A 56,811-nucleotide genomic window follows, 5' to 3' on the forward strand; every position below is an offset into this window, starting at 1 on the left:
GAGTCTTCCGTCACCTTTGATACGCTGGCCATGCCTCAATGGATCCGCGATCATATAAAGCAGCACGGACCGACCCCCCTGAGCAAACTGGCCGTGCTTTTTCTGAACAGAAATTATTTCAACAAGTTTCAGGCCATCGTGATTCCGGAGCGTACATCGCTCTACTTACGCAAGATGGGGGTGCACAATCCCCGCCTCATCTGGACCCGGCATGGCGCCGGAGACCGGGCCATCGGCTTTACCAATGATGTACGGAAATTCGACTATATCCTGATGGCTGGCCGTAAGGTTGAAGAGCGGCTGCTCCACGCGGGCACGCTACGCAAAGATCACTATGCGACTGGAATCTATGCTAAATTTGACATGGTGCGTCGGCTCCATGTTCAGGCACGTCCGCTTTTTGATAATGGGCGCCCCACAGTTCTCTATAATCCGCATTTCAGTCGCAGCCTTTCTTCATGGCCGCGGTTTGGCATGAAATTGCTGGAATATTTCGCGCAACAGGAAAAATACAATCTCATCTTTGCGCCGCATTACCGGCTTTTCGATACAAATCGTGAGAAAAGCATGGAAATTCTCACGCCTTTTACCCAATCCCCCCATATGATCATTGACCTTGGCAGCGACAAAAGCGTGGACATGACCTATACCATGGCGGCTGACCTCTACCTGGGTGATGTCAGCAGTCAGGTCAGTGAATTCCTTATCAAACTGCGCCCGTGCCTATTTCTTAACGCCCACCGGACGCAATGGCGCGGAGACCCCAATTATGAAAGCTGGACCCTTGGTCCGGTCTTGGAAAACGTGGAGACAGTAGGCAATGACCTTGACAATGCTTTCCTGTCACATGCAAATTTCCTTGATCGGCAAAAAGAGTATATACGCGACACATTCGGGTTTGAGCCGCCAGCAGATACGGCGGCCAAAGGCGCGAAATCGATTATTGACTTTTTGAGGGTAATTGGTTGAACACCGCCCATTCGCCGTTTCAAGATACGTCTGTGGAAGTCAAATTACCGGAAATGATAAGCCTCCCGCCCCCCTCCGATTCTGGTCTGCCCCGTCGTTACGGCGATTTTTCGTCGTTCCCGGCTGCGCTGGACTATGCCGCCCAGGGCAAGAGCGGCTTCAACATCTATTCCGGCAAGGGCGTCCTGCTCGAAACGCTGCCTTACAGCACGTTGCGCGAACAGGCGATCGAGACCGGCAAGCGCCTGCTGTCACTGGGCCTGAAGCCTGGCGACCGGGTGGCCATCGTGGCGGAAAGCGATGGTGACTTCGCCCGTATTTTCTTTGGCTGCCAGTATGCAGGCCTGGTGCCCGCGCCCCTGCCGCTGCCCGTCGCCTTTGGCGGGCGCGAAGGGTATGTCGGCACCCTGCGCGGCATGATCGAGGGCGCTGCGGCATCGGCCGTGGTCATTGCCTCGATCATCGCATCATGGACAGACGAGATCACCACCGGGCTGGACCTGAAATTCTCCGGCACGCCTGCCGAACTGCTGCAAACGCCCATTACGGTCGAAGCCCTGCCCCCCGTCGGGCCGGATGACCTGTCCTACCTGCAGTTTTCCTCGGGCAGCACGCGTTTCCCCATGGGTATTGCCGTGACCCAGCGCTCCGGCATGGCCAATGCACATGCCATTGCGCTCAATGGGCTCAAGGTGCGCGAAACCGGCGATCGCTGCGTGTCGTGGCTGCCGCTCTATCATGACATGGGACTGGTTGGTTTTTTCTTAACGCCCATGACCTGCCAGCTCAGCGTCGACATGCTGCCCACGCGCGAGTTCGCCCGCCGCCCCCATGTGTGGCTGGACCTGATCAGCCGCAATCGCGGCACGATCTCCTACAGCCCCTCCTTTGGCTATGAACTGTGCGCACGTCGCGCCACCTCGATCGAACTTGACCTCTCATCGTGGCGCGTGGCGGGCATTGGCGGCGACATGATCCGCTATCATATCCTTGAGGATTTTGCCCAGCGCTTCGCTTCCGCCGGTTTTGACAGCGGGGCCTTTACCGCCAGCTACGGCATGGCAGAGGCCACTCTGGCCATCAGCTTCGCCCCGCTTGGCAGGGGCATCTGTACCGATACGATCGACCTGCGCGCGCTCGAGACACAGGGCAAGGCCGTACCCTCCAACGATCCGGCCCGCGCGCTGCGCACCTTCGTGCTGTGTGGTGAAGTGCTGCCGCAGCATGAGCTTGAAGTCCGTGACGCGCAGGGCCATGTGCTCGGCGACCGTGAGATCGGCACCGTCTATGTGCGCGGTCCGAGCCTGATGCAGGGCTACTTCCGCCGCCCGCAGGAAACCGCCCGCGTGGTTGATGCCGAAGGCTGGCTCAATACCGGCGACCTTGGCTACATGCTCAACGGGCAGGTTGTCATTACCGGGCGCGCCAAGGATCTGATCATCATCAATGGCCGCAACATCTGGCCGCAGGATCTGGAATGGTCGGCCGAGACCGAAATCAGCACCCTGCGCAGCCGTGACGTGGCCGTATTCTCGGTTGATGAGGACGAAGGCGAGAAGATCGTGGCCCTCGTGCAGTGCCGCGCCACCTCGCCCGAGGCGCGCGAAACGCTGAAAACCGAAACGGCCAGCCTGTTCCGTCGGCAGCACGGGGTAGATGTATCCATCATCCTGGTGCCGCCCCATACCCTGCCACAGACCTCATCGGGCAAGCTGACACGGGCGCGGGCGCGGGCCATGCTGCTCTCGGGGGCGTTCCAGCCGCTGGAAACATCGTCTTCCGTTTCCGTGGTCTGACAAGTCTGGCAACGCATCTGTATGCGTTGCCACGTCAGTTCAGGATGGAAAGCAGGACTGGCCAAAAACCTGTTTTTCGCGCATAAGGCTTTGCAATAAGGGGACCGATTGCAGTCCCCGCCCCCGCCGCATGCGCGGGGCGACCATTCATGCTGATCCGCTGCCACCGGCAGGCCGGACATGCCATAAGGATGTAGGAATGAGTGAAACGGTAGCGAGCGTCTCCGCGCTGATCGTGAAGACGCTGCTGGCGAACCCCAAGGTTCCCCGTGATATCAATGGCAGCAGCAAGATCGTTGAAGATCTGGCCTTTGATTCACTGGCCGTCATGAATTTCGTCATGGAAATCGAGGATACCCTCGATGTTTCCGTGCCGCTTGACCGGCTGGCTGATATCCGCACCATCGATGACCTGGCGGCCTGCATTGTTTCCCTCAAGCAGGCTTCCTGACACATCATGTCGATTTTCTCTAAATATGAAGGCCTGGCTTCCGCCCTCGCATCCGTAACCGCTGGCGGCGGCCGCAACCCCTTCGATGTCGTGATCGAAAAGCCCATTTCCTCAACGGTGGGGCTGATCGAAGGGCGCGAAACGCTGCTGTTCGGCACCAACAACTACCTTGGGCTGAGCCAGTCACCCGCCGCGATCAATGCCGCGGTCGAGGCGGCAAAGGCCTATGGCGTGGGCACGACCGGTTCGCGCATTGCCAATGGCACGCAGGGCCTGCACCGCCAGCTGGAGGAACGGCTTTCCGCCTTCTTCCGGCGCAAGCACTGCATGGTGTTCTCCACGGGCTACCAGGCCAACCTTGGCACCATTTCCGCCCTTGCGGGCAAGGATGACTACCTGCTGCTCGATGCCGACAGCCATGCCAGCATCTATGATGGCAGCCGCCTTGGCCACGCGCAGGTGATCCGCTTCCGCCATAATGATGCCGATGACCTGCACAAGCGCCTGCGCCGCCTTGAGGGCACGCCGGGGGCGAAGCTGGTTGTGGTTGAAGGCATCTATTCCATGATGGGCGATGTAGTGCCCATGGCGGAATTCGCCGCCGTCAAGCGCGAGACCGGGGCCTGGCTGCTGGCCGACGAGGCCCACTCCGTTGGCGTGATGGGCAAGCACGGGCGCGGCGTGGCGGAAGCCGATGGCGTGGAAGATGATGTGGACTTCGTAGTCGGCACCTTCTCCAAAAGCCTGGGCACGGTGGGGGGCTACTGTGTCTCCAACCATGACGGCCTGGATCTGATCCGCCTGTGTTCGCGGCCTTACATGTTCACGGCATCGCTGCCGCCGGAAGTCATTGCCGCGACCATGGCGGCGCTGACTGAGCTGGAAAACCACCCCGAACTGCGCATCCGCCTGATGGACAACGCCCGCAGGCTGCATGCAGGCCTTCAGGCAGCGGGGCTGCGCACCGGCCCGCAGGCCAGCCCGGTCGTATCGGTCATTCTGGATGACGTGGCGGTTGCCGTGGCGTTCTGGAACCGGCTGCTTGACCTCGGGGTTTACGTCAACCTCAGCCTGCCGCCCGCAACGCCGGACCAGCACCCGCTACTGCGCACCTCCGTCATGGCAACGCATACGCCTGCGGAAATTGACAAGGCCGTTGAGGTCTTCGCGACAGTCGCGCGCGAGATGGGGCTCAACCACGCCGCCTGAAGAACCCTGCCTGCCGTAGCTTCCATAACAGATACGGCAGGCAGATCAGCGGATGCCGCTCGGAAAACGGCCCAAGCGGCAGCTCGATGCCGGAATGCCGCTTTATCTTCCATGCGATATAGCGCGCGCCCCCTTCAAACGTGAAAGCACCCTTGAACAGGCGGCTGACATTGAGCACCCGCCCCAGGCGCCCGCGCAGCCACCAGCCTTCGTGCATGCTGCGCCGCAGTTGCTGCGTCAGCCGTGGCGCGAGTTGCGCGCCATCACGCGTGAACGGCAAGCCATCGGCCAGCCATATGTCAGGCAGCAGGGCACGATAACGCGCCTCGCGCCCCTCAAGCAGGGCAGATGGCCTGCGCCCGTTCTCCACCCGCAATTCCGCACCATAAGTATGCGCGAACAGCGCCAGCCAGAATTCATCCGCCGTGCCCTGGGCCGGGCCAAGTGCCGCCGCCCAGCGCCCGGCCTGCCCCATGGCGCGCACCAGGCAGCCCAGTATGGCGTCAGCCGCTTCCGGCCCGCGCACCCAGACCAGCCTGACCGGCTGGCAGAACCGCGCCCAGATGGTGGTGTCGAGCGTGGCCCGTCCCGTCATGCGCCGGAACTGGGCGATCGACAGAATGGCAACCTTGGCGCGGATGATGCGCCCGCCTACCGGAATCTCATGATATTCGACATTGGGTGGCAGCAGGCGATTGGCCTCACGCGCGAAGTAGCCTGAGGTCCAGTCCTCCAGCCGTTCCACGATGACATAAAAATCCAGCACGCCATCGGGGTCGGGTTCGCGCAGCACGGAGCCATAAAAGAGCACGCCCAGAGGCTGCGCCGCACCCAGCAGTTCGCATACGAATTGCGTAACAAAGGCAGGAACGGGCTGGACCAGTTCATTGGCCAGCGTATGGGCAATGCGCCCTGCCGCGGCAAGGCGGCTGGAAGGATCAGCCATGGTCAGCATTCCTCAGGCGTGAATAAAGTCGATGGGGGCCGTGGCGGACAACACGATCCGGCCAGACGCGCCGGGAGAAAAGACCTCCCCATCCAGCACGAAATCGGATTCAAGCGCCATTTCAATCCGCTCTTCGCACCCGCTGCAGTAATCAGGGTTGTGTCGCAGCCAGGCCGGGTGCCGCCCCCGCAGCAGCGCCCAGGCGGCAGCGGCCAGGCGCGGGGGCTGGCCTGCCACATGCAGGTAATTGATCACATCAGTGCGCCCACCCGCCACATTCCAGAACGGCCATATGCCATGCGGCAGGCGCTGGAGCGTGCTGGACAGGAACAGGAAGCAGTTGCCATGCCACTCCGGCTGCTCGCCCGCCCTGAGCGTAATCGGGTTGCCCTGCATCCATTCCCGGCGCGAGCGACGCGTGAACAGATGCGCGACCGAAGACAGGAACGAGACGACTACCGCCATTTCATGGGAGTAATTGTTCAGGATTGCAGGCTGGTGGGCCAGTTCGATGCCGCGCGTGAAGGCAGCAGCACCATGGAACATGCCCACGACCGCAGGCTTGCCCTCGGCCTCGGGCCATTCGACCACAAGCCCGCAGCGCCGGCGCACCTTGCCCCGCAACGTACCGGCAGCCGCAAGGCTGACAAGCCGGTCCAGCGCCTTTTGCCCGCGCAGGCCAAAGCCCACATCCCCCGCGATCAGGTTGGTATTGCCCGAAGGCAGGATGGCAAGGGCGGGGAAGCGCGCGGGTGCGTAATGGCGATGGATGGCGGTCAGCACATCGCTGACCGTGCCATCCCCCCCATCGACCACGATACAGTCCATGTCGCGCGCGGCCAGTTGCGCGATTGCGGTATCGAGAAGGGAACGGTCGGCCGGATCAATGAAATTCTCTCCCAGAAGGCTACGGGCCATCGGGGCATACGAACTCTTGTCGCCCATGTTCCGCCGGCTGCGCGGGTTATAAACAAGCGCAAAACGTCCGGTCACTGATGATTCCATCCCTGTCTGAAATTTGACTTACAGGCCATAAGCAACCATCTGCCTTCTATTGCAAGGCACGAAACGATGGAACGTATCGCTACACGGGCAGGCATAACACTGCCCGACCCGGTTACCGACCGGCCTGATGCAGGGAAAGACACCAGCTTGAACACCATCACCATAGCCCATCTTTCCGACCCGCATCTGCCAACGGAAATGTCGCCCCCGCGCCTGCGTGAGAAACTGAACAAGCGCCTGTTCAGCCATCTTTCATGGAAGCGCCGCCGCCGTTTCCTGCACCGCCCGGAAATTCTGGCCCGCGTGATGGCCGATATCGGCAGCGCCCATGTGAACATGATCGCGCTGACCGGCGACCTGACCAATATGGGCCTGCCCGGAGAATGCCGCCACGCCCTGCGCTGGCTTGAACAGATGCCCGCGCCGTGCACAGTCATACCGGGAAATCATGACACCCTTGTGCATGATAACTGGCAACGGACCGTTGGCCTGTGGCAGCCCTGGATGGGCGCGCTCCCCTTCCCGTTCGTGCGCCGGGTGGGGCCGGTTGCGCTGATCGGGGTGAGTTCGGCCGTGCCAACGCCCTGGTTCAGGGCGACGGGCCGCATGGGCGCGCGCCAGGCCGCGCGCCTGGCCGGAATCCTGCACGAAACGGGCAGGCAGGGGCTGTGCCGCATTGTCATGATTCATCATCCGCCCGTGCCTGGTCTTGCCATTGCCCGCAAGGCGCTCAAGGATCCCCGGCATTTCGCCCATTGCATTGCACGCGAAGGGGCGGAAATGGTACTTCATGGCCATATCCATACCTCCACCCTGTCGTCCCTGCCCGGCCCTGCTGGCGCCGTGCCGGTGCTGGGCATTGCATCGGCGTCGGCACTGTCGCGTGATCCGTTGCGCGCGGCAGCGTGGAATCGGATTGCCATCACGCCACGCGACGGGGGATATAGGCTGGGTGTTACAAGGCGTTTCTTTCCGGCGGGCGGCGCAGCAGGTACAACGCAGGAAACTATTTTTTGAATGAGTCCTCACCCGTATCGTTTTTCGGATATAAGCACGCCTAGATGAACCGCATGTCTTTACAGCACGGGATTCTGGCCAAGCTGCGTCCCAATACCATGGACCGCTACCTGCTGCGGCAGGTCGTGCCGCCGTTTTCCATCGCACTGGGCGTGGTCATGTCCGCCCTGCTGCTGGAGCGGCTTCTGGTGCTGTTCAACATGCTGGCTGCCAATGGCAGCTCCATGAAGACATTTTTCGGCCTGCTCAGCGACCTGATCCCCCACTACCTGGGGCTGGCGCTTCCGGCGGCCATGTGCGTAAGCGTGTTTTCCATCATCCGGCGCATGAGCGCCAACCACGAAATCGATGCCCTGACGGCCAGCGGGGTCTCGATCTTCCGCATCTGCCAGCCCTTCGTGCTGACGGGGGCGGTCTTTGGCGTGCTGGCCTTCTCGCTTTATGGCTTCATCCAGCCTTATGCGCGCTATGACTACCGCTCGGCCTTCTATTTCGCCAGCCATGCGGGCTGGACGCCGCACCTGCAGTCCAAGATGTTCGCCATATCCGATGACATCATGCTCACGGCCGAGAGCGTGGACCATGCGGGGTCGCGACTGTTCAATGTCTTCATCCGTGACAATTCGGACAAGACGCGCGTGCGCTACATTACCGCGCAGAAGGGCTACCTGTACAATCCTGCCGATGGCTCGCGCATGCGGCTTGATCTTGTCAACGGCACCATAGCGACCGACACGCACGACAAGCCCCCCACCATCACCGGCTTTACCCGCACCACCCGCCTCATTTCCGGCGAAGCCAAACTTGATGATGAAGCCTATCGCCAACGCGGCGAGACGGAACGCGAACTGACCGTGCCAGAGCTGTATTACGGCATACGCCACGGCTATCCCGGCATCAGCGCTTCCTACATGCGGGCCGAACTGCACTTCCGCCTCGCGCGCACGGCCGCCATTCCGTTCATTCCCATCCTGGCCTGCGCGCTTGCCGGCGTGCGCAAGCGCCAGAAGGGCAATCCCGGCCTGGCCATCGCCGCCATTACGCTGGTCAGCTTTGACCACACGCTGCAGATGGGCATGAGTTTCGTCGCCAACATGCACATGTCCCCGCTGCTGGTCGTCTGGCTGCCCACGGTCATCTTTGCCGCAGTGTGCGTGGGCATGCTGATCCGGCAGGCAGGGGGCCTGCGCACCCTGCTCTCGCCCGGGCCACGCCTGCCGCCACGGCAGCTCTCGGCAGATGGCCTGCCGCGGCGCATGCAGGAAAAAGAGGCATGAGGCTTCGCCTGCGCCTGGCCAGCGGCACGGTTCTGCTCGGCTATCTTTCACGCGAGCTGCTGGCCAAGGTCTTCACCACGGCCATCATCGTCGTGGCGCTGATGGAAATCCTGGCCCTGCTGGAACAGGTGACGGAAATCATGCACCGCCACCTTGGCCTGTCCGGGGTGTTGTACTACGCGGTCATGCATCTGCCGCTGCTGTTCGGCAATGCCATGCCCATCGCGGTGCTGATTGGCGCGCTGCTGACGCTGCTGCAACTGACGACATCGAACGAAATCTCGATCATGCGGGCGGCGGGCCTGTCCACGCCGGGGCTGATCAAGCTGTTCCTGCCCACCATCATCGGGCTTGGCGTGCTGTGCGGGGTGGTCAATGACCAGATCACGCCACGCTCGGAGCAACGCCTCGCCCAATGGTGGAACGCCACGACGCCCGACGCCGCGACGGTATGGCACAACTACTGGCTGCGCACGCGCGATGACCTGATCAACATCAACTACCTTTCCCGTGGCGGCGAAGCGCTTGACGGGGTCACGGTCTACCACCGCGACCGCCAGACCCAGCTGCAGAAGGTCACTACCCTGCACGACGTGCACTACACGCATGGCCACTGGTATGGCACGCCCACGCGGGTGCTGAGCGTGATCAGCCCGACCCGCATCGACCTGCTCGACACCCCCGACCAGCCCGTGCGCCTTGACTGGCCCACTACGCTCACGCCGGGCTACCTGATGCAGGTTACCGTCAGTTTCACCCAGTCCATCGGCACCATGCTGGCCGAGCAGAACGACGGCCTGCCTTCCAGCCAGTCGCCCTCGTTTTTCATAACCGAAATACTGGGACGCATCATGTTACCGGTCACGTTCGCGGTAATGCTGTTACTTGCCGTGCCGGTGGTCTATATCCCCCCCCGGGCTGGCACGCGCAGCTGGTTACCCATATGGTGCCTCGGCGCGGGCCTGCTGTTTGTCGTGTTCCAGGGGCTGCTCCGCGCGCTTGGCAATGCGGGAACATTGCCCTCGCTTATGGCGATATTCGTCGGGATCCTGATTTTCATCCTTGGCGTCATCACCGTGCTACTGAGGATCGAAGAGCGATGATTACAAATACCCTAAAAAACAGTTCCATCCGTACAGGCCGCAGCTTCGACCTGGGCAAGATGAACCTGTCCCAGCTCTGGATTGCCTACCTCACCTACCCCACCATCATCCTGTATTTCGTGCTGGCCATCGCCAGCTACGCGGTCATGGCATACGCCTACACGTCGTTCGTGCCGGTCGCCATCAGCATCGCGGCCGTGATGCTGGTCTACCCGCTGGTCTGGTATGGCATCCATCGCTTCATCCTCCATGGCCGGTTCCTCTACCGCATGAAATGGAGCGCCACCCTGTGGAAGCGCATCCACTTCGATCACCATCAGGACCCCCACCTGCTGGACGTGCTGTTCGGCTCGCCGCTCAACACCGTGCCCACCATTGCCATCGTCACCATTCCCATCGGCTACGCCATTGGCGGGCTGGCGGGCTCAGGCGCTGCCTTTGGCGCGGGGCTGACCATCACGTGCATCTATGAATTCTTTCACTGCATCCAGCACCTGAACTACAAGCCGCGCATGCGCTGGATCCAGTTGATGAAGCAGCGCCACGTGCTGCATCACTTCCATAACGAGAACGGCAATTACGGCATCACCAGCTTCGTGGCCGACCGCATCTTTCACAGCTATTACCCCGATGCCCGTGGCTGCCCGCGCAGCCCCACCGTGTTCAACCTTGGCTATGACATCGAGGAAGCCCATCGTTACCCCTGGGTGATGGAAGAGACCGGGTCCCCCCCGCGCGACCGCCCCGATGGCGCCAGCACCACCCGGAACGCGGCGTGAGCGCGGGCATGGCACTGAACGTTCTCATCCTGGCGGGCAGCAGGCCGGGGCGGCCTGACCCCATGGCGCAGGCGGCAGGCATTTCGCACAAGGCCCTGCTGCCGGTTGGCGGCAGCCCCATGATCAGCCGGGTCATCGCCGCACTCCAGTCGGTCAAGGCCATTGGCAGGATCGCCATCTGCATCGAGCGCCCCGAGGTGCTCGCGGGCATCGTGCCCGACAACGTGACCTTCATTCCCCCCGCTTCCGGGCCGAGCGCCAGCGTGATGAAAGCGCTGGACACGCTGGGCACGCCGCTGCTGGTCACCACCGCCGATCATGCCCTGCTGGAACCCGCATGGGTGCGCAGCTTCGTGCTCAAGGCGCAGGAGAGCGGGGCCGACGTGGCGGCAGGCATTGCGATGGAAAGCGACATCCTGCGCGATGTGCCGGGCACCCGGCGCACCATGATCCGTCTGGCCGATGGCGCTTTCTCGGGGTGCAACATGTTCCTGTTCCGCACGCCTGCCGCGACAGGCGTGATCCGGCTGTGGCAGCAGCTCGAGGCCGATCGCAAGAACCCGCTCAAAATGGCGCGCACGCTTGGCCTGGGCATCCTGCTGCGCTTTGTGCTGCGGCGCCTGACCCGCGCGGATGTATGCCGCCGCATCGGCCAGCTTTCACACGCGCGGGTGGCCATGATCGAACTGCCCAACGGGCGCGCCGCCGTGGATGTGGACAAGCCCGCCGACCTCGAGCTTGTCACCCACCTGCTCGCATCAAGCCCCCTGCCCGCCACCTGAGGCCCACGCCCTGACGCCATGCACCGCCCATCCGCGCCCCAGGTCCAGTCCGCCATCCGCACGGGTGTTAGCCAGATGTGCCGGTTGCATGGGTGGGCGGTCTTGCATGAATTCATCCTGCCCGATCGCAGGCGGGCCGATATCATGGCCCTGACACCGCAGGGCGACCTGCTGTGCATCGAGATCAAGTCCGGCCTGCCGGATTTTCGTGCCGACCATAAATGGCCCGATTACCTGCAATGGTGTGACCAGCTCTATTTTGCGGTCAACCAGGACTTCCCCCGCCAGATCCTGCCCGAAACAGCCGGGCTTATGATCGCCGCCACCCGGCCTGCTGCCGCGCAGGCGGCCACCTGCATGGACTGCGCCATCATCCGCCAGCCGCAGCGCAGCCCGCTTGCCGCCGCACGCAGGCGCAAACTTACGCTGCAGTTTGCCATGCAGGCCGCTGAACGGCTGGGCCGGGTGGACATGCCGCAGGTGGAACATGCGGTGAAAACGGCGTTACGTGTAGAATAGAGTGTTCCACAAGAAAGGTTACCCATGTCACAGGCCATCTTGACCCGTTTTGAAGCCGCCCGCTCCGTCGTGCGCGATGCCGCCGCCCTTGCCATGAAAATGCGCCCCGCCCCCGGCGGCCCCAAGGGCACCCAGAAAAGTGCTCAGGACTGGCTGACCGAAACCGATGGCGCGGTAGAGGCCTTCATTTCCGAGCGAATCGGCACGCTGTTTCCCGAGGACGGCTTTCAGGGCGAGGAAGAAGGCCGCACCCGCACCGGCAGCCTGCGCTGGGTGGTGGACCCGATCGATGGTACTTCCAACTACGCGCGCGGCCGCAACCGCTGGTGCATCTCGCTGGGCCTGATGGATGGCGACACCCCCGTGGCCGGCATCATCGAGGCCCCGATGCTGGGCGAGACCTATACGGCGGTAAAGGGGCATGGCGCGTTCCTTAACGGTGAGCGCATCCATGCCTCCCCCGTGACCGATCCCGCCAGTTCCCTGATCGAGATGGGCTGGAGCAACCGCGTGCCGCCCGGCGTGTTTCAGGAAAAGATCGACGCCATCCTCAACCTTGGCGCCATGCCGCGCTCGGGCGGGTCGGGCGCCATCGCCCTGGCCGAAGTCGCCTGCGGGCGGCAGGACGGCTATCTGGAAATCCGCATCAACCTGTGGGATGTGGCCGCAGCCCTCGTGCTTCTGGATGAGGCCGGGGCGAAGGTTTCGCCCTTCCTGCGTGATGGCGGGCTTGAGGATGGCATCCACATCCTTGCTGCGGCCCCCGGCATTGCCGATGCCCTGTCGCAGGCGGTGGGCGTCTCCCTTAAATAACGGCAATATAGGGCTGGATCATGCCACACAGGCTTGCCTTGAGAGCCATGATTCAGCCATGAACACAGACCACTCCAGTGCACGGACCGTTTTGGTGGATCTGCCGTGACGAATCGGAAAGGGAGCATGGGTTTGCACAAGTTTCATCTCATCAGGACGTCACTCGCCACGCTGGCCCTGATGATGCCGCTGCACGCCGCGATGGCCGCCAGCATGGAAGAAGAACAGAGCCTGGTGGACCGCGCCACGCTGACCGTGCGCGACATGTTCTCGGGCGCCACGGCAGGGAGCAAGGTTACCCGTTACCTGGCCGAATCGCGTGGCGTGATTATCTGCCCCTCGGTCTTCCGCATGTCGATCGCCTTTGGCGGCGGTGGCGGCGGCTGCGTGTTCCTTACGCGTGATGCCCATGGCTCCTGGTCCGACCCGGCCTTCTATCGCATGTCATCGGCCAATTTTGGCCTGCAGTTGGGCATGCAGGATGTGCAGGTGATGCTGTTCGTCATGACAGATCAGGGCGTGCAGTCGCTGCTCGACAGCCAGATGAAGCTGAGTGCAGATGTCGGTACCTCTTTCGCCTCATCCGGCTCCGGGCTTGAAGCGGGCACGGCGGGTGAGCACAATACCTCCATCAGGGGCGTGCAGAAATCCAAGGGCCTGTTTGCAGGTGCCGCCCTCGGTGGCTCCAAGATGCGGGTCAACAGTGCGGCCAACCGCGCCTATTACAACCAGATTGTAGGGCCGGAAGACATTGTGGTGTCCATGCGGGTGAACAATTCCGGCGCTGACCCGCTGCGCTCCGCCCTGACCGAAGTGCTGGCCACCGCCCAGAGCCGCCCGGACAAGAACGGCCAGACCACCACCACCGCCCCCCAGACCCAGCAGCCCATGGAGACTGCGCCTTCCGGCTCGGTCAGTAGCCAGAGCCTGCCTGCTCAGTAAGGGACTGCCTGAAAAGAACAGAGTGTCTGGATGCCGCCTCTTAAAAAGGCGGCATTTCTTTTGAATCTTTTACTCGCCCGTGCGCGAGCCTGCCTGTACGGCGCGCCTGCTGGCCCGAAAGGCCGCCACATGGCGGTTATGGTCATCAAGCGTGCTGGTAAAATCATGCCCGCCCAGACCATTGGCCACGAAATAAAGCTGGTCCCCCTGAGCCGGATGGGCGGCAGCATAAAGGGCCGCCATGCCGGGCGAGCAGATCGGCCCCGGCGGCAGGCCAGTAATCACATAGGTATTATAAGCCGTAGGCTGCTGCAGATCAGCGTGCGAGAGCGCATGGCCCAGCGGTCCGGCCCCCTTGTTCAGGCCATAGACCACTGTCGGGTCGGACTGGAGCCGCATGCCCTGGTGCAGGCGGTTGAGAAACACGCGCGCCACCATGGGGCGTTCGGAGGCAATGCCCGTTTCACGCTCGATCATGGAGGCCAGCACCAGCAGGTCATGCCGGTTGACAATGGCCGGATCAACCACGCGGCTTTCCCATGCCTGATCGATGGCGTGGTCCATGGCATGCTGCATGCGCGCCAGCATCTGCGCGCGCGGCATGCCCCATTCGTAATCATAGGTGAGTGGCATGACCGATCCCTCATCGGGAAAGGGAAAGCTGCCATCCATAAAGGGAGCATGTTCCAGCAGGTTGGCGATCTGGATGGCGGAGAGTCCCTCCGGCACGGTCAGCCTGTGCACGACCGGCTTGCCATGCCGCAGCACCCGCAACACCTGATGGATGGAGGCATGGGCAGGAAACACCAGTTCCGCTGCATGAAAAGCGCCATCCACCCGTGTCAGGACGGTCGCGACCTCGAACACTTTCTGCGCAAACCAGCCCTGGTCGATGATGCCTGCGGCCTGAAGGCCGGTCTGAACCTGCTCGGTGCCGCCATGGGGCACGACCTGCGTGCGCTGCCCGGCCAGCGGGCCGGGAGCATCGTACTGCCGCACGCCCAGGAACAGGATGCCAAGACCTGACAGCACCAGCACGAGAAATGCCAGCCCACATACCGCCAGAACCCTGCGCACACCCGCTCCTTCGCCCTATGCCTGAAATAAAAAAGGGGCGCCCGCGAGCGCCCCGGTCTTACACGCCACGCAGTATGATGCTGGCGTTGGTGCCGCCAAAGCCGAAGCTGTTGGACAGGATGGTGTCGATCTTGCGCTCCTGCGCCGTATGCGCCACCCGGTCGATCACGCTCTCGCGTGAGGGATTGTCGAGGTTGAGCGTGGGCGGGGCCACATTGTCGCGAATGGCGAGAATGGAATAGATCGCCTCGACCGCGCCCGCAGCACCAAGCAGATGGCCCGTGGCGGATTTGGTGGAAGACATGGCCAGCTTGCGCGCATCATCGCCGAACAGGCGCTCGACGGCATCAAGCTCAAGGTCATCGGCCATGGTGGAGGTGCCATGGGCGTTGACGTACTGAATGTCAGCCGTGGTCAGGCCCGCGCTGCGCAGCGCGTTCTGCATGGCGCGGAACGCCCCCTCATGCCCGGCGGCAGGCGCCGTGATGTGGTGCGCATCGCCCGACATGCCATAACCGATCACCTCGGCATAGATCTTGGCGCCACGCGCCTTGGCGTGCTCGTATTCTTCCAGCACCACGATACCGGCGCCCTCACCCATCACGAAACCATCGCGGTCACGATCCCACGGGCGGGAGGCCTTCTCGGGGGTTTCGTTGAAGTGGGTGGACAGCGCCTTGGCGGAGCAGAACCCCGCAATGCCCAGCGGGCACACGGCGGCCTCGGCCCCACCGGCCACCATCACGTCGGCATCGCCGAGCATGATCATGCGCGCGGCGTCGCCAATGGCATGCACGCCGGTGGCGCAGGCGGTAACGACCGAATGGTTCGGTCCCTTGAATCCGTATTTGATCGAGACATGACCCGAGACCAGATTGATCAGGGCGGACGGAATGAAGAATGGCGAGAGCCTGCGGGCCCGGCCTTCCTTTACCGTCACGGATGCCTCGTAGATGGTCTGAAGACCGCCAATGCCTGCGCCGATCATGACGCCGGTGCGGCAGCGATCCTCTTCCGATTCCGGCTTCCAGCCTGAATCTTCAACCGCCTCGGTGGCCGCGACAAGACCGAGATGGATGAAGCGGTCCATCTTTTTCTGGTCCTTGACGGGCACCCAGTCCGAAAGGGTCAGGCCGCCACTTTCCGTAGGCCCAGCGGGCACTTCGCCCGCAACCTGCGCGGGCAGGTCAGAGGCATCGAACGATGAGATACGGCCAAAGCCGTTCTCCCCGGCCACGATACGTGACCAGTTGCGCTCAACACCCAGTCCGAGTGGGCTGACCATACCCATACCGGTTACGACAACGCGCCGCTGTCCAGACATTGATCCGGTAGACTGCATCAACCCGCCCTGCTCCTGAAAGTAACGATACCTGACTGAATTCGTAATAAACTATGATCGACCAGAGGGCCGATCAGGCAGCTTTCTGCTTTTCGATGTAGTCGATCGCGTCCTTCACGGTCGTGATCTTTTCAGCCGCATCCTCGGGGATCTCGACGCTGAACGCTTCCTCGAACGCCATGACCAGCTCGACCGTGTCGAGGCTGTCGGCGCCCAGATCGTCGATGAAAGAGGCATCCGGGGTGACCTTGCTTTCGTCAACACCAAGGTGCTCGACTACGATCTTCTTAACCTTATCGGCGATTTCGCTCATCTGTCTCTGCTTCCTGTCTGCCCCTGAAGAAACGGGCGGTTCGAAACGTGTTCGTCCTGTAACGTCCATGCAAACCGATGACGCACACCGGCCCGCTTCGGACGAAGCTGCGGGCGATTAGCACGGTTTTGATGCAATCGCCAAGGCGGCGTTTGCATTTCCTGTCCGCACGCCCCGCAATTAAGGGGACAGCTGGGCTGTCAGGACTATCTTTTTTGTCACTTCAGGCCCGCTGTCCAGCAAAATATCACATTGCTCAGATCATCGCCATGCCGCCATTGACATGTAGCGTCGCCCCCGTGACCCATCCGGCCTCGTCCGATGCCAGATAGACCACCGCAGGTGCTATGTCAGCGGGCTGGCCCATGCGGCCAAGCGGGATGGAGCCAACGAGCTTTTCCTTCTGCGCCTCGGGCAGCACGTCGGTCATGGCGGTCTGGATGAAGCCCGGCGCCAGCGTGTTGACGGTCACGCCACGACTGCCTGCCTCCTGCGCCAGCGACTTGCCCATGCCGATCATGCCCGCCTTGGCGGCAGCGTAGTTGGCCTGGCCTGCATTGCCCGTCACCCCCACCACCGAGGCGATGTTGACGATGCGCCCCGCCCTGCGGCGCAGCATGCCCTTCAGCGCCGCACGACACAGGCGGAAGGGGGCGGCAAGGTCCACGTCAAGCACGCGGCTCCAGTCCTCGTCCTTCATCCGAATCGCAAGCGTGTCGCGCGTCAGTCCTGCGTTGTTGACCAGAATGGCCAGCGGCGCGCCCGCCTTTTCCTCGGCGGCTGCGACCAGCGCATCGGCCGCCGTGGCGTCAGACAGGTCAGCGGGGCAGACATGCAGGCGCTCGGCGCCGCCCTCGGCCCCGATGCTGGCTGCAACCTCCTCCAGCACGGCCTGGCGCGTGCCTGACAGCACCACCGTGGCCCCCTGCGCATGCAGCGCGCGCACGATCTCGCGCCCGATTCCCCCCGATGCGCCGGTCACCAGCGCTACTTTTCCATCCAGCCTGAACATGAGCCGTCCGTTCCCTTCGGTATCCATCAATCAGAATGCCCCCGGCACGCAGGCCGGGGGCGTTGTTTCAGCGCGTGGCCAGATAGGCTTCGATATCGGCGGGCGTGCCGACCGAGCGGGTCGCGACATCGCCATTGATGCGCTTGACCAGCCCCGCCAGCACCTTGCCCGAGCCGATCTCGACAAAGCTGTCCACGCCCATGGCCGCCATGGCATCCACGCTTTCACGCCAGCGCACGGTGCCGGTAATCTGGCGCACCAGCAGGTCGCGGATGGTGGCCGGATCGGTCACCTTGCCCGCCGTCACGTTGGCCACCACGGGCACGACGGGGGCCTTGATCTCGGCCTCGTCCAGCGCCTTGCGCATGGCCTCGGCGGCGGGTTCCATCATCGAGCAGTGGAAGGGAGCGGAAACCGGCAGCTTGAGCGCGCGCTTGACGCCCTGCGCCTTGGCCAGGTCGATCACGCGGTCGATCGCCGCCATCTCGCCCGCCACGACCACCTGGCCGCCGCCATTGTCGTTGGCCACCTCGATGATCTGCCTGCAGGTCTTGCCTGCCTCATCGGTAAACGTCGCGGCCTCGGCGCACAGGCTGGCGGCGCGCGCCATGTCCATGCCCACGCCGATCAGCGCCGCCATGCCGCCCTTGCCCGGCGGCACCGCGGCCTGCATGGCGTTGCCGCGCAGGCGCAGCAGGCGGGCGGTCTGGGCAATGCCCAGCGCACCGGCAGCCGCAAGGGCGGAATATTCGCCCAGCGAGTGCCCGGCCACCAGGGCCACGTCGCGCCTGAGGTCCACGCCGCCTTCACGCTCGAGCACCCGCAGCACGGCCAGCGATACGGCCATGAGCGCGGGCTGGGCGTTGTCGGTGCGGGTCAGATCCTCCATCGGGCCTTCGAACATGAGTTTGGAGAGATGCTGGCCCAGCGCCTCATCAACTTCCTGAAACACTTCACGCGCCGGGGCGAAGGCCTCGGCGAGATCGCGCCCCATTCCAACTGACTGACTTCCCTGACCGGGGAAAACAAAGGCTTGCACAGGCATGACTTCCATCCAGACTAACTATGGTTCTTGGGTTCATCCGCGTGATGCGGGCTGGGGCGGGCAGTGTCAATCATCATCGCGCCCGGCGCGGAGCAGGTGGAGCAAGAGCAGCAGCACATCCCACGGCACGGCCGCGACCTCACGCACGCGCCAGAACCACCGCCTGCCCCACCGGCGCGCGGCGGGCACGGGTGGTGGTGGCACGCGCATGACCTGCCAGCCCATCATGCGCATGAGCACAAGGCAGCGTGGCAGGTGATAGGCGCTGCTGGCCACCGCCACCGGCCCTTTATACCCGCGCTGGCGCAGCAGCCGCGTGCAGGCGATGACGGAGGCCAGCGTGTCGGGTGCGGTGCCTTCCACCACAACGGCAGAGGCGGGCACGCCTGCGGCTTCAAGCATGGCGGCCATGACATCCCCCTCCCGCAGGCCCGATGGGGGCGAGAGACCGCCAGTGGGCACGTACAGCACCCGCGCACGGGCCGTGCCAAAAACATGGGCGGCTGCCACCCGCAGCCACAACGTACGGCTCGGCGTGCCATCGGGCTGGAGCCTTGCTCCAAATATGATGATGGGCAGCGGCGGCTGTGCCATGGTCCCTCAGGCAGGCGCGCGCAGCAGCACCCGGTTGAGCGATTCCAGCGTCGTGAATATCTGCGCCCAGATTTTGGCGAAGCGGGGCTGCGAAACACCCCGCGTTTCCATGATCGTGGCAAGATCGGCCACCGTGCGCTCGCCGTCGATCAGCGGCAGGATGCCACGCGCCTGCGGCGGCAGGGCAATGGCGACCTGAAGCGTGCCAAACGTAAAGGGCAGCCGGTCATCGCTCCCCATCATGCGGGCGAGTTCAAGGCCGGGGATCTCGCGCATGACGGGCACGGCTTGCGGGGCAAACGGATCAGCCCGCTCAACCGGCTCGTTAGCACGGCGCACATAAGCGACATGGGTGGCCATGTTGCCTGCCACATCCTCCGCCACGGCCTGGCGAGCGCGTTCGGGCAGGGCCGCGATCCGCTCGCGCAGGCGCGGGTCGGGCAGCAGCAGGGCGGGGTCGTAGCGGGCAGGTTCCATCAGGCACGCTGCCGCGAGCCCCGCGCGGTCAAGCAGCGCGTGAAAGGCGGTGATGTCATACGCCCGGTCACGCGGGTTGAGCAGCAGGTCATACAGCCCCGCGTCGCCCCCGGTCAGGTGATCGCCAAAATTGGTGTTCTGCCGCAGCCAGGCGGTGGCGGGCAGATGGCGCATGACGCGACGCGCCACGTCAAGCCGCCCCTTTGGGGCTTCATCCACCGGGGCAAGGCGCTCAAGGGCGTCCTGCAGCATGTACACGCCCGTGCGGCCATAGGGGGCATAGACCATCAGCCCCATGCCGCCACCGGGCGCGAGCACGCGCTCGAGGGCCGCAAGCCCGGCATCGGGGTCGGGCAGGTGGTGCAGCACGCCACAGCAGTCGATGTAGTCGAACGGGCCGGGAGCCACCTGCGCGATATCGGTCAGGTCGCCGCGCACGAAGCGCATGTTCTCCAGCCCGCGCACCGCCGCGCGCTTACTCACGATGTCGAGTGCCGCGGGCGAGCGGTCGAGGCACAGCACCTCGCCCGGCCGCCCTGCCCGCGCCATGTGGGTGGCCAGCATGATCGCGCCATCGCCCGTGCCACACCCCGCCACCAGCACCCGCAATGGCTGCGCCCGCGGGCGGGTGGCGCCAAACACCCAGTAATCGATCTCGCGCAGGTGGCTGGGGCTGCCAATCAGCAGCCTGCTTTTTTCCTCACGCGGGTCGCGGGCGGGATAGGGATAATGCTCGTACTGGGCAAGCAGCCCGGCATCACGCCCGTCATGCGGGGCGGGGGCAGCGCTTTCATCGCGGGTCATGGTGGGCCTCAGCGCGGCAGCAGCTTGCCGCGCTGCCAGGCCTCGGCCGCCTCTTCAGCGCTCATGCCCTCGAAGCGCATGGCATGGTCGAGCGCGCTGACCACCTTGTTGCCCAGCGTCAGTTCATCGAGTTCGTCGAGCAGGTCGGTATCCATTTCAGGCCGGGCTGCCGAACGCAGCAGGATGCGGGCTTCCTGCTCCGCACCATAGCTGCCCTTGGGGTCATCGAGCGCAAGCAGTTTCTGGCCGTAATGCACGAAGGAAGGCTGCCATGCGGGAATGATCTCGGGCAGGCTGCCCTCCAGCACCCGGGCTGCGTGGTCATAGGCCTCCGCATCGGGGCGCGCGGCGATGGTGTAGCCTGCCTCGGTCAGGTTATAGGCGGCCACGACCTGGCGCACCCGGTCGAGCAGCGAGGCGGGGGTCACGATCTCGCGGCTTACGGGGCAGTCCGCTGCGGCGAGTCCTGCAATCGCGCTCACGCCCGTGGCCGCAGCCTCCGGCACACTCCAGCCAAAGGTAGGGCGATAAAGCTGGCCGAAGGCTTCCATGCCCAGTTCGGGGGCCAGGAAGGCTGCGTCCACATCAGGCAGCCAGGCCGAAACGAACAGGTCCACATCGCCACGGCGCATGTGCTCGATCATTTCCGCGCGCGGGGCAACGACGTATTCAATTTCCAGCTCATAGGCTTCAAGCACGCGGGCAACAGCGGCGGCGGAGGCCTGCTGCACGGTTTCATCAAGGTGCCCGAGGGTAACGGTGGTCATATAGTTTCACTCCTTGGTGGCAAGTGTGCCCGGCCCGTCAGCCCTGCTGCTGGGGAACCTGCGCCGCGTGCCCGGTCTGGACCGGCGCCTTGCGCTGGGGATGCGCGGCTGCAACGGCATAGTCAAATACGATGGTGGTGACGATATAGGGTGCCGCGAATTTCTTGAAGGCTTCATGCGCGGGGTCGAAATAGGCCGGGTCGGTCACGACCGGGCGGCCCACGTAATAATTGCGGTCCCCCTCCGAACTGAAGGTGACGACGAAGGCCTGCTGCAGCCCCTCATCCACGCCCTCGCCGCTGATCTGCGCGCCGGTCTCGATCGAGACCACCACGGGCGAGCCATCCTCGCGGCGCGAAGTACGGGCCAGCGCCATGAACCGGCGCACCACCTCGGCGCGCTGCTCATCGGTGATGGTGGGCAGAAAGCGGAACAGGACGATATGGCGCACAAGACCACGGTGGAAACCCGCCGAAGTGAAGCGCAGCAGCCCCACCTGCGATGCCATGAGCCGCTCGGCGCGCGTGGCGTCGCTGATCGATGACTCGGCAGGCGCATCCGCCACGGGAGCCGGAGCGGAAGCTGGAGCCGCCGGGGCGGGGGGCGCCGCCTGAACCGGAACTGCAGGAGCCGCCGGAACTGGTGTCGGAGCCGGAGCGGGAGCCACGGGAGTGTCCGGGGCCGTGGGCTGGGCCGGAGCCACGGCAGCGTTCGGGGCGGGCGTTGCAGGCACGTCGTCCGCCCACGCGGTTCCTGCCATGCACAGGCAGCCCGCCGCGATGATGGCAGCCTGTCCCGCCCTGATGTCACGCACCTTCATTCAGTCTTCATTCCTTTCATGCGGCAGCCCGGAGTCAGGCTGCGGCGGTCATCCGCGCGAATTTGCGCTGGCGCATCATGAGCAGGCGGTACACCGCGCTGCTGATCAGCCCGCTCAGCCGCCCGTGGGGCGTCCAGCCAATGGTCTTGAGAATCATGCCCGTGACCCGCACGGCATGGCGCGGCCTGTACAGCCCCAGCGCGCGCGACATGTAGGCCGCGATGCAGCGCCGGTGATCATAGGGCATGGAGGCGGGCTCGTTGGTGGTGTGGAAGGCGGAGGCGAGTTCGTCATCCTCGCTTTCCGTCACCCGGCCCAGCGCTATGCGGGTGCGCTGCCACGCGCCAAGGCGCTCGCGCCGCAGGTAGCGGCGCATGTGGTCATAGAACAGCTTGAAGTGCCGGTATTCATCGGCTGCGATCTGCTTGCATATGGCCTTGAGCAATGGCTCGTCGGTTGCATCCGCCAGCGCGGTGTAGAAGGAGGACGTTCCCGTCTCGACCATGCAGCGCGCGATCAGTTCCCCCGTGCGCGAGCCGCGTATGGAGGCATCCACGTCAAGGTCGAGGCTGTAGGCCTGCCGGTAGCGCGCGAAGGCGGCCATATAGTCCCAGCCCGGGTCGGCCAGCATGGCCCAGCGGCCCAGCGCATCGCCGTGCTGCACTTCCTCTACCGCCCAGTTATCCGCCGCGCGGGCAAAAGCGGGGTCATCGGCAAAGACATTCTTCAGGTAGCGGGCATAATCAAGGCCATTACGCTCCACGACCGATGCCGCCTTGATGACGGGTATCATGTCAGGGTCCACCCGTTGCGGGTCGAAACTGTTCCAGTTCATCTGTTCAATGCGCCAGTGTTTCATCGCAACCTGCTCTTGTACTTTTTCTCCATGAAGGCGCGCCCAGCGTGCCATTGATGGAGAGGACATGACACATGTTTCATGTTTACGCCAATCCTGACACCATCCCACCCCTGTCATTGCGCTGCCAAATCATGCTAGGGGCCTAGCCCGACACCACCAATAAGAACGACAGATTGGGTCGCCACATGAATATTCACGAATATCAGGCAAAGGCGCTCCTGCGCTCCTACGGCATGCCCGTGCCAGAAGGACATGCCGCCACCACCGCCGGGCAAGCCGCCGACGCAGCCAAAGCGCTTGGCGCGCCGGTTACCGTGGTCAAGGCGCAGATCCACGCAGGCGGGCGCGGGGCCGGGCATTTTGCAGGCAACCCCGAGGGTAAGGGCGGCGTGCGCCTCGCCCGCACCTCCGCCGAGGTGACGCAGGCCGCCCAGGCCATGCTCGGCCAGGTACTCGTGACAAAACAGACCGGGCCTGCAGGTCGCCTCGTGCGCACGCTGTATGTCGAATCCGGCTGCGATATCGCGCGCGAACTGTATTTTTCCATGCTGGTCGACCGGGTGACCGGGCGCGTGGTCATTGTCGCCTCGCCTGATGGCGGCATGGAGATCGAGGACGTCGCGGCCCGCACGCCCGAGCGCATCTTCAAGGAATACATCGACCCCGCAATGGGCCTGTGCGACTACCAGTCACGCGCGCTGGCCGTGCGCCTGGGCCTGAAGGGGCGCGAGATCCGCGCGTTTCAGGGCGTGGTGCGCGCGGCCTATACCGCGTTCACCAGCCTTGACGCCGCCATTGTCGAGATCAACCCGCTGGTCGTGACCGGCGCGGGCGACCTGCTGGCACTCGACGCCAAGATGTCGTTCGACGAGAACGCGCTCTACCGCCACCCCGAGGTTGCGAAGCTGCGCGACGAGCACGAAGAAGACCCCCGTGAGCGCGAAGCCGCCGAATATGGCCTGGCCTATGTGGGGCTGGACGGCAATATCGGCTGCATGGTCAACGGCGCGGGCCTGGCCATGGCCACGATGGACATCATCAAGATGGAAGGCGAGGAGCCTGCCAACTTCCTTGATGTTGGTGGCGGCGCGACAAAAGAGCGCGTGGCGGCCGCTTTCCGCATCCTCATCGGCGACCCCAAGGTGCGCGGCATCCTGGTCAACATCTTTGGCGGCATCATGCGCTGCGACGTGATTGCCGAGGCCATCATCGCCGCCTCGCACGAGACCGGGCTGAACGTGCCGCTGGTGGTGCGCCTGGCGGGCACCAATGTCGATCGCGGCAAGGCGCTGCTGGCTGAATCCGGCCTGACCATCATCCCCGCCGATGACCTGGGCGATGCCGCCCGCAAGATCGTAGCCGCCGTCCGTAACGCGGGAGCCTGAGCCATGTCCATTCTCGTCAACAAATCCACCAAGGTGATCACGCAGGGCTTTACCGGCGCGCAGGGCACCTTCCACACCGAGCAGGCGCTGGCCTACGGCACCCACGTGGTGGGCGGTGTAACCCCTGGCAAGGGCGGCAGCGTGCATCTGGGCCTGCCCGTGTTCGACACCGTGGCGCAGGCGCGGGCCGCAACCGGGGCCGACGCCTCGGTCATCTATGTGCCGCCCGCAGGTGCTGCCGATGCCATCCTTGAGGCCATCGCCGCTGGCATTCCGCTGATCGTGTGCATTACCGAGGGCATTCCCGTGCAGGACATGGTGCGCGTGCGCGCGGCGCTGGAGCAGTCGGGCAGCCTGCTCATCGGCCCCAACTGCCCCGGCATCATCACGCCCGATGAATGCAAGATCGGCATCATGCCCGGCCCCATCCACCGCCGCGGGCACGTGGGCATCGTCTCGCGCTCGGGCACCCTGACCTATGAGGCCGTGGCCCAGACCACCGCCATCGGCCAGGGCCAGAGCACCTGCGTGGGCATTGGCGGCGACCCGGTCAAGGGCATGGACTTCACCGATGTGCTCGCCCGCATGATCGAAGACCCCGACACGCATTCCATCGTCATGATCGGCGAGATCGGTGGCACGTCGGAAATCGACGGGGCGGAACTGATCCGCGCAAGCGGCACGCACAAGCCCGTGGTGGGCTTCATTGCCGGCGCCACCGCCCCTCCCGGCCGCCGCATGGGCCATGCGGGCGCGGTCATTACCGGCGGGCACGAGACCGCAAGCGCCAAGATCGAGGCCCTGCGCGAGGCGGGCATCCATGTTGCCCCCAGCCCCGCCGAACTGGGCACGACACTGGCCCGCGTGCTGGGCTGACCCCCGTTTCCGGCGATGGCCCCATAGCAATAAAAGAGTGGCCATCGCCGGTTTTGTATGGCACAGCCGGAAGCGTTTTTTCCACCACCCGCCAGAGGATCTAAGCCCGATGCCCGATGGGAGCAGCCCGGATACCCTGCCCTTGCATGGCACCCCCATGCCCCCCGTCCGCACGGACTGGACGCGCGATGAAGTCGCGGCCCTCATGGCCCTGCCCTTCCCCGACCTGATCTACCGTGCCCAGACCGTGCACCGCGCGCGCTTTGACCCCACGGAAATGCAGATCTCGACCCTGCTGTCGATCAAGACCGGCGGCTGCCCCGAGGACTGCGCCTACTGCCCCCAGAGCGCCGTGCACGAGGATGGCGGCGTCAAGGCCAGCCGCCTCATGGCGGTGGAAGAAGTGCTGAAGGAAGCCCGCGCCGCCAAGGCCGCCGGTGCCGCGCGCTTCTGCATGGGTGCTGCCTGGCGCAGCCCCAAGGAGCATGACCTCGAGACCGTGTGCGCCATGGTCGAGGGCGTGAAGGCGCTGGGGCTGGAAAGCTGCGTGACGCTGGGCATGCTCGACAACAGGCAGGCGCATAAGCTCCGGGATGCCGGGCTGGACTACTACAACCACAATATCGATACCTCGCCCGAATATTATGGCGACATCATCTCGACCCGCACCTTTCAGGACCGGCTCGATACGCTGGAAAACGTGCGTGACGCGGGCATCAATGTCTGCTGTGGCGGGATCGTGGGCATGGGCGAGGACAGCACCGACCGCGCGGGCATGATCGCGACCCTGGCCAGCCTGCCCCGCCACCCCGAGAGCGTGCCGATCAACATGCTGGTGCGCGTGGAAGGCACCCCCCTCGCCGACAGGGCCGAGGCGGTTGACCCGATCGAGTTCGTGCGCACCATTGCCGCCGCCCGCATCACCATGCCTGCCAGCCGCGTGCGCCTTGCCGCAGGCCGCGAGGACATGACCGATGAAGCCCAGACCCTATGTTTCCTGGCGGGTGCGAACTCCATTTTCTATGGCGAGCGCCTGCTGACCACCCCCAATCCCGCAGCCCTGCGCGACCGGCAACTGCTTGACCGGCTGGGCATGCATACATCCGACAGACAGGGCTGAACCCGACGCGGCCGGGCGGGGACCGGCCGGGGCATTTTCCCATGCTGGCCCCTGTTATCTGGCCACGTGCATCACGAAATCTGGAACATGTCCTATACCGTAAAGGAAATCTTCCCCACCCTGCAGGGTGAGGGCGCACAGGCCGGGCGCACCGCCGTGTTCTGCCGCTTTGCGGGGTGCAACCTGTGGAGCGGGCTGGAGCGTGACCGCGCCAAAGCCATCTGCCAGTTCTGCGATACGGATTTCATCGGAACGGATGGCACCGGCGGTGGCCGCTTTGCCGATGCCGATGCCCTGGCCGACGCCATCGCCGCGCAATGGCCCGGCCCTGATGCCGCGCGGGCCTTCGTGGTGTTTACCGGCGGCGAACCGCTGCTGCAGCTTGATGCGGCGCTGATTGCCGCAGTCCAGGCGCGCGGGTTTGAAGTCGCGGTGGAAACCAACGGCACCCTGCCCGCCCCCGCAGGCATCGACTGGCTGTGCGTCAGCCCCAAGGCAGGGGCCGTGCTGGTGCAGAAATCGGGGCACGAACTCAAGCTGGTCTACCCCCAGCCCGACCTGCACCCCGCCGATGTGGCGGGGCTGGATTTCAGGCAGTTCTGGCTCCAGCCCATGGATGATGCCCGCCGCAACCACAACACGGCGGCAGCAGTTGACTACTGCATGCGCCACCCGCAATGGCGGCTGTCGCTCCAGACCCACAAGCTGATCGGGATCCCCTGAACATGAGCGTTTCCCCTCCTCCCCCCTCCCGGCCCGAGAACGAAGCCGCCCTGGTCCTGTTTTCTGGCGGCCAGGATTCAGCCACGTGCCTTGCCTGGGCGCTGGCGCGCTTTGGCCGGGTGGAAACGCTGGGGTTCGATTACGGGCAGCGCCATGCGGTGGAACTGGAATGCCGCGCCACGCTGCGCGATGGCATGGCGCGGCTCAACCCCACATGGGCGCAGCGCCTCGGCGCCGACCACACGCTTGATCTCGCGGCCCTTGGCACCGTGTCAGACACGGCGCTGACGCGTGAGGCGGAAATCGCACTCACCGAGGGCGGGCTGCCCAACACCTTCGTGCCCGGCCGCAACATCATTTTCCTCACCTTTGCCGCAGCCCTGGCCGCACGACGCAATATCCGCCACATCGTGACCGGCGTGTGCGAGACGGACTATTCCGGCTACCCCGACTGCCGCGATGACACGATCAAGTCCCTGCAGGTGACCCTCAACCTGGGCATGGCCAGCCATTATATCCTGCACACCCCGCTCATGTGGATCGACAAAGCCCAGACATGGGATCTGGCCGGACAGCTTGGCGGCGACGCGCTGGTGCAACTGATCAACCACGAGAGCCATAGCTGCTACCTCGGCACGCGCGGCGTGCTGCATGACTGGGGGCATGGGTGTGGCACATGCCCGGCCTGCCTGCTGCGCAAGGCAGGGTGGGAGCGGTTCATGGCACAAAAACACCATGTTTGAACTGGTCTTCAGCCGCCGCTTTTCCATGGCGCACCGGCTGCTGGCAGGCAGTAGCGAGCGCTGCGCCCTGCCGCATGGGCATAATGAATATGTGCGCGTGCACCTGCGCGCAACCACGCCCGCGCCGCTTGATGGGGGCACCAACATGGTCGTGCCCTTCGAGCGCGCCAAGGGCGTGTGGCATGGCTTCATCGACAACCATGTCGACCATGCGCTGCAACTTGGCGAGGGCGACCCGCTGCTGGACTGGTTCCGTGTGCATGAACCCGGGCGCGCGGCCCGCATCATGATCACGCCGGGCGACCCCACGACCGAACTGCTGGCCTGCCTGCTCATGGCCAAGCTCAATGCCTTCCTTGCCGCTGATGGCGGGGCGCTGCGCTGCGCTGCCATCGAAATAGAAGAAACGCCCACCAACACGGTCCGTTATGCCGGCGATCCGCTTGCGGCCCTGCCGCAGCCCCGCGCCGCCGCCCATTGCTGGTGGCGGCGCGCGGACATGACCATAGCCGACACCTGATTTTCCTACCCTGAAAGGTCCTGTTTTCTACATGTCAGCACTCGCCCGCTACCGCCAGGAATGGTTCGGCAACGTCACGCGCGACACTCTGGCCGGCATGGTCGGAACGTTCGCGCTGATCCCCGAAGTCATCGCTTTTTCCTTCGTGGCGGGGGTGGACCCGGCCGTCGGGCTTTATGCCTCCTTTGTCATCAGCGTGGTCATTGCGTTCACGGGCGGCCGATCGGGCATGATCTCGGGGGCCGCGGGCTCGGTGGCGCTGGTGGCGGCAGCACTGGTGCGCGGGCATGGCGTGCAGTACCTGCTGGCGGCTACCCTCCTGTGCGGCCTGCTGCAGGTCGTGTTCGGCATCCTCAAGCTCGACGTGCTCATGCGCTATGTCTCGCGCCCGGTGCGCACCGGGTTCGTCAACGCGCTGGCCATCCTGATCTTTTCGGCCCAACTGCCACACATGCTGCATGTCACGTGGCATACCTATGCCATGATCGCGCTGGGGCTTGTCATCATCTACATGGTGCCGCGCTTCTTTACCGCCATCCCCTCTCCGCTCATCTGCATCGTGGTGCTGACGGTGGTGGCCGTGGCCTACCCCATGCCGCTCCACACGGTGGCCGACCTTGGCCGCCTGCCCGACAGCCTGCCGCATCTGGTCCTGCCCGATGTGCCGTTCTCGCTTGATACGCTGGGCATCATCGCCCCCTACGCCCTGGCCATGGCCAGCGTGGGCATGCTCGAATCCATGATGACCGCCCGCGTGGTCGATGACATGACCGACACCCACAGCAGCAAGAAGCAGGAATGCATGGGCCTTGGCGTGGCCAATATTGCGGTAGGCCTGTTTGGCGGCATTGCGGGGTGCGGCATGATTGGCCAGACGGTGGGCAACCTGCGCTATGGCGGGCGGGGACGGCTTTCCACCTTCGTGGCGGGCGCATTCCTGCTGCTGCTGATGGTGGCCTTGCGCCCATGGGTGGCGCAGGTACCGGTGGCAGCCCTTGTCGCGATCATGATCATGGTCTCGGCCAGCACGTTCTCATGGGGGTCGCTGCGTGATCTCGCGCACCACCCGCGCACCACCAGCATCATCATGCTGGCCACCGTGGCGGTTGTGGTGGGCACGCATGACCTTGCCGCGGGTGTTGCCGTGGGCGTGCTGCTCAATGGCCTGTTCTTCGCCTTTCAGGTTTCGAACATGCTGTCGGTCACCAGCACGCTGTCGCCCGATGGCCAGACGCGCACCTATATCGTGAACGGGCAGGTTTTCTTTGCATCATCCGACGGGTTTACCGATGCATTCGACCTGCATGACACCGCGCGTGACATCACCATCGACCTCACCCACGCCCATCTGTGGGACATGACCGCCGCTGGCGCTGTGGAAGAACTGGTGGGCCGGATGAAGGCGCAGGGCATGCAGGTGCGCCTGACCGGGCTGAACACGGCCAGCGCCACGTTGATCGAACGGCATACCGGGCTGGAAAGCCTGGCCTGAGCGGGATGGGGCATCATGCCCCTTCCTCATCTCTTGCAGGAAGCTGCCTCAAAAATTTTTGGGGAAGCTTTTTTCAACAGGCATTCAGGACGACTGCTTTCCGGCCTCCCCGCTCGTGAACAACACATCGGCCTGACTGCGGGCCATGTCGGCGGAGCCTGTCGCCTGAACAGCCATTCTCGAGGGGTCGCGCGACAAGCTGAGCTGGCGAAGGCTGGTCATAGCTGGACCAGACATCTTTTCCCGGCCCCTGCGGCGCACGCCACGCCCTCTTCATAATATATCCGCCGTACGGTCAATCGCCCTGAGGCCGGGACGCCGGAAGCAAAACATCGATCCCCTGCCCACCCGGTTGGCGCAACCATGCATGACGGTGGCATTCCGTTCACGGTCCATATCCGCACGGACAGGTCAGGGTCATATTAGACCCTGCACAGAAAGAGCACCTGCACGTCAGGCAGGCCCGGCACCGTTCCAACCAGCCCGATAGAGAGGCGGATTGATACGGAGCCTGTCCCGGCTGCTGACGGGTTATGGCCTGCGTTTGCTTGAGGTCGGGGTTGCCGCAGGCGCAGCAAAAGGATCGGCAACCGAGGCCGTCCCTGCCAGTTTGGCCCACTGGTCGGCTGCTGTCGTATCCCCGGCCTGCCGTGCACTCTGGCTGGCACGCGCATAAAGCTGGGCCGCAGCCTGTGCATTGCCCGCCCTGGTGGCCGCGCGGGCGGCGACGCCAAGGGCGCGGGCCATATCACGGTAATGCACCTGTGTCTGGCGAATGGTCGCGGCCTGCAGCGCATCCTGCCAGGCGGTCTGGGCGCTGCCGCCGGTAGCCAGCAGGTTGCGGGCCGCCATTTCCTTGGCGTCGGCGCTCCAGCTATCGGGCAGCTTGCCGGTCAGCGTCTCGAAATATGCCGCGACCGAGGCCAGGGTTGCGTCATCCCCGCTCTCATCGGCAATCAGCCCACGGATGAACTGGCCTTTTTCCGCAATGTCGGGGTCCTGTGCGCCAGCGGCAAGGGCGGCCTGTTTCGCGGCTTCCGCCTCGCGGCCCAGCCGGTGCAGCGCACCGGCCTGCACCAGGTCCAGCCCCGTATCATCTGCTGCCTGCCCGCGCAGCGCCAGCGCCGCGCGGGTTGAGGTAATGGTAGCCAGTGCATCCTGCGGCTTGTTTTCATCAAGCTGCACGGTGGCCAGATTATAGCCTGCATCGCCTATGGCCGTTACGTCATCACGCGCTACGGCACGCTGGCCTGCCGCGCGGTACTGCTGCTCGGCCACGGCAAGGCGGTCAAGCCCCACGGCATCGCGCCCGGTATCCATATCCTGCGACAAGGTGCTGTCCGTCGGGGGGGCGGGCGTCTGTGCCCCGCCGCAGGCGGCAAGGACGAGTGCCAGACCCAGTGCCGCATAGTCTTTTTTCATCTTCATGGCTGCACCTTCTGCGCGGGAAGACGGGCATGCCCTTTCTTCACCTTGTTACCACTGCCGCCGAGCAGCCACATGCCCCGCATCTGGTCAACCAGCTTCTGCAGGCTGCTGGCCGTGGTCTGGGCCTGCACCAGAAGCACCGGGAGCTGCTGGCTGGCATCCTTGAGGTTGCTGGTAATGGCGGGTGTTGCGTTACTCAGGTCGCCCGTCGCCTTCTGCACGTTACTCATCGAGGCGCTGGCCTTGTCCATCACGACGGCAAGCTGCTTCTCGATCGGGGTCAACTGGCTGACCGTGGCATCAAGGCTGGTGATCATCTGTTCCGCCTGGCGGATCAGGTCATCATTGGTCATGAGCCGCCCGATCGAGCCCTTACCCGCATGCATGTCGGTAATGGTGGCATCGAGCGTTGCCATCATGTGCTGGGCGTTATCAAGCACCGGGATCACGCGGTCGCGGATGTCGCTGAAGGTCTGGGTAATGGTATCGGCCGGGTTGGGCGCGTTGGTGGCGCTGAGCACGGCGTAGCTCCAGTCCAGCTTCTCGCCCACGCCACGCGAGATGTCGATATAGCTCGCCCCCGCCACCACGAAGCGCTTGCGGATGATGGCCGTGCTGTCATGGCGGATATAGGGTTCGATGTCAGGATCGATCTCGGCAACGGCGTACATGCCGCCCGAAGGGTTGATGCGCACGCGGCGCACCGTGCCCGCGTGGATGCCCATCACCTCAAGGTCATCGCCAACAGCAAGGCCACTCACCCCGTTTTCTGGCAGCACGATGCGCAGCCTGCCCGCGGGGGTGAGCCAGTCGCGCAGCACGCCGGCCTCGATCACCGCGCCAAACAGGATGACCAGGGCAACCAGAACAAGGATGCCTACCCATTCATCGGCGTAACGGACGCGCACAAGCTGCCGGATTCCGTCTGACTGTTGTTTCTGCACCATTACACCACCCGCAGGGAAAAAAGACCTTCGTCGAGAAGGCGCATGTGGATATTCACCGCCTTGCGATATTCATGCCACGCCGCAGAGGAGCGGACGAACCACAGCACCCCGCAGCCACGGTCGCGCGCGGCGGTCATCGTTTCAAAAAACGGCAGGACCGTCTCTTCTGGCAGCATGTCGGAAATATCTTCCAGTATCAGCAGGTCAGGCCGCCCCATGAAGGCGCGCACGCAGGCCGCCCGCGCCAGATCCGCGCCTGAAAGCCGGTCTGGCGCGGTAATGGGCAGGCCGGGAAAGCCGAATGTATGCCCAAGCTCGGTTGCGCGATGCACCACATTCTCGAACGGGTCCGTCGTATGGTACAGGTGTGGCAGCATGATGTTGAGATGCGTGCCGAACAGGCTCAGCCAGCTACCGTGGCGCGAGATACGGCCAATACGCCCGCGCAGCGCGTTGAGCTGCCGGTCATGCAGCGTGCTCCAGTCCAGCCCCATGAACTTGATGCTGCCCTGCGTGAGCGGGATCATGCCGGTGCACAGATCAGCGAACATGGCGGCGCGCTCAAAATCACGGCAGTCGATCACCGCGCATTCACCCGGCATGATGCGCAGGTTGTAGGGCGCGGGCATGAGGCCGCTTTCATCGAACGAGGGTACGGCGTCGCGTAGTTCCAGCAGGGGCGCGTTTGCTGCCATGGTCAGAAATCCAGCATGAAGAGGATATTGACCACCAGCACCAGCATGATCCCGCGGGCGAAGCCGCGCGGCATGATGGTGGCCATCGTATCGTTACTGCTTACGGTCAGCCCCGAAATGCACGCCCCCAGCCCGACAAAGAAACCGACCAGCACGAATTTGAGCGGGATGATGAGGTAATCCCACGTGGTCATGGCCGCCAGCACGTTGAAAAAGAACGTCCAGACCGAGGACGTGATGGCCCCGCTGGCATGCGCCACCACAAAACCCATGAGCAGCGACACGACCGCAAAGATCATGCCCAGCGTAAAGCCCCCCACCGTAAAGGCGAAGGTGCGCGGCATGACCAGTGCAAGGAAAGGGTCGATGCCACGCGCCTGCAGGCCGCGCACCTCGCCGCCCAGCACCATCATGCCGATCTCGGTCAGCGACAGCATGCCGCTGCGGCCCATCAGGATGATGCCGACAAGAATGGGCGAGATTTCACGCACCAGCACCGAGACCAGGATCGAACCCGTCATCTGCGCCATGCCAGCATAACCCAGCCAGTATGCCGCCTGCGACACGACCATGAGGCCCGCAAGCGTGGCCGTAATGACAATGCTCAGGAAACCGCCGCCAATCACCTGCCGCAAGGTGGCGCGGAATTCATAGATGACAGGCCTGCGCCATGAATTGGGGCGCAGGCTCTCGCGCAGCGTGCCCCATCCGGCCCCGATCAGCAGCAGCGTGAAGCGGACCTGATGGCGCGTCAGCCGCCCGATGGCGGCAAGCCATGGCGCAAAACGCCCGATCAGCGTGGCGAAGCGGCCCGTATCCTTGCTGTCCTCTGGCGGGGCCATCTGGGCCAGCACGCTCGAGGCCTGCTGCTCGGGCGGCGGGGGCGAGGTGTCGGTCATCGCCGCCCGGCCAGCACGTAGGTGCGCGTCAGCCCCGCGCCGGGAATGAAGAAGCGCCCGCGCTCACGGAACAGGAAGTTCTGGCGCAGCTGGTGATAGACATCCTCCGTGACCTGAATGGTGCCGACATCGGGCGCGCCCTGCGCCATCATCTCGGCCATGCCCATGGCATCGCCCCACAGGTTGAAGGCCTGCGGCGCCTTGCCCAGCATGCCACCAAAGACAGGCCCGACATCGATGCCGATGCGGAAGACAGGGTCGAGATCTTCCTTCGCCAGCACGGCCAGCGTGTTTTCACGCATCATCAGCGCCGCGTTGGCCATGCGAAAGACGGCCCCCTTGTCGGGCGTGCGCGAGCAACCGGCCACGCACACCACGCGGTGGCCAAGCATGCGGATGGAGAACAGCCCGCACTGCCGGGCAATATCCTGCAGCATGCCCGCCATCGCATCAATCAGCTTGAGGTTGGCCATCGGGTCGTTCTGGGCCGTCATGACAATATCCGACAGGCTGATGACCATGATGGCCACGGCGGGGAAGAACCCTTCCATGTTGGCCAGGTCCTGCGCCGAAGGCTGGCCGTTCATGCCCAGGCTGCCGGGCGTGAGCAGGAAGCCCTGGCTGGCGTCATGCGGCACTTCATCGGACGAAGGCTCGGATTCCAGTTCCTCGCGCGCGGCGGCGACCGCCGTATAGTGCTGCGCGGAGAAGCGTGCCGCCGTAACGCCTGCCACCATTTCCACAAAATGGGAGACTACCTGCGCCCGCGGCGCATCCTCAAGCGTGATAACACCCACCGGGCCACTGCTGCCCGGAATGGGGCTGCAGAACAGCGTCCTGCTGCCAAACGAGCGCATGTAGACGCGGTAGAACGCTCCCACCCGTTCATCGGCTGCGGCATTTTCAGTTGTCAGCACGTCACCATGCGCGACGGCATCAAAGAAGGTCTTGAGGTCGGTGGTGGCCATTTCGAAGCCACCGGAATGCACATCCTGCTGCCGGTCGTAGGAATCGATGCACATCAGCGTGTGCCCATCATGCAGGATGCGCCAGATGGCGGCACGGCGGGCATGGGACTGGTCGGCCAGCGTCTCGGTCAGGAGCAGGGCGTTATCTTCGGGGTTGAACAGGTCCGGGTAGGTTGCGACCGTTTGCAGGGCATGGCTCTCGTAATTGGCCACATTACGCGACTGCGCGATCTGCGCGCGCATGCGGTCGGCCCGGCGCGCCTGAAGGAACAGAAGCAGCCCCAGCCCCGAGGCCAGTATCACGACCAGCACGGTAAAGAGCAGGTTCTGCCGCCCATCCGCCATGGCGAATTGTGAGAAATCATCCTCCGGCGCGACGAGCAGCAGCACCCAGCTATCGGTGCCAACCGGCAGGTTGGCCGTGATGGTGACGTAGTTCTTGCCCTTTACCTTGACCGTGCGCGCGCCATCGCCATGCACGCGATATTCATCAAACGCTTTGGTCATGACCGGAAAGTGCTTCGGGTCAAGCTTCATCCTGTCGGGGTCGCCGCCCGCGGCGGCCTCGGCCTCCTGCATGCCATGACCTGCGAGCACATGCCCGTCGCGGTCCATCAGGATGGCGTTGCCGCTTTCGCCAATGCGCAGGGAATTGAGGAATTTGTTCAGATGCGCCAGCGACATGTTGATGGCATAGACATAGGTCTTGTCATCCTGCCCCTTATAGGGAATGGCCGCCGTAATCGTAAGCTGCCGGGTCACTTCCACGATATAGGGGTGGGTCCAGTGCAGTTGCCCTTCCTTGACCGTATCGGCAAACCAGGCATGGCCGCGCGGGTCATAGCTGCCAGCCGGGGTCTGCCACTGCCTGAGCACCTTACCGTTGGCGTCACGCAGTTCATGGGTGAAGATGGGCGGCTTGTCCGCCTGCCTGACCAGGGTGGTCAGGGCCACCTGCTGGTCGTTCTCGCCATGTTCGAGCGTGCTGAAATTGCCATCGCCATCAGCGATATAGAAGGACTGGATCTGCGGCACGTTGCGCAGCATGGTGCTGCTGTAGCCCATGAATATCTTCTGTTCCACCGCGGGCGCGCCATGTTCGAGCATGTCACGCGCCACCACGCTGCCAGCCGATGCCGGGGCGAGGAAGGAATTGACTTCCTTGGCGATGTAATCCTGCTGGCTGACCAGCAGTTCATGCGTCAGGGCAAGCGCTCCGGTGCGCACCGTGCGGTAGGAGTGCCAGCCAAAGCCTGCGATGAGGGCAATGATGCTCACCACGCCCGCCACGGGCACGCCCACGTGCAGCAGGAAACGCTTGACCTGATCGGAAGGGGCAATCGTGGGATCGACAATCTCGTCCGTGGACAATGCTCTCTTCCTGTTCAACACATCAGGGCTGGTGAATGCGCGAGGTTAGCCCAAAGCGGCCCTCTCGGCCACTCCCTTTGTTACATACCGCCTATTCAGGCCAGCCACACGGGATCGGACAGGGCGGCCACAAAGGCCTGATGGGCCTCGATTTCCGCTGCATCGGGCCGCACGCGCACGGCCACATGCCCTGGCGGGCGCGCATAGGTATAGGTAGCGATGCCCCCACCCCCTTCGGACACCGACAGGCCAAGCCCGCGCTGGCGGCCGCCGGTCAGTTCAAGATAGACCTCGGCGAGCAGCTTGCAGTCGAGCAGGGCGTTATGGGTGGTACGGGCCGAGAGGTCGATGCCGAAGCGGCGGCACAACGCATCAAGGCTGTTGGGCATGCCGGGGAAGCGCTCGCGCGCCATGTCCAGCGTATCGACCATACGCCCCATGTCGAGTTCAGGCAGGCGGGCGCGGGCGAGTTCCGCATTCAGAAAGCCGAAGTCGAACCGTGCGTTATGGGCGACCAGCGGGTCATTGCCCACGAATTCAAGGAAACCGGCGGCAATTTCAGCAAATTTCGGCTTTCCCTCAAGGTCGGCATAGGTAAAGCCATGCACGCGGGAGGCTTCCTCGGGCACGTCACGCTCGGGGTCGATCAGCACATGGAAATTATTGCCCGTAGGCAGGTCGCCCATCAGTTCCAGCGCCGCGATTTCAATCACGCGGTCACCTTTGAGGGGGTCAAGCCCCGTGGTTTCCGTATCGAACAGGATGGAGCGTTTCATGCAGGCTTTCTTCCGTAGGCCGCCCAGGCGGCGGGGTCTTTCGTGTGCATGGCGTGCAGCAGGTGCCTGACCTGCCGCAACGTGTCGTGCCGCGACAGCCCGGTTTCAATCACGATATCGGCCCTGCGCCGCCGGGCGGCATCGGGCATCTGGCGGGCCAGCACGGCATCAAGCTGCGCGGGCGTCATGGTGCCCCGCCGCAGCACGCGGGCGCGCTGGATGGTGGCGGGCGCGCTGACTACCACCACCTTATCACATATCCGCTCGGCCCCGGTCTCGAACAGGAGCGGAATATCGAGCACCACCCACCGACACCCGTCACGCCGCGCCCGCGCAAGGAAGCGCATGCGCGCGGCCCGCACCAGCGGGTGCAGAATACCTTCAAGCCCACGGATGATGGCGGGGTCAGCCAATGCCGCGCGCCGGAGGGTCGCGCGGTCCAGCACACCATCGCGCACGCAGCCGGGCACCAGCCTTTCAATGGCGGGCAGCGCGCGGCCATGCGGGGCCTGAAGCGCGCGCACCTGCGCATCGGCATCGAACACGCGCAGGCCCGCGCGGCGCAACAGGGCCGCCATGGTGGACTTGCCCATGCCGATCCCGCCCGTAAGGCCGAGCACCCGCATGGCGCTCAGTCCGCGTGGGCCGCGCGCAGATCGGCATCAAGCAGCGCTTCGACCTCCGGGCCGATGGCAGGCTGCGCGCCAAACCATTTTTCAAACCCCAGCCCGGCCTGATGGATCAGCATGCCCAGCCCGTCGACCGTGCGCAGGCCATGGCGTGCGGCAAGTTGCAGCAGCCCGGTCTGGCGCGGCACGTAAACGATGTCGCACACCACAAGCCCTGCATCGGCCTGCGCCAGATCAAGCGGGAAAGCGGTGTTATCCGCCCCTTCCATCCCGATCGAGGTCGTGTTGACCAGCAACGTGCAGCCTGCCAGCGCCTCACCCGCCCGCGCCCAGTCAATGACCTCGATTCCCTCCAGCAGGGCTGCCAGGGCCTCGGCACGGGCGCGGGTGCGGTTGGCAACGATCACCTGCACGCCCCGGTCAAGCAGGCTTGCCGCGATGGCGCGCGCGGCCCCGCCCGCACCAAGCAGCAGGGCGCGGCCGCCGCGCACCGCCACGCCATGCGCCTCGACATTGCCCACGAAGCCATCACCATCGGTGGAATAGCCCTCGATCTGGCCATCAGCGGCGAAAACCAGTGTGTTGACCGAGCCCGAGCGCTGCGCCGAGCGGTCGAGACGGTCAACGATGCGATAGGCGGATTCCTTGTGCGGGATGGTCACGTTCACCCCCCTGAATCCTGCGGCCTGCAAGCCTTTCACCGCCGTATCAAACGCGCCGGGCCGCACGGGCAGCGGCACATAGGCGCCATTGATTCTGGCCTGCGCCAGCCAGAAATTATGCATCAGCGGCGAGCGTGAATGCGCCACCGGCCAGCCGATCACCCCCGCAAGCAGGGTATGCCCGTCGATACGGGGGCTGCGTTCCATCGTGTTGTTCATGAACGGCGTGTTCCTGCTCAGTGGCGGTATTCTTCCCAGGCCCGGGGCAGGATGCGTGCAAGCCGCGCGGCCCATTCGGCCTGCCCCTCCGGGGTTGCGATCAGGTCCTGCCTGATCTCGATTTCCAGATACGGCAGGCCACGCCCTTCGGCATGGACCGGCACGGTGTAGTCATTCACATCCGTCAGGGCATAGGGCTCGTTGCTGCCCACCACCAGCCCGTCTTCCGCTGCGAGCAGGTCGCGCACGCGCAGGCCGAAGGCGGGGTTGCGGTTGTGCAGCACGCCCGTATGCCACGGCCGCGCCTGGCCGTTCATGCGATCGGTAAAGCTGTGCAGCGAGACCAGCACCACGGGCAGGCCCGCCTCGAGCCGCGTGGAAATCTCACCGCCGATCTTCTGGTGATAGGGCAGGAAGATTTCCTCCACCCGGCAGCCTTCCGCATCGGCGCTGAGGTCGGCATTGGCGGGCACGGGCGTGCCGTCGCTTTCGCGCACGATGGAGGTGGGGTGCCCCGGCGCGCGGTTGCAGTCGATCACGAGGCGGGAATAGGCCTGCTCGATCAGCACGCAGCCCAGCTTTTCGGCCAGAAGGCGCCCGGTTTCGGCCATGCCCAGGTCACAGGCGATATGGCGCGCGCGGTCCTGCGCACTCACCCCCATGTCACCCAATGCGGCGGGAATGGCCTGTCCCGCATGGTCGCTGACCAGAACGAAGGGCAGCCCCCCTGCCGTGGCCACGCCATCGAGCGCCGACGGGCCGAACTGGATGACCGGCGCCGGGTCGGCCGGGGTCAGCAAACGTGACGGCTCCTGTGCAAGGGCTGCATGGTGCATTGTGGCGTAACGTCCTCTGCCATGGCGGGTTGGGCGCCGACATTACAGCCCCGGCCCGCCAAGTAAAAGACCCCGTCACGGCCCCGCGCCGCAACCCCGCCCCGCGCCACGACCCCATGCACGCACGATTGCGGCGCGCCACGATTGTATCTGCCGCGCCGCGCCGGTAGGGTGCGCGGCGCGCAATGGCATTGAGCCATGAAGGCGCGCCATAATCCTTTTCACACTTGGGGTAGCTGGAACACAGGATGCCGGGGAACGCAAAAACGCTGACGGATCAGGACGCGCACAAGGCGAACGCACAATGGGGCGGGCGCTTTGCCGGGGGGCCTGCGGCCATCATGCAGGACATCAATGCCTCGATCGGCTTTGACAAGGCGCTGTGGCGGCAGGACATCGCGGGCTCGAAGGCCCATGCCGCCATGCTCGCGAAAACCGGCATCATTTCCGGCGAGGACGCCAAAGCCATTACCGAGGGGCTGGACCAGATCGGCCGCGAGATCGCGGCGGGCACGTTCGCGTTCAGCACCGCCCTTGAAGATATTCACATGAATATCGAGGCCCGCCTGTCCGATCGCATTGGCGAGGCAGGCAAGCGCCTGCACACCGCGCGCTCGCGCAATGACCAGGTGGCAACCGATTTCCGCCTGTGGGTGCGCGATGCGATTGACGGGCTGGAGCAGCAGGCCGCCGCCCTCATGCGCGCGCTCGCCCGCCGCGCGCTCGAGCATGCGGCAACGCCCATGCCCGGCTTCACCCACCTGCAGACCGCCCAGCCCGTGACCTTCGGCCATCACCTCATGGCCTATGTCGAGATGCTGGCCCGTGACCGGGGCCGCCTGACCGATGCCCGGCGCAGGCTCAACGAATCCCCGCTCGGCTCGGCAGCGCTTGCGGGCACGTCATTCCCCATCGACCGGGAGATGACGGCCCATGCGCTGGGCTTCGACCGCCCTACCGCCAACTCGCTCGATGCGGTGTCGGACCGTGATTTCGCGCTGGAATATCTCTCGGCCCTGTCCATCATGGCGATGCACCTCTCACGCCTGGCGGAAGAAATCGTGATCTGGTGCTCGGCCCCCTTCTCGTTCATCCGCCTGTCGGATGCGTTCACCACCGGTTCGTCCATCATGCCGCAAAAGCGCAACCCGGACGCTGCCGAGCTGGTGCGCGCCAAGGGCGGGCGCATCACCGGTGCGCTGGTCGGGCTGCTTACGGTCATGAAGGGCCTGCCGCTGGCCTATGCCAAGGACATGCAGGAAGACAAGGAACCCGTCTTCGCCGCCACGGATGCCGCCACCCTGTGCCTTGCCGCCATGGATGGCATGGTGCGCGACCTCACGGTCAATGAGGCGCAGATGCGCGCCTATGCCGGGTCCGGCTTCTCCACCGCCACCGATCTGGCCGACTGGCTGGTGCGCGTGCTCAAGGTGCCCTTCCGCACCGCGCACCACGTGACCGGCCGCCTTGTGGGCAAGGCGGAAGCAAAGGGCGTGGGCCTGGCCGAGCTGAGCCTTGCGGAGATGCAGGAAGAGGAAGCGGGCATCACGCAGGACATCTTCTCGGTGCTGAGCGTCGATTCCTCCATTGCCTCGCGCACCAGCCACGGCGGCACGTCAGCCGATAACGTGCGCGCGCAGGCCACGCGCTGGCTGGACACGCTGGGAGCAAACGCATGAACGCCCTGACCACCCTGCGCCGCAACGCGGCGCGCTTCATGCTCATGTTCGCCATGCTTGCCGCCATGGGCGCCACGCTTGGGGCCTGCGGGCGCATTGGCAACCCGCACCAGCCCAGCAGGGAGTTCTATAACAGCTATCCCGACAAGGACCGCTGAGGCCCACGCCAGTCAGGCTAGGCTGCCCGGCCCGAAACTGTCGGGCAGCAGGTCGGCCAGCGTATGGACCACCAGCACCGCGCCCTGAGGCGAGATCATGGCGATCTCGGCCTCCGGCGGCGCGAATTCCCTTATCTTCTGCCGGCATCCCCCGCATGGCGTGCAGGCGGCGCCCGTGCCGCCACACACCACCACGCGCCGGATCTGGCGCGCGCCCGCGGCCACCATGGCCGCAATGGCGCCTGCTTCGGCGCAGGTTCCCTCGGGGTAGGCCGCGTTCTCTACATTGCACCCGGCAAAAATCCGGCCATCCACGGTCTCGACCGCAGCGCCCACCTGAAAGCGCGAATAGGGCGCATAGGCATGGGTCCGCACGGCCATTGCCGCCCCTGCCACGGGGTCGTGAGTCATGATGGGCCTGTCCTTCCTGTTCTTTCCTGCGTCAACCACCTTGGAAGGGATGCGGCAAGGCGGTATCGTGTGGGTATCATGGCTGATACTCCCCTCCCCTGTCCCGGACAGGACCCTTCCGTCGCCGACCTTCTGGCCGTCCGTCCCGCGTTGTCAATGCACGCCATGGACGGGCTCGTGCTCGAGGACGTGCCGCTTAACGCCATAGCCGACGCGCTTGGCACGCCCACATGGGTGATGAGTGCCGGTACGCTGCGCGCGCGCTACCGCAGGCTGGCCGATGCCTTCAAGGTGACGGACCGCCCGGTTTCCATCCATTTCGCGGTCAAGGCCAACGATCATCTGGCCGTGCTGCGCGTGCTGGCGGCGCAAGGCGCGGGCGCCGACGTGGTGAGCGGCGGAGAACTGCGCCGCGCCATGGCGGCGGGCATCCCGGCAAGCCGGATCGTGTTCTCGGGCGTGGGCAAGACTGCTGACGAGATGCGCCTGGCGCTACGCGCGGGCATTCTGCAGGTCAATGTGGAAAGTGCGGAGGAACTCGAACTGCTCTCCGCCACGGCGCAGGCCGAAGGGCTGGAGGCAGCGGTCGCCCTGCGCATCAACCCCGATGTCGATGCGGGAACGCACGCCAAGATCACCACGGGGCTTGCCAACAACAAATTCGGTATTCCCTATAACCGCGCGGTCGAACTCTATGCCCGCGCCGCAGCGCTCCCCGGCATCCGCCCCGTGGGGCTGGCCATGCATATCGGCAGCCAGATCGTGCGCATGCAGCCTTACCGCACCGCCTATACGCGGCTGGCCGAACTCGTGCACGCCATCCGCGCGCGCGGGCTGGTGGTCGACGCGCTGGACTGCGGCGGCGGGCTTGGCATTTCCTACCGCGATGAAACCGAAGGCGCGCCCGAAGCCCTTGCCGCCACTATTGCGGCCGAACTTGGCGGGCTGGGCACGCGCCTGGCCATTGAGCCGGGCCGCTGGCTGGCGGGGCCTGCGGGCGTGCTGCTGAGCACCGTCATCCTGCGCAAGCGCGGCTATGACGGCATGCCCCCCTTCCTGGTGCTTGATGCGGCAATGAACGACCTCATGCGCCCCAGCCTGTACGATGCATGGCATGGCATCCTGCCGCTTTCGGCCAAGGATGCGACCGCCCCGGTCGAGACGGTGCATGTGGTCGGCCCCGTATGCGAAAGTGGCGACACCTTCGGCCATGACCGCACCCTGCCCCACATGGAAGCAGGCGCGCACGTGGCCCTGCTGGACTGCGGGGCCTATGGCATGGTGATGAGCTCCACCTATAACGACCGCCCGCTGGCAGCGCAGGTGATGGTCGATGGCAATCGCTGGGCTGTCATCCGCCCGCGCCAGCCTGTTGAGGAACTCTGGGCCGCCGACCATGTTCCCGAGTGGGTGGACAAAGCCCTTACCCCCGCTGGCGGAGGCCTATGACCGTCGGGCAGGACATGACCCGGACTGGCGGCAACCTGCCGCAACGCCTTGCGCGTGCGCGCGGGCAGGCCCGCCGCGCCCTGTGGGCGGAGCGCCTGTGGCCGCTCATGCTCCCTGCCGCGAGCACGGCCATGGGGGTGGCCCTGCTGGGGCTGGCGCGCGTGCCGCAGCGCCTGCCCGACAGCGTGCACGCGCTGGCCCTGCTGGGGCTGGCCGGGGCCGTATCGTGGCGCACCTGGCGGCTGTGGCAGGCCGTCAGCCCCCCCACCGCCGCCGAGACCGACCGGCGCGTGGAGCAGGCCTCCGGCCTGACGGGGCAGCCGCTGCGCACCCTGCATGACCAGCCCGCCAATACCGGCACGCCCGCCCTTCATGAACTGTGGCAGCTACACCTGCACCGCACGATGGCGGCCCTTGAGCACCTGCGCGGCGGCTGGCCACATCTGCGCCTGCCCGCTTCGCAATGGGTGCGCGCAACCCCCGTGCTGGCCGTGCTGCTGGCCGGAGGGCTCGTCTGGACCGGCCCCCATGCCGCCAGCCGCATCACGGCAGCTTTCCTGCCCGGCATGGATGATGCCGATACCCCTGCCCCGCAGGTCAATGCCTGGATCACCCTGCCTGACTATGCGCCCGGTGCCCCGGTCTTTCTTGATGCCACCCATGCCACCGCCACCATTCCCGCAGGGGCCGTGCTCAGTGTTACGCTGAACGGGCTGGATGGCACGCCCGCCCTGCGCATGCAGGCCAGCCAGTCTGCTCCCGCCATTGGCCCCCATGGCTTTCACGCGCTGGGCAAGGCCAGCTGGAGCGCCAATGCCACCCTTCTGGCCAGTGGCACGCTGCGCCTGCGTGGCCGGGGGCGCACGCTGGCGCAATGGAGCCTGCACGTAACCCCCAACCCGCCACCGGAGGTGGCCTGGGGGCCAAACCCCGGCAGCAGCGCGGGGGAATGGCGCACGCGCCTGCCCTACCATGTAGCCCAGCCCTACGGCATTGCCAGCCTGCACGCCGAACTGGTCATGCCTGACAGCCCGAACGACATCCTGCGCGTACCCCTGCCACTCAATGGCCAGCCCCGCACCGCTGATGGCGTGGCGACGCCCGATCTGTCAGACAACCCATGGGCGGGCGAGGACGTGACCGCCCGCCTTGTGGCCACCAGCCACAGCGGCACGACCGCGACGTCCGCCCCCATCAAACTGCGTATCGGCGCGCGCATATTCCATAATCCGGTGGCCAAAGCCATTCTGGACATTCGCCAGCGCCTTGCCCTGCACCGCGAGAACCGGGCGCAGGCCGCGCGCGAGCTGGTAGGGCTGGGCCAGGCCGATACCGTGCTGACGCACCATGTCGGCCTGCTGCTGGGCCTGACCAGCACCGCCGCCCTGCTGGGCAGCGAGGATGTGAGCGATGAGGCCGCCATTGCGCAGGCCACCGCGCGGCTGTGGTTCCTTGCCCTCGATGTGGAGCACAACCGCCGCGATATTGATAACGAACAGGCAGATTTTGGCGTCAAGGCCGCGCAGGAAGCCGTGCGCCAGCAGCTTGAGCACATGCGCGAGATGGGGCCAAAGGGGCAGGATGCCGACCAGCAGGCCGAACTCCAGCACCGCATGCAGGCGCTCAAGGATGCGATCTCGCGCAAGATGCAGGCGCTAGGCCAGCATTCCGCCATTCCCGCCATGCCGCAGATGACCCTGCAGGGCGAACAGAATCTGGGCCAGATGATGCAGCAGCTACAGGATGACGCCGCATCGGGCCGCGATGCCGATGCCATGCAGAAACTCCAGCAGATGGAGGACATGGCTGATGGCATCCGCAATGCAACCCCGCAGGACATGATGGCGCTGGCCCAGCAGATGCAGGCCCGCCAGCAGGCGCGCGAACTGCGCCGCAGCCTGCGCGATCTGGTTACACGCCAGTCGCAGTTGCTCGATCACGCCCAGTCGCGCCTGGACCAGGACCAGCGCCAGCGTGAACGCGATGCCGCCAGCCGCCAGACCGACATGGATGAGGATGAAGGCGACCTGTCCTCCATGTCCACCACCGACCTGCTGCGCCAGCTTGGCATCACGCCCCAAAGCGGCACCACCCCGGCTGCCCCGCAGGCAGGCCCGCCCCCGCCACCAAGCCTGACACCCGAGGCCCGCACGGCCCAGCAGCATGCCGACCGCGCCGTGCAGCACGCCCTTGCCCGCGCGCTGCATGAGCTTCAGCGCGAGTTCAAGCAGGCGATGGGCAAGGACATGCCCGCCCTGGACAAGGCGCAGACGGACATGAAAGCCGTGCGTGCCGCCCTCGGCGCAGGCAAGGACGCGGAAGCTGCGGCAGCGGAGAAAAAAGTGCTGGCCGACCTGCAACAGGGCAACCAGCAGATGCGCCAGTCCATGCGCAGCCAGAGCAGCAAGGGCACCATGAGCGTGCTGCTGCCCATGCTGTCTGACGATGGCAAGGGCAAAGGCACCCACGGCAGTGGTGGCAACCAGTCCGGTGACCCGGATGATGAGGATGACGAGCAGCAGCAGGCGGGTGACAAGGGCGATCGTGACCCGCTTGGCCGCAAGAGCGGCGGCACCCATGCCGGCATGGATAACGACACCCACCTGCCTGACAATGCCAGCCGTGAACGCGCACGCGAGATCGAGCAGGAACTGCGCCGCCGCGATGCCGACCGCACCCGCCCGCCAGAGGAACTGGAATATCTCGACCGCCTGCTCCGCCCGTTCTGAACACGGCGTTCAGACGGGAGGAAAAAGCCAGATCAGCCTGTCAGTTTTTTTCAGGAAAATGGCGGTTCATGAAGCTTTTTGAAAAAAGCTTCACCCAAAACTTTCTTCTGTTTCCAGCAGCTTCAGGCTTTGCCTGAGCCGCTCTTGCGCACCGGTATGGCCTGGGTTACCGGGGCCGTGGCGAGGTCGATCGCATCATAGGAGGGCGTGCGACCCGCCATTTCCGCGCCATCGCCGGGCAGAAGCTGGGCATCGGGCAGTTCGCCCTTGGCGCGGGCCTGGATCAGGCGCGCGAGATTTTCACCGATATGGGGATAATCCTCGACAAGCTTGCGGAAGTCGCGCGCGCTCATGGTCATGAAATGCCCGAACTGCAACGACCGGCTGGTGGCTGCCACGCGCCCGTCCTTCAGGGCTTCCTCGCCGCCCAGCACGGCCCCCGCCCCGAAGCGCACGTCATGCTTGGGGTAATGCGTCTCGGCCAGGCCCGCGCTGATGAAATAGACGGTGCGTACCTTCTGCCCCTTGCGGTACAACCGCTCGCCCGGCGTGGAGAAATGGATCGACATCTTCATCGCGATGTCGTGCAGCACGCCATCGGCCACACCCTCGAAGAGGGGGAAATTGTGGATACGGCTTTCAATACCTGCGCGGATGTTGAACTTGAGCCGGAAATCAAGCTGCTCGCGCCGGTGTTCCACATCACGGTGCAGTTCGCGGTGCAGTTCCTCGCTCAGCAGCGATTCCGACATCAGGGTATCGTATTTTTCCTCTTCCAGCCTGAGCGCGATCTGGCGCAGCATCCGGTTTTCCAGCGCCTCGGAATACCCATGATAATGCAGCCGCAGGGTCTGCAGCGCCTCATCAAGCAGCTTGCACTGCCGACCAAGCACCTCGCCCACGATCTCGCTGATACGGACACCGAGCGTCGGCTCCATGCGCTGGCGCATGAAGCGCGTGAGCGATAGCGAGACGAAATAGCCGATCATCAGCATCTCGAATCGCTCCATCATGCAGTACATGAGGGGCGTGTCGAAATTGAAGCGGTGGTGGATGAACTGCGCCACGCGAAAGCGCAGCGAGGGCCGCAGCCTGCGCCGCAATGCGCGCACGTAGCCAAAGCGGCCTTCAAGGCGGGCGCCATCCACCATGGCCTCGGCCGAGCGCAGCAGCGTTTCCATCACACGGCGCGACAGGCCCTGAATGCGGAACAGGTCAAGCAGGATGGAGCGCTCGCGGTTGGCGATCACGATCAGGGCAAGCGTCACGCGCTGGCGGTCGCCAAGGGCTGTATCGAATGTATTGGCCTGCTCCTCCGAATGGACGCGCCGGTCGAGCACATCGACCACCGTGCTGGTCACGTTGGGGGAGAAGCCGAGCTCACCCGCCACGTCGCGCGTCTGGTCACGCACTTCGCCTAGGCCGATGGCCAGGATCTGGTGGCGCAGGGCCTGATCGATCAGCGGCAACTGGTCAAGCTTGAGAAACAGCACGAGATAGCGCAGCGACAACCCGTTGACGAACAGCGTGATCAGCACGAACCCCGTGGCGATAATGCCGATGAAGTGCGCGATACTGCTCGAGACATGCTCGTTTTCCGTCACGGCCAGCGCCAGCGCCAGCGTAATGGCCCCGCGCAGCCCGCCCCACACCATCGTCACCTTGAAGGGGGTTGGCACCGGCGGCGAGAGCTTGGTGGCGGCAAGGACAGGCAGCATGCCAAACACCACCGCCCCGCGTGCGAGCAGCCCGGCACCGGCGGCCACAAGGATCAGCACGCAGTCCCACTTCGTCATGCCCACGAGCAGGCGCGGCACCAGCATGGAGGCCAGCACGAACACCAGCGACCCCGCCCAGAACACGAGCTGCTGCCACAACTCGTTGAGGAAGCGCCAGGTCTGGGGCCGGAAGGTGGACGGACCATAGATGGAGATGGTCAGCCCCGAGGCCGCCGTAGCCACCACGCCGGAAAAGCCAAGGAATTCATCACATACGATATAGGACAGGTAGGGCAGCGCGACCGTCAGCGTCACCTCGGCGGCGGGGGCAGCACCCAGGGCCGGGATCATCATGAGCACCAGCCGCCCGAACAGCACGCCGATGATGAGCGCGCCAATGAACGAGACCAGAAACTCCAGCACCGCCCCGCCCAGCATGATCTTGTGGTGCGAGGTGATGGAGCCGAGCAGGATGGTGAAGATGGAAATGGCCGCCGCGTCATTAAGCAGCGCCTCGCCCTCCACCAGGCGGGTCAGGCGGCTCGCCGCGCCGATTTCCTTGAAGATGCCCGCCACCGCCGATGGATCGGTCGTGGCCACGATGGAGCCGAGCAGCAGGCACACCGCCAGCGGCATGCCCGCCAGCGGATAGAGCGCGAAACCGATGGCAGCAGTGGAGACGGCAACAGCCACCACGGCCAGCAAAAGCACGGTGGCGGTTTCATGCGCGAGCCTGCGCACATCAATGCCAAGTGCCCCCTGAAACACCAGTATGGGCAGGAAGATCAGCAGGAACGCTTCGCTGTTAAGCGGAAAATCCAGCAGCGTCTCTGCCGCGCCATTGAATATTTCCAGATGGCTGTTGCGCAGCACCAGATCCGCCGCGCCACCGATCACGATGCCCACGATGGCAAGCAGCACGGTTTCGGACAGTTCGAGGCGGCGGGCAAGCGGCTGGACCGCGCTGACCACGACAAGCAGCACGGCAATCGCCATCAAGATTGCTGCCAGACCCGCTATCTCCATTCAAAATCCCCGCCTTCCGGCCACATCAATATATAATAGGCCAACCCTAGCGACCGACCATGAACAGATTATGTTCATTGCGCATCGGCGCGGCAGAATCTGGCGTTATAAAACCAATATCTGGCCGTAAAAGGCGTTCCTTCAAGGACCAGAGCTGTCAGTACCAATAATGCCACAGAAGCGTTGCATGAACAACACAGCGCCGATCACATTATGTTCCACTTTTTCACAAAGCCTGCCCGGTGCCGGTTGCGGCAAGCCAGGCCTTTACCTGCCCGGCCGGGTCGGGCATGCGAATGAAATCCGACACCGCCGAGACACAGTCCGCGCCCGCCGCAATGCACGAAGGCGCGCGCTCGAGCGTAATGCCGCCAATCGCCACCAATGGCAGATCGCCGATGCGTTTCTTCCACACGGTCAATTTTTCCGTGCCCTGCGGCCCCCACGGCATTTTTTTCAGCTTTGTGGGCCAGACCGGGCCAAGGGCCACGTAATCGGGGCTGACCGAGAGCGCACGCTCGAGTTCCGCCTCGCTATGAGTGCTCACGCCAAGCCTGATCCCGGCGGCGCGAATGGCGGGCAGGTCCGCCGTATCAAGGTCTTCCTGGCCCAGATGGATGTAATCCACCCCCTCCTCAATCGCGATGCGCCAGTAATCATTGAGCACGAGGCACACGCCGTGCTGCCGCGCCTGCGCGATGCCTGAGCGGATTTCGCGCAGCAATGCCTGCTGCTCCATATCCTTGAGGCGCAACTGGATCAGTTTCGCGCCAGCCTGGCCCAACTGGCCCACCCAGCGGGCTTCATCAACAACGGGATAGATGCGCGACGGCAGCGGGGCGTGGCTCATAGCACGGCCTGCCCGATAACGGGGGTGGAGGGTGCTGCCATGTCGCGTTCTTCCATCGGGTCGGCAATATAGGCCATGCGCCCGGCCTCGACCGCCATGGCGAAAGCGCGGGCCATTTCCGCCGGGTTGCCCGCCTTGGCCACCGCTGTGTTGATCAGCACCGCGTCATAGCCCAGTTCCATGGCCTGTGCCGCGTGCGAGGGCACGCCGATGCCCGCATCAACAACCATCGGCACATCGGGGAAGTGCGCGCGCAAGGCCCGCAGGCCAAACAGGTTGTTCAGCCCCTTGCCCGAGCCGATCGGCGCACCCCAGGGCATCAGCACCTCGCAGCCCGCGCGCAGCAGACGCTCGGCGCCCACCAGATCCTCGGTCATGTAGGGGAAGACCTTGAAGCCGTCCTCGACCAGAATGCGCGCGGCCTCGACAAGGGCGAACATGTCGGGCTGCAATGTGTCTGATTCGCCAATCACCTCAAGCTTGATCCAGTCGGTGCCGAACACCTCGCGCGCCATCTGCGCCGTGGTCACGGCCTCACGCACGGTGTGGCAGCCCGCCGTATTGGGCAGCACGGGCACGTCAAGCCCGCGGATCAGTTCCCAGAAGGCCTGGCCTGCACGCGCGCCGGCCGCCTCGCGCCGCAGCGATACGGTCACCACCCCGGCTCCCGCCCGGCGCACGGCATCCGCCAGGATTTCAGGCGAGGGATACTGCGCCGTGCCCAGCATCAGGCGCGACGACAGTTCGGTGCCATAGAAAAGGGTCATTGCGGTTATCCTCCCTGCATGGGGGCCAGAATTTCCACCTGCGCGCCCTCATGCAGCGCAAGGCCTGCCCGGCGGGTGGCCGCGACAAAGCAGCCATCCACCGCCGTGGCGATGCGGGTCGTGGCATCATAGCCCATCTCGTCAAGCAGGGCGCTCAGGCTTGTGGCCTGCACGTCATGGCGTTCGCCATTTACCAGTATCTGCATGGAACGCTCCTGTAGGGGCTGCTCACGCCGCGCCGAACACGATATCGGCCGCCTCCCTGGCCCGCACGGGCGAGAGCAGGAAGCCGTGGCGATACATGCCGTTGATATGGATGTGCCGCCCCTTGTGGTGCACGGCAGGCATGTTGTCAGGGTAGGAGGGGCGCAGGCCGGTGCCGGTTTCGAGTATCTCGGCCTCACCAAAAGCAGGGTGCAGGGCATAGACCGCGCCCAGCATCTCCACCATCGAGCGTAGGGTCATGGGGCCTGCGTTCTCACTCTCGATCATGGTTGCACCCACCATGTAAACATGGTCGGCCCGGGGCACGATGTAAATGGGGATACGTGGATGCAGCATGCGCACCGGGCGGTACAGCGTTACGTCCGAGCAGCGCAGCAGCAGCATTTCGCCGCGCACGCCGCGCATGTCGGGCAACTGATCGCGGGCTGCAATGCCGGTGCAGTCCACCACCCAGTCAAAGCCCGTGGGCTGTTCACCCACCGGCATGTTGAAATGAATTTCGCCGCCAAGTCCGGCCACGCGGCCAGCAAGGGCCACCAGCGCATCACGCGGGTTGACGTGGCCCTCGCCCGCAAAGAACAGCGCGCGCGAGAAGCGATCGGCCAGATCCGGCTCAAGCTGCGTGATCTCGGCCTCGCCAATGGTCTCGTAATGCGAGGTGCGGCGGCCAAAGCGCATGACCTCGCGCACGTCACGCGCAGGGGCCAGCACCAGCGTGCCATTGCGGTCCACGCCGGGCACGTGCGCATCCCACCAGTCGAGCGAGGCGAGGGACTGGGCGGTGACCTCCGGTGTGGCGGATTCGGCCTCGCACCATGGGGCCAGCATGCCGCCTGCCTTCCATGAGGCACCCCAGCCCACGCGCGGGCCACATTCGTGCACCACCACCCGCGCGCCGCGCTCGGCAAGCGTTACCGCCGCCGTCAGCCCCGAAACCCCGGCACCCCGCACCAGAACGCGCGGACCCGACCCGTGGGGAAATGCCGTTGGTGCTGTCATGTGCCTGCCGTGCCCCTGTGCTGTTTCAGTCCTGCTGGCGGCGAGTGTGCCAGCGTGCCTGCGCGTGTCTATTCAACAGTAACGGATTTGGCCAGATTGCGCGGCTGGTCGACATCCGTGCCTTTGATCAGGGCCACCTCATAGGCCAGGATCTGCACCGGAATGGTCTGCAGGATGGGGGCGACGAACTCATCCACCGTCGGGATCGCCACCACGCATTCCGCGATCTCGCGCAGGCGGGGCGCGCCCGCCATGTCGGTAAACACCAGCAGGCGGCCGCCACGGGCCTTGGCTTCCTGCAGGTTGGACAGCGTCTTTTCAAACAGCGGCCCCGACGGCACGGTGGCCACGACCGGCACGGTGCTGTCGATCAGCGATATGGGGCCATGCTTCATCTCGCCCGCGGCATAGGCCTCGGCGTGGATGTAGGTGATTTCCTTGAGCTTGAGCGCCCCTTCGAGCGCTACGGGGAACATGGCGCCCCGCCCCAGATAAAGCACATCGCGCGCGCCCGCCACGATGGCGGCCATGCGGCGGATCTCGTCATGGCGCTCGAACACCTCGGTCGCCTTGCTCGGCAGGTCAAGCAGGTTGGTGACCATGCGTTCTTCCTGCGCGGCGTCAATCGTGCCGCGCGCGCGGGCAAAAGCGATGGTCAGGCACGCCAGCACCGAAAGCTGGGCGGTAAACGCCTTGGTGCTGGCCACCGAAATTTCGGGGCCTGCCACGGTGCCCAGCACGGCATCGCTTTCACGCGCCATGGTGCTCTGCTCCACATTGAGCACCGAGACGATATGCTGCCCTACAGCCCGCATGCCGCGCAGGGCGGCCAGCGTATCCGCCGTCTCGCCCGATTGCGAGATCAGCAGCCCCAGCCCGCCATGGGCCAGCGGCGGGTTGCGGTAGCGCATCTCGCTCGCCACGTCGATATCGACCGGCAGGCGGGCATACTGCTCGATCCAGTAACGCCCGATCATGCCCGCGTAGAAGGCCGAGCCGCAGGCGGTGATCACGGCGCGGGGAATGCTGGCCAGGTCAAACGGCAGGTCGGGCATCACCACGCGGCGGGTAGCGGGGTCGATCAGACGCTGGAGCGTCTGGCCGATCACCACCGGGTGCTCGTGCAGCTCTTTCTCCATGTAATGGCGGTAGCCATCCTTGCCCACCGAGGCCGCGATCAGCGCCGTCATCTTGACCGGACGCTCGACCGGGTTGCCCGCCATGTCAAAAAACGCGGCGCCAGCGGGGGTGATGACCGTCCAGTCGCCATCATCGAGATAGGCGATGCGGCGGGTGAGCGGAGCGAGGGCCAGGCTGTCGGAGCCGAGGAACATCTCGTTATCGCCAAAGCCCACCACCAGCGGCGCGCCATGCCGCGCGCCGATGACCATGCCGTCATGACCCGCGAAGATCATGGCCAGCGCATAGGCCCCTTCCAGCCGCCTGAGGCATTCATGCGCGGCCTCACGCGTGGAAAGGCCGCGCTGGAGGTGATAGTCGACCAGTTGGGCAATGGTCTCGCTATCGGTATCGGTCGAGAAGACCTGGCCTGCGGCCTCAAGCTCGCGGCGCAGTTCCTCGAAGTTCTCGATAATGCCGTTATGCACCACCGACACGCGTTCCGTGCCATGCGGGTGGGCGTTGTTCTCGGTCGGCGCGCCATGGGTGGCCCAGCGCGTATGGCCGATGCCGGTCACACCCGGCAGCGGCAGGCGCGCGAGCAGCGTGGCAAGGTGGTCGAGCTTGCCCGCAGCCCGGCGGCGCTCGACATGGCCATGCTCAAGCGTTGCGATGCCAGCGGAATCATAGCCGCGATATTCCAGCCGCCGCAGGGCATCGAGAATGACCGGCGTGGCCTGATTGCTGCCAACAACCCCTACAATGCCACACATCAGCCCTGTTCCTTCCTGTTCTTCAGCCGCTGGCGGAACACGCTGGCATAACCCGCCTTGTTCGCCTGCCGTGCCCGGCCAATGGCCAGGGCATCATCCGGTACGTCATGCGTAATCACGCTGCCCGCTGCCGTAATCACCCCTTTACCCAACCGCACGGGGGCGACAAGCACCGAATCCGACCCGATGAAGCTTTCGGCCCCGATTTCCGTGCGGTGCTTGAACACGCCATCATAATTGCACGTAATGGTGCCCGCGCCGATATTGGCCTTTGCCCCCACGGTGGTATTGCCCAGATAGGTCAGGTGGTTGGCCTTGGCGCCTGCGCCAAGCGTGGTGGCCTTGAGTTCCACGAAGTTGCCCACGCGCGCGCCCTGCCCCACATCCGTGCCCGGACGCAGGCGGGCATAGGGGCCGATCTGGGCATCAGGCCCAACCGTTGCCCCCTCAATGTGCGAAAACGCATGAATTTCCGTGCCGCGCCTGACATGCACGCCCGGCCCGAACACCACATGGGGATGCACCACCGTATCAGGCTCGAACACCGTATCGGCGCACAGGAACACGGTATCGGGAGCCACAAGGGTCGTGCCGCCTGCCATGGCGGCAAGGCGCAGGCGGGCCTGCACGCAGGCTTCGGCCTGGGCCAGTTCGGCGCGGGAATTGATGCCGCGCAGTTCATCCTCAGGTGCTACAACAGCGCGCACCTTGCGCCCTTCGGCCACCGCGCGCGCCACCACATCGCCCAGATAGTATTCGCCCTGCGCGTTCTTATTATCAATTTCACCAAGCCAGCGGCGGAAATCGGCGGCATCGGCGCACAGCACGCCCGCGTTGCACAGACCGATGGCACGCTCGGCGGGCGTAGCATCCGCCCATTCCACAATCCGCTGCACCAGCCCGTCACGCTTGACCACGCGGCCGTAGCGGGCGGGATCAGCCGGTTCCATGGCCAGCAGGGCGAGGCCCGTGTCATCACTGCGGCGCCGGGCCAGCAGGGCGCGCATGGTGCCCGGCGTAATCAGCGGGTTATCGCCATACAGCACCGCGACATCGCCCGTGCCAAACGCGGCCTCGGCCTGGCGGGCGGCATGGCCCGTGCCCAGGCGGTCGTGCTGCACCACCACCGCGTGCGGCGCGGCAAGGGCTGCCACGTCATCCATGCCCGGCCCGGCGACGACAACGATCTGGTCAAACACTTCGGCTGCGTTATCAATGAGGTAGCGCAGCATGGGCTGGCCCGCGAGCGGATGCATGACCTTGGGCCGCTCCGATTTCATGCGCGTGCCGCGACCCGCCGCCAGAATAACGGCAGTCGACATGGGCGAAGCGGAGGCGGACGAGGCAGTCTCTGTGTCGGTGTTCATGGCAGTGTGCGGGTACTCCGCACCTGACTGCCCTGTCAAACCCTTATCCATGCAGGGGCGCATCACTTCAAATGTCTGAGTGCTACGATGTTGCCACGAAAAAATAATACCCTGATCAAAAACATAAAATTTTATGATCCATCATTTTCCAACAGACATTCCTGCTGAGATTTCTTGAAAAAAGGCAGGCCAGAAATACCCTGGAATCATATAAAGTTTTCAAAGGCAGCGCTCAAAAACTTTTCTTTTTTATCAATGACCTGTTCTCAGACAATCTCTTATGACTTGCACGACATTGCACGGTGAGGCTTCCTCAACGCCAGACAGTCACAAGGCGTTCATGATGACATCATCCCTTCCCCGTCTGGCAGTTTTTGATATGGATGGCACGCTGATCGACAGCCTGCCCGATCTTGCAGCGTGTGCCGACTGGCTGCTGTCGCAATACGGCCTGCCGGGCATAACACCCGAGGCGGTGCGCCCGATGATTGGCGATGGCGTGGCCGTGCTGGTCAGTCGCCTGCTCGACCACGCAGGTCCTGCCGCAGCCCGCATCGACCGCCCCGAGGCCACTGCCCGCTACATGGCCCGTTACACCCCGCATTCAACCGACCGCTCCCGCCCTTTTCCCGGCACGGTCGCGGCACTGACGGCCTTGCACGAGGCCGGCTGGCACATGGCGGTGTGCACCAACAAGCCCGTGGTGGCGGCGCGGCATATCCTCAAGGTCATGGATCTGGAAAAATGGTTTGTCACTGTGGGCGGGGGCGACAGCTTTGGCGTGCGCAAGCCCGACCCACGCCACCTGCTGGGCACCATTGAACAGGCAGGGGGCACCCCGGCCCGCGCCATCATGACCGGCGACCACCATAATGACGTGGCCTGCGCCCTGGGCGCGCATGTGCCCGTCCTGTTCGCCCGTTGGGGTTACGGGCGGCCGGAAATGGAAGCCGGGGCCACGGTGGGCGCCGATTCCATAACCGAAGTGCCGCATCTGGCAGGCGAACTGGTGCCTGCCTGAGCCCGATCACACGTCGAGATTGGCGACCTTGAGCGCATTGCCCACGATGAAGTCACGGCGCGGTTCAACCACATCGCCCATCAGGGTGGAGAAGACCTGCGCCGCGTTTTCAATGTCACCTACCTTGACCTGAAGCAGCGTGCGCATGGCGGGGTCGAGCGTGGTTTCCCACAACTGTTCGTCATTCATCTCGCCCAGGCCCTTGAAGCGGTTGATCGACAGGCCCTTGCGGCCCTGCGCCAGAATCCGCTCGTACAGCGAGGCCGGGCCGTGGAAGGGGTGCGGCGTGCCATCGAGCACAAGGCTGACAGGTCCGGCAAAATCCTTCACCAGCCGCTCATGGCGCTCGGCCAGCCAGCGCACTTCCGCGCTGCGCAGGGTGGTGGCTTCAAGGCGATAGACCTCGCCCACGCCGCGCACGCTGCGCGCCATTTCCAGCCCGCTTTCGCCTGCGGCCACCTTCCACCCACGCTCGGTGGGCGGCGAAATGGCATCAAGCCGCGCCTGCAGGTCCACAACGCGCTCTGGCACCGTGTTCAGGTCCGGGCGCAGCACGCCCGCAATGGCCGCCTGCTCCAGAATCCATACCGGCACGCGGGCCGACAGGCGCGAGAGCGCGCGTGTTACGTCACGGATGAAGTGCACGTCCGTCCGCATGGCCTCGCCCTGCACCTCGCGCCCATCGGCATAATGCAGCGCGGCATTGGCCAGCGCCTTGTCGAGCAGGTAGGATTCAAGGGCCGCGTCATCCTTGAGGTAACGCTCGTCATTGCCGCGCTTGGCGCGGTACAGCGGCGGCTGGGCGATATAGAGGTACCCGTTCTCGATCAGTTCGGGCATCTGGCGGAAGAAGAAGGTCAGCAGCAGCGTGCGGATGTGCGAGCCATCCACGTCGGCGTCGGTCATGATGACAATGCGGTGATAGCGCAGTTTCTCGATCGAGAAGCCACCATGTTCCACATCACCCCGCCCGATGCCGGTGCCGAGCGCCGTGATCAGCGTGCCGATTTCAGCCGAGCCGAGCATGCGGTCAAAGCGCGCGCGCTCCACGTTCAGGATCTTGCCCTTGAGCGGCAGGATCGCCTGAAAGCGCCGGTCGCGCCCCTGCTTGGCCGTGCCACCTGCCGAGTCACCCTCGACGATGAACAGTTCGGACTTGGCCGGGTCGCGCTCCTGGCAATCCGCGAGCTTGCCGGGCAGCGAGGAAATATCAAGCACGCCCTTGCGCCGGGTGAGTTCACGCGCGCGCCGCGCCGCCTCACGCGCGGCTGCGGCATCCATCACCTTGGCCACGATGTGGCGGGCTTCCTTGGGGTGGGTCTCGAACCAGTGGGAAATCATGTCGGCAGCAGCGGCATGCACCACCGGCTGCACTTCAGACGAGACCAGCTTGTCCTTGGTCTGCGATGAGAATTTGGGGTCAGGCACCTTGACCGAGAGCACGGCGGTCAGGCCCTCGCGCATGTCCTCGCCGTTCAGGGCATGGCTTTCCTTTTTGGTGGCGTTGGCCTCG

General features: G+C 64.7%; 54 protein-coding genes (2 of these 54 only partly in view). 24 read left to right on the plus strand and 30 right to left on the minus strand.

The features are described 5' to 3' along the window. The 4 genes from R5N89_RS09100 to spt form a co-directional block, all read left to right on the plus strand. Positions 1–969, plus strand: partial view of a CDP-glycerol glycerophosphotransferase family protein gene (locus R5N89_RS09100; protein WP_110569056.1) — the 3' portion only. The gene continues 165 nt to the left of window position 1, outside the view; 969 of the gene's 1,134 nt are visible here — the last part of the coding sequence; its start codon lies beyond the left edge, outside the window; the stop codon is at positions 967–969. Positions 970–1,022: 53 nt separating this feature from the next. After that, the gene (locus tag R5N89_RS09105) at positions 1,023–2,765 is read left to right on the plus strand and encodes a fatty acyl-AMP ligase (RefSeq protein WP_354680676.1); all 1,743 of its coding nucleotides are present in this window, start codon (positions 1,023–1,025) and stop codon (positions 2,763–2,765) included. 199 nt (positions 2,766–2,964) lie between these two features. After that, positions 2,965–3,216 carry an acyl carrier protein gene (locus tag R5N89_RS09110; protein WP_007400085.1) on the plus strand — a complete coding sequence of 84 codons (252 nt, stop codon included), beginning with the start codon at positions 2,965–2,967 and terminating at the stop codon, positions 3,214–3,216. Positions 3,217–3,222: 6 nt separating this feature from the next. Next, positions 3,223–4,425 (plus strand): serine palmitoyltransferase, encoded by a 1,203-nt coding sequence (gene spt / locus R5N89_RS09115; protein ID WP_110569058.1) that lies wholly within the window; start codon positions 3,223–3,225, stop codon positions 4,423–4,425. On the opposite strand, the gene R5N89_RS09120 is transcribed toward spt, so the two are convergent. After that, positions 4,409–5,371 (minus strand): hypothetical protein, encoded by a 963-nt coding sequence (locus R5N89_RS09120; RefSeq protein ID WP_167400869.1) that lies wholly within the window; start codon positions 5,369–5,371, stop codon positions 4,409–4,411. The genes spt and R5N89_RS09120 overlap by 17 nt on opposite strands. Positions 5,372–5,383: 12 nt before the next feature. Further along, a complete protein-coding gene (locus R5N89_RS09125) occupies positions 5,384–6,316 on the minus strand; it encodes an acylglycerol kinase family protein (RefSeq protein WP_244192168.1) in 933 nt (310 codons plus the stop codon). A gap of 126 nt (positions 6,317–6,442) precedes the next feature. Here R5N89_RS09125 and R5N89_RS09130 point away from each other — a divergent pair, with 126 nt between their 5' ends. The 8 genes from R5N89_RS09130 to R5N89_RS09165 all read left to right on the plus strand — a co-directional run bounded on the left by R5N89_RS09130 (position 6,443) and on the right by R5N89_RS09165 (position 13,608). Beyond that, positions 6,443–7,393 carry a metallophosphoesterase gene (locus tag R5N89_RS09130; protein ID WP_244192169.1) on the plus strand — a complete coding sequence of 317 codons (951 nt, stop codon included), beginning with the start codon at positions 6,443–6,445 and terminating at the stop codon, positions 7,391–7,393. A gap of 44 nt (positions 7,394–7,437) precedes the next feature. Continuing rightward, entirely contained in the window at positions 7,438–8,670 is a 1,233-nt protein-coding gene (locus R5N89_RS09135; RefSeq protein WP_373320388.1) for an LptF/LptG family permease, read from the plus strand. Next, entirely contained in the window at positions 8,667–9,773 is a 1,107-nt protein-coding gene (locus R5N89_RS09140) for an LptF/LptG family permease (RefSeq protein WP_110569060.1), read from the plus strand. Before R5N89_RS09135 ends, R5N89_RS09140 begins: the two co-directional genes overlap by 4 nt. After that, a complete protein-coding gene (locus tag R5N89_RS09145; RefSeq protein WP_110569061.1) occupies positions 9,770–10,552 on the plus strand; it encodes a sterol desaturase family protein in 783 nt (260 codons plus the stop codon). The genes R5N89_RS09140 and R5N89_RS09145 overlap by 4 nt, the downstream gene beginning before the upstream one ends. Before the next feature lie 8 nt (positions 10,553–10,560). Then, positions 10,561–11,334, plus strand: coding sequence for a nucleotidyltransferase family protein (locus tag R5N89_RS09150; RefSeq protein ID WP_110569161.1), 774 nt, complete (start codon positions 10,561–10,563; stop codon positions 11,332–11,334). Between the two features lie 18 nt (positions 11,335–11,352). Continuing rightward, entirely contained in the window at positions 11,353–11,853 is a 501-nt protein-coding gene (locus R5N89_RS09155) for an MmcB family DNA repair protein (RefSeq protein ID WP_110569062.1), read from the plus strand. A 24-nt stretch (positions 11,854–11,877) separates the two neighbouring features. Then, entirely contained in the window at positions 11,878–12,666 is a 789-nt protein-coding gene (locus tag R5N89_RS09160) for an inositol monophosphatase family protein (RefSeq protein WP_110569063.1), read from the plus strand. 126 nt (positions 12,667–12,792) lie between these two features. Continuing rightward, positions 12,793–13,608 carry a lipid-binding SYLF domain-containing protein gene (locus R5N89_RS09165; protein ID WP_208624680.1) on the plus strand — a complete coding sequence of 272 codons (816 nt, stop codon included), beginning with the start codon at positions 12,793–12,795 and terminating at the stop codon, positions 13,606–13,608. Positions 13,609–13,677: 69 nt separating this feature from the next. On the opposite strand, the gene mltG is transcribed toward R5N89_RS09165, so the two are convergent. From mltG to R5N89_RS09215, 10 genes are all read right to left on the minus strand, one after another. After that, the gene (gene mltG, locus R5N89_RS09170) at positions 13,678–14,685 is read right to left on the minus strand and encodes an endolytic transglycosylase MltG (protein ID WP_110569065.1); all 1,008 of its coding nucleotides are present in this window, start codon (positions 14,683–14,685) and stop codon (positions 13,678–13,680) included. Between the two features lie 58 nt (positions 14,686–14,743). Then, complete coding sequence (gene fabF / locus R5N89_RS09175; RefSeq protein ID WP_244192175.1) at positions 14,744–15,976, minus strand: beta-ketoacyl-ACP synthase II; 1,233 nt, start codon at positions 15,974–15,976, stop codon at positions 14,744–14,746. A gap of 124 nt (positions 15,977–16,100) precedes the next feature. Beyond that, positions 16,101–16,340 carry an acyl carrier protein gene (locus R5N89_RS09180; RefSeq protein WP_003618476.1) on the minus strand — a complete coding sequence of 80 codons (240 nt, stop codon included), beginning with the start codon at positions 16,338–16,340 and terminating at the stop codon, positions 16,101–16,103. Positions 16,341–16,596: 256 nt separating this feature from the next. Further along, on the minus strand, positions 16,597–17,352 hold the full coding sequence (fabG, locus tag R5N89_RS09185; protein WP_110569162.1) for a 3-oxoacyl-[acyl-carrier-protein] reductase: 756 nt from the start codon (positions 17,350–17,352) through the stop codon (positions 16,597–16,599). 67 nt (positions 17,353–17,419) lie between these two features. Beyond that, a complete protein-coding gene (gene fabD, locus R5N89_RS09190; protein ID WP_244192170.1) occupies positions 17,420–18,346 on the minus strand; it encodes an ACP S-malonyltransferase in 927 nt (308 codons plus the stop codon). A gap of 117 nt (positions 18,347–18,463) precedes the next feature. Then, positions 18,464–18,991, minus strand: a complete 528-nt coding sequence (locus tag R5N89_RS09195) for a YdcF family protein (protein WP_110569067.1) — start codon at positions 18,989–18,991, stop codon at positions 18,464–18,466. 6 nt (positions 18,992–18,997) lie between these two features. Continuing rightward, entirely contained in the window at positions 18,998–20,272 is a 1,275-nt protein-coding gene (locus R5N89_RS09200; protein ID WP_110569068.1) for a bifunctional 2-polyprenyl-6-hydroxyphenol methylase/3-demethylubiquinol 3-O-methyltransferase UbiG, read from the minus strand. A gap of 8 nt (positions 20,273–20,280) precedes the next feature. After that, positions 20,281–21,039 carry a glycine betaine ABC transporter substrate-binding protein gene (locus R5N89_RS09205; protein WP_110569069.1) on the minus strand — a complete coding sequence of 253 codons (759 nt, stop codon included), beginning with the start codon at positions 21,037–21,039 and terminating at the stop codon, positions 20,281–20,283. Between the two features lie 37 nt (positions 21,040–21,076). After that, positions 21,077–21,859 carry a Dabb family protein gene (locus R5N89_RS09210; protein WP_306345099.1) on the minus strand — a complete coding sequence of 261 codons (783 nt, stop codon included), beginning with the start codon at positions 21,857–21,859 and terminating at the stop codon, positions 21,077–21,079. Between the two features lie 34 nt (positions 21,860–21,893). Further along, on the minus strand, positions 21,894–22,718 hold the full coding sequence (locus tag R5N89_RS09215; protein ID WP_110569070.1) for an acyl-ACP desaturase: 825 nt from the start codon (positions 22,716–22,718) through the stop codon (positions 21,894–21,896). Positions 22,719–22,903: 185 nt separating this feature from the next. Between R5N89_RS09215 and sucC the strand changes: the two genes are divergently transcribed. The 7 genes from sucC (at position 22,904) to R5N89_RS09250 (ending at position 29,577) form a co-directional block, all read left to right on the plus strand. Further along, entirely contained in the window at positions 22,904–24,103 is a 1,200-nt protein-coding gene (gene sucC, locus R5N89_RS09220; protein ID WP_110569071.1) for an ADP-forming succinate--CoA ligase subunit beta, read from the plus strand. A gap of 3 nt (positions 24,104–24,106) precedes the next feature. Beyond that, positions 24,107–24,979 (plus strand): succinate--CoA ligase subunit alpha, encoded by an 873-nt coding sequence (sucD, locus tag R5N89_RS09225; protein WP_110569072.1) that lies wholly within the window; start codon positions 24,107–24,109, stop codon positions 24,977–24,979. A 109-nt stretch (positions 24,980–25,088) separates the two neighbouring features. Continuing rightward, positions 25,089–26,099, plus strand: coding sequence for a biotin synthase BioB (bioB, locus tag R5N89_RS09230; protein WP_110569073.1), 1,011 nt, complete (start codon positions 25,089–25,091; stop codon positions 26,097–26,099). Between the two features lie 87 nt (positions 26,100–26,186). Continuing rightward, positions 26,187–26,822 carry a 7-carboxy-7-deazaguanine synthase gene (queE, locus tag R5N89_RS09235; RefSeq protein WP_110569165.1) on the plus strand — a complete coding sequence of 212 codons (636 nt, stop codon included), beginning with the start codon at positions 26,187–26,189 and terminating at the stop codon, positions 26,820–26,822. Between the two features lie 2 nt (positions 26,823–26,824). Further along, entirely contained in the window at positions 26,825–27,565 is a 741-nt protein-coding gene (queC, locus tag R5N89_RS09240; RefSeq protein ID WP_110569074.1) for a 7-cyano-7-deazaguanine synthase QueC, read from the plus strand. Then, positions 27,558–28,085 carry a 6-carboxytetrahydropterin synthase gene (locus R5N89_RS09245; protein ID WP_110569075.1) on the plus strand — a complete coding sequence of 176 codons (528 nt, stop codon included), beginning with the start codon at positions 27,558–27,560 and terminating at the stop codon, positions 28,083–28,085. Before queC ends, R5N89_RS09245 begins: the two co-directional genes overlap by 8 nt. A gap of 31 nt (positions 28,086–28,116) precedes the next feature. Continuing rightward, a complete protein-coding gene (locus R5N89_RS09250; protein WP_110569076.1) occupies positions 28,117–29,577 on the plus strand; it encodes a SulP family inorganic anion transporter in 1,461 nt (486 codons plus the stop codon). Between the two features lie 531 nt (positions 29,578–30,108). On the opposite strand, the gene R5N89_RS09255 is transcribed toward R5N89_RS09250, so the two are convergent. From R5N89_RS09255 to R5N89_RS09295, 9 genes are all read right to left on the minus strand, one after another. Then, complete coding sequence (locus tag R5N89_RS09255; protein WP_110569077.1) at positions 30,109–31,005, minus strand: hypothetical protein; 897 nt, start codon at positions 31,003–31,005, stop codon at positions 30,109–30,111. After that, entirely contained in the window at positions 31,002–31,952 is a 951-nt protein-coding gene (locus tag R5N89_RS09260; protein ID WP_110569078.1) for an MlaD family protein, read from the minus strand. Before R5N89_RS09260 ends, R5N89_RS09255 begins: the two co-directional genes overlap by 4 nt. Next, positions 31,952–32,647: an ABC transporter ATP-binding protein gene (locus tag R5N89_RS09265; RefSeq protein ID WP_110569079.1), complete on the minus strand. Its 696-nt coding sequence runs from the start codon at positions 32,645–32,647 to the stop codon at positions 31,952–31,954. Before R5N89_RS09265 ends, R5N89_RS09260 begins: the two co-directional genes overlap by 1 nt. A 2-nt stretch (positions 32,648–32,649) precedes the next feature. Further along, positions 32,650–33,546: an ABC transporter permease gene (locus R5N89_RS09270; RefSeq protein WP_110569080.1), complete on the minus strand. Its 897-nt coding sequence runs from the start codon at positions 33,544–33,546 to the stop codon at positions 32,650–32,652. Continuing rightward, complete coding sequence (locus R5N89_RS09275) at positions 33,543–35,885, minus strand: adenylate/guanylate cyclase domain-containing protein (RefSeq protein ID WP_110569081.1); 2,343 nt, start codon at positions 35,883–35,885, stop codon at positions 33,543–33,545. Before R5N89_RS09275 ends, R5N89_RS09270 begins: the two co-directional genes overlap by 4 nt. Positions 35,886–35,980: 95 nt before the next feature. Beyond that, positions 35,981–36,661 carry a DNA polymerase III subunit epsilon gene (gene dnaQ / locus R5N89_RS09280; RefSeq protein WP_110569082.1) on the minus strand — a complete coding sequence of 227 codons (681 nt, stop codon included), beginning with the start codon at positions 36,659–36,661 and terminating at the stop codon, positions 35,981–35,983. After that, the gene (gene coaE, locus R5N89_RS09285) at positions 36,658–37,287 is read right to left on the minus strand and encodes a dephospho-CoA kinase (protein ID WP_110569083.1); all 630 of its coding nucleotides are present in this window, start codon (positions 37,285–37,287) and stop codon (positions 36,658–36,660) included. The genes dnaQ and coaE overlap by 4 nt, the downstream gene beginning before the upstream one ends. A 5-nt stretch (positions 37,288–37,292) precedes the next feature. Then, entirely contained in the window at positions 37,293–38,159 is an 867-nt protein-coding gene (locus tag R5N89_RS09290) for a shikimate dehydrogenase (RefSeq protein ID WP_110569166.1), read from the minus strand. Between the two features lie 29 nt (positions 38,160–38,188). Then, positions 38,189–39,007 (minus strand): N-formylglutamate amidohydrolase, encoded by an 819-nt coding sequence (locus R5N89_RS09295; RefSeq protein ID WP_110569084.1) that lies wholly within the window; start codon positions 39,005–39,007, stop codon positions 38,189–38,191. Positions 39,008–39,255: 248 nt separating this feature from the next. Between R5N89_RS09295 and argH the strand changes: the two genes are divergently transcribed. Then, entirely contained in the window at positions 39,256–40,686 is a 1,431-nt protein-coding gene (gene argH, locus R5N89_RS09300; RefSeq protein WP_110569085.1) for an argininosuccinate lyase, read from the plus strand. Further along, positions 40,683–40,844, plus strand: a complete 162-nt coding sequence (locus R5N89_RS09305; RefSeq protein WP_167400870.1) for a hypothetical protein — start codon at positions 40,683–40,685, stop codon at positions 40,842–40,844. Before argH ends, R5N89_RS09305 begins: the two co-directional genes overlap by 4 nt. A gap of 12 nt (positions 40,845–40,856) precedes the next feature. On the opposite strand, the gene cdd is transcribed toward R5N89_RS09305, so the two are convergent. Next, entirely contained in the window at positions 40,857–41,255 is a 399-nt protein-coding gene (cdd, locus tag R5N89_RS09310) for a cytidine deaminase (RefSeq protein WP_110569086.1), read from the minus strand. A 78-nt stretch (positions 41,256–41,333) separates the two neighbouring features. Here cdd and lysA point away from each other — a divergent pair, with 78 nt between their 5' ends. Continuing rightward, positions 41,334–42,704, plus strand: a complete 1,371-nt coding sequence (gene lysA, locus R5N89_RS09315) for a diaminopimelate decarboxylase (protein ID WP_110569087.1) — start codon at positions 41,334–41,336, stop codon at positions 42,702–42,704. Continuing rightward, positions 42,701–45,433 carry a DUF4175 domain-containing protein gene (locus R5N89_RS09320; protein ID WP_110569088.1) on the plus strand — a complete coding sequence of 911 codons (2,733 nt, stop codon included), beginning with the start codon at positions 42,701–42,703 and terminating at the stop codon, positions 45,431–45,433. Before lysA ends, R5N89_RS09320 begins: the two co-directional genes overlap by 4 nt. Before the next feature lie 122 nt (positions 45,434–45,555). Here R5N89_RS09320 and R5N89_RS09325 read toward each other — a convergent pair whose 3' ends face one another. From R5N89_RS09325 to glmU, 7 genes are all read right to left on the minus strand, one after another. Further along, a complete protein-coding gene (locus R5N89_RS09325; RefSeq protein ID WP_110569089.1) occupies positions 45,556–48,177 on the minus strand; it encodes a cation:proton antiporter in 2,622 nt (873 codons plus the stop codon). Between the two features lie 226 nt (positions 48,178–48,403). After that, on the minus strand, positions 48,404–49,027 hold the full coding sequence (locus R5N89_RS09330; protein ID WP_110569090.1) for a thiamine phosphate synthase: 624 nt from the start codon (positions 49,025–49,027) through the stop codon (positions 48,404–48,406). Continuing rightward, positions 49,024–49,794 (minus strand): thiazole synthase, encoded by a 771-nt coding sequence (locus tag R5N89_RS09335; protein WP_110569091.1) that lies wholly within the window; start codon positions 49,792–49,794, stop codon positions 49,024–49,026. The genes R5N89_RS09330 and R5N89_RS09335 overlap by 4 nt, the downstream gene beginning before the upstream one ends. A 5-nt stretch (positions 49,795–49,799) precedes the next feature. Then, on the minus strand, positions 49,800–50,000 hold the full coding sequence (thiS, locus tag R5N89_RS09340; protein WP_110569092.1) for a sulfur carrier protein ThiS: 201 nt from the start codon (positions 49,998–50,000) through the stop codon (positions 49,800–49,802). A gap of 22 nt (positions 50,001–50,022) precedes the next feature. Next, positions 50,023–51,018: a glycine oxidase ThiO gene (gene thiO / locus R5N89_RS09345; RefSeq protein ID WP_110569093.1), complete on the minus strand. Its 996-nt coding sequence runs from the start codon at positions 51,016–51,018 to the stop codon at positions 50,023–50,025. Between the two features lie 68 nt (positions 51,019–51,086). Continuing rightward, positions 51,087–52,910 (minus strand): glutamine--fructose-6-phosphate transaminase (isomerizing), encoded by a 1,824-nt coding sequence (gene glmS, locus R5N89_RS09350; RefSeq protein ID WP_110569094.1) that lies wholly within the window; start codon positions 52,908–52,910, stop codon positions 51,087–51,089. Beyond that, entirely contained in the window at positions 52,910–54,277 is a 1,368-nt protein-coding gene (gene glmU, locus R5N89_RS09355; protein ID WP_110569095.1) for a bifunctional UDP-N-acetylglucosamine diphosphorylase/glucosamine-1-phosphate N-acetyltransferase GlmU, read from the minus strand. Before glmU ends, glmS begins: the two co-directional genes overlap by 1 nt. A gap of 340 nt (positions 54,278–54,617) precedes the next feature. Between glmU and R5N89_RS09360 the strand changes: the two genes are divergently transcribed. Continuing rightward, positions 54,618–55,298 carry an HAD hydrolase-like protein gene (locus R5N89_RS09360; protein ID WP_110569096.1) on the plus strand — a complete coding sequence of 227 codons (681 nt, stop codon included), beginning with the start codon at positions 54,618–54,620 and terminating at the stop codon, positions 55,296–55,298. Between the two features lie 6 nt (positions 55,299–55,304). Here the strand turns inward: R5N89_RS09360 and gyrB are convergent, their stop codons facing one another. Continuing rightward, on the minus strand, positions 55,305–56,811 hold the 3' portion of the coding sequence (gyrB, locus tag R5N89_RS09365; RefSeq protein WP_110569097.1) for a DNA topoisomerase (ATP-hydrolyzing) subunit B. The gene runs 962 nt beyond the window's last position; only the last 1,507 of its 2,469 coding nucleotides appear in the window; the start codon falls outside the window, past its right edge; it ends in the stop codon at positions 55,305–55,307.

Source organism: Komagataeibacter sucrofermentans DSM 15973 (assembly GCF_040581405.1).
GTDB lineage: Bacteria > Pseudomonadota > Alphaproteobacteria > Acetobacterales > Acetobacteraceae > Komagataeibacter > Komagataeibacter sucrofermentans.

Excerpts from the sequence above, each read along its gene's own strand:
- R5N89_RS09150 (WP_110569161.1), top strand. The coding sequence starts at position 10,561 with ATGGCACTGAACGTTCTCATCCTGGCGGGCAGCAGGCCGGGGCGGCCT.
- queE (WP_110569165.1), top strand. The coding sequence starts at position 26,187 with ATGTCCTATACCGTAAAGGAAATCTTCCCCACCCTGCAGGGTGAGGGC.
- R5N89_RS09130 (WP_244192169.1), top strand. The coding sequence starts at position 6,443 with ATGGAACGTATCGCTACACGGGCAGGCATAACACTGCCCGACCCGGTT.
- R5N89_RS09265 (WP_110569079.1), bottom strand. The coding sequence starts at position 32,647 with ATGGCAGCAAACGCGCCCCTGCTGGAACTACGCGACGCCGTACCCTCG.
- sucC (WP_110569071.1), top strand. The coding sequence starts at position 22,904 with ATGAATATTCACGAATATCAGGCAAAGGCGCTCCTGCGCTCCTACGGC.
- spt (WP_110569058.1), top strand. The coding sequence starts at position 3,223 with ATGTCGATTTTCTCTAAATATGAAGGCCTGGCTTCCGCCCTCGCATCC.
- cdd (WP_110569086.1), bottom strand. The coding sequence starts at position 41,255 with ATGACTCACGACCCCGTGGCAGGGGCGGCAATGGCCGTGCGGACCCAT.
- queC (WP_110569074.1), top strand. The coding sequence starts at position 26,825 with ATGAGCGTTTCCCCTCCTCCCCCCTCCCGGCCCGAGAACGAAGCCGCC.
- R5N89_RS09330 (WP_110569090.1), bottom strand. The coding sequence starts at position 49,027 with ATGAGCCACGCCCCGCTGCCGTCGCGCATCTATCCCGTTGTTGATGAA.
- R5N89_RS09260 (WP_110569078.1), bottom strand. The coding sequence starts at position 31,952 with ATGGTGCAGAAACAACAGTCAGACGGAATCCGGCAGCTTGTGCGCGTC.
- dnaQ (WP_110569082.1), bottom strand. The coding sequence starts at position 36,661 with ATGAAACGCTCCATCCTGTTCGATACGGAAACCACGGGGCTTGACCCC.
- R5N89_RS09290 (WP_110569166.1), bottom strand. The coding sequence starts at position 38,159 with ATGGAACGCAGCCCCCGTATCGACGGGCATACCCTGCTTGCGGGGGTG.
- fabG (WP_110569162.1), bottom strand. The coding sequence starts at position 17,352 with ATGTTCAGGCTGGATGGAAAAGTAGCGCTGGTGACCGGCGCATCGGGG.
- R5N89_RS09250 (WP_110569076.1), top strand. The coding sequence starts at position 28,117 with ATGTCAGCACTCGCCCGCTACCGCCAGGAATGGTTCGGCAACGTCACG.
- argH (WP_110569085.1), top strand. The coding sequence starts at position 39,256 with ATGCCGGGGAACGCAAAAACGCTGACGGATCAGGACGCGCACAAGGCG.
- R5N89_RS09135 (WP_373320388.1), top strand. The coding sequence starts at position 7,438 with ATGAACCGCATGTCTTTACAGCACGGGATTCTGGCCAAGCTGCGTCCC.
- R5N89_RS09165 (WP_208624680.1), top strand. The coding sequence starts at position 12,793 with ATGGGTTTGCACAAGTTTCATCTCATCAGGACGTCACTCGCCACGCTG.
- bioB (WP_110569073.1), top strand. The coding sequence starts at position 25,089 with ATGCCCGATGGGAGCAGCCCGGATACCCTGCCCTTGCATGGCACCCCC.
- R5N89_RS09245 (WP_110569075.1), top strand. The coding sequence starts at position 27,558 with ATGTTTGAACTGGTCTTCAGCCGCCGCTTTTCCATGGCGCACCGGCTG.
- glmU (WP_110569095.1), bottom strand. The coding sequence starts at position 54,277 with ATGAACACCGACACAGAGACTGCCTCGTCCGCCTCCGCTTCGCCCATG.
- R5N89_RS09160 (WP_110569063.1), top strand. The coding sequence starts at position 11,878 with ATGTCACAGGCCATCTTGACCCGTTTTGAAGCCGCCCGCTCCGTCGTG.
- R5N89_RS09305 (WP_167400870.1), top strand. The coding sequence starts at position 40,683 with ATGAACGCCCTGACCACCCTGCGCCGCAACGCGGCGCGCTTCATGCTC.
- coaE (WP_110569083.1), bottom strand. The coding sequence starts at position 37,287 with ATGCGGGTGCTCGGCCTTACGGGCGGGATCGGCATGGGCAAGTCCACC.
- R5N89_RS09335 (WP_110569091.1), bottom strand. The coding sequence starts at position 49,794 with ATGACCCTTTTCTATGGCACCGAACTGTCGTCGCGCCTGATGCTGGGC.
- R5N89_RS09210 (WP_306345099.1), bottom strand. The coding sequence starts at position 21,859 with ATGAAGGTGCGTGACATCAGGGCGGGACAGGCTGCCATCATCGCGGCG.
- R5N89_RS09155 (WP_110569062.1), top strand. The coding sequence starts at position 11,353 with ATGCACCGCCCATCCGCGCCCCAGGTCCAGTCCGCCATCCGCACGGGT.
- R5N89_RS09320 (WP_110569088.1), top strand. The coding sequence starts at position 42,701 with ATGACCGTCGGGCAGGACATGACCCGGACTGGCGGCAACCTGCCGCAA.
- R5N89_RS09200 (WP_110569068.1), bottom strand. The coding sequence starts at position 20,272 with ATGACCCGCGATGAAAGCGCTGCCCCCGCCCCGCATGACGGGCGTGAT.
- R5N89_RS09110 (WP_007400085.1), top strand. The coding sequence starts at position 2,965 with ATGAGTGAAACGGTAGCGAGCGTCTCCGCGCTGATCGTGAAGACGCTG.
- thiS (WP_110569092.1), bottom strand. The coding sequence starts at position 50,000 with ATGCAGATACTGGTAAATGGCGAACGCCATGACGTGCAGGCCACAAGC.
- sucD (WP_110569072.1), top strand. The coding sequence starts at position 24,107 with ATGTCCATTCTCGTCAACAAATCCACCAAGGTGATCACGCAGGGCTTT.
- thiO (WP_110569093.1), bottom strand. The coding sequence starts at position 51,018 with ATGACAGCACCAACGGCATTTCCCCACGGGTCGGGTCCGCGCGTTCTG.
- glmS (WP_110569094.1), bottom strand. The coding sequence starts at position 52,910 with ATGTGTGGCATTGTAGGGGTTGTTGGCAGCAATCAGGCCACGCCGGTC.
- R5N89_RS09120 (WP_167400869.1), bottom strand. The coding sequence starts at position 5,371 with ATGGCTGATCCTTCCAGCCGCCTTGCCGCGGCAGGGCGCATTGCCCAT.
- R5N89_RS09125 (WP_244192168.1), bottom strand. The coding sequence starts at position 6,316 with ATGGGCGACAAGAGTTCGTATGCCCCGATGGCCCGTAGCCTTCTGGGA.
- R5N89_RS09205 (WP_110569069.1), bottom strand. The coding sequence starts at position 21,039 with ATGACCACCGTTACCCTCGGGCACCTTGATGAAACCGTGCAGCAGGCC.
- fabF (WP_244192175.1), bottom strand. The coding sequence starts at position 15,976 with ATGGGTATGGTCAGCCCACTCGGACTGGGTGTTGAGCGCAACTGGTCA.
- R5N89_RS09140 (WP_110569060.1), top strand. The coding sequence starts at position 8,667 with ATGAGGCTTCGCCTGCGCCTGGCCAGCGGCACGGTTCTGCTCGGCTAT.
- R5N89_RS09195 (WP_110569067.1), bottom strand. The coding sequence starts at position 18,991 with ATGGCACAGCCGCCGCTGCCCATCATCATATTTGGAGCAAGGCTCCAG.
- R5N89_RS09325 (WP_110569089.1), bottom strand. The coding sequence starts at position 48,177 with ATGGAGATAGCGGGTCTGGCAGCAATCTTGATGGCGATTGCCGTGCTG.
- lysA (WP_110569087.1), top strand. The coding sequence starts at position 41,334 with ATGGCTGATACTCCCCTCCCCTGTCCCGGACAGGACCCTTCCGTCGCC.
- R5N89_RS09145 (WP_110569061.1), top strand. The coding sequence starts at position 9,770 with ATGATTACAAATACCCTAAAAAACAGTTCCATCCGTACAGGCCGCAGC.
- R5N89_RS09255 (WP_110569077.1), bottom strand. The coding sequence starts at position 31,005 with ATGAAGATGAAAAAAGACTATGCGGCACTGGGTCTGGCACTCGTCCTT.
- R5N89_RS09180 (WP_003618476.1), bottom strand. The coding sequence starts at position 16,340 with ATGAGCGAAATCGCCGATAAGGTTAAGAAGATCGTAGTCGAGCACCTT.
- fabD (WP_244192170.1), bottom strand. The coding sequence starts at position 18,346 with ATGGGGCGCGATCTCGCCGAGGCCTTCGCCCCGGCGCGTGAAGTGTTT.
- R5N89_RS09270 (WP_110569080.1), bottom strand. The coding sequence starts at position 33,546 with ATGACCGACACCTCGCCCCCGCCGCCCGAGCAGCAGGCCTCGAGCGTG.
- R5N89_RS09295 (WP_110569084.1), bottom strand. The coding sequence starts at position 39,007 with ATGCACCATGCAGCCCTTGCACAGGAGCCGTCACGTTTGCTGACCCCG.
- R5N89_RS09105 (WP_354680676.1), top strand. The coding sequence starts at position 1,023 with ATGATAAGCCTCCCGCCCCCCTCCGATTCTGGTCTGCCCCGTCGTTAC.
- R5N89_RS09360 (WP_110569096.1), top strand. The coding sequence starts at position 54,618 with ATGATGACATCATCCCTTCCCCGTCTGGCAGTTTTTGATATGGATGGC.
- R5N89_RS09215 (WP_110569070.1), bottom strand. The coding sequence starts at position 22,718 with ATGAAACACTGGCGCATTGAACAGATGAACTGGAACAGTTTCGACCCG.